The following is a 57,671-nucleotide window of genomic DNA, read 5'->3' on the forward strand; positions in this document are numbered from 1 at the left end:
CACGGTGGCGTTTGGTGGCTGACGCAGATTCAGGCGCTGGACCATCTGCTGGAAGCGCTCACGGTCTTCGGCGCGGTCAATGGCGTCCGGGCTGGTGCCGATAATCGGCACACCAGCAGCTTCCAGGGCGCGAGCCAGCTTCAGCGGAGTCTGGCCGCCGTACTGAACGATCACACCTTTTGGTTTCTCGACGCGAACGATTTCCAGCACGTCTTCCAGGGTCACTGGCTCGAAGTACAGGCGATCGGAGGTGTCGTAGTCAGTGGAAACCGTTTCCGGGTTGCAGTTGACCATGATGGTCTCGTAACCGTCATCGCGCAGGGCCAGTGCAGCGTGTACGCAGCAGTAGTCAAACTCGATGCCCTGACCGATACGGTTCGGACCGCCACCCAGGATCATGATCTTGTCGCGACCCGATGGTGCGGCTTCGCACTCTTCTTCGTACGTGGAGTACAGGTAAGCGGTGTCGGTGGCAAACTCGGCTGCGCAAGTATCGACGCGCTTGTAGACCGGGAACACTTCCAGCTTGTGACGATGAGCACGCAGGCTCTTCTCGGTCACACCCAGCAACTTGGCCAGGCGCTGGTCGGAGAAACCCTTGCGCTTGAGGCGGAACATCAAGTCGCGGTCGATGCTTGTCAGGCCCAGGGTCTTGACCCGCTCTTCGTCCTTGATCAGATCTTCCATCTGAACCAGGAACCAAGGATCGATCATGGTCATGCCAAAGATATCTTCAACACTCATGCCGGCGCGCATTGCGTCGGCCACGTACCAGATACGCTCGGCGCCCGGCACGGTCAGCTCGCGCTTGAGAACACCCATGCTTTCCGGGTTGCTCAGATCGACCTTCTCGTCCAGACCACAAACACCGACTTCCAGGCCGCGCAGGGCTTTCTGCAGGGATTCCTGGAAAGTACGACCAATGGCCATGACCTCACCAACCGACTTCATTTGCGTGGTCAGGCGTGCGTCAGCCTTGGCGAACTTCTCGAAGGCGAAACGTGGCAGCTTGGTGACAACGTAGTCGATCGACGGCTCGAAAGACGCCGGGGTACGACCGCCGGTGATATCGTTTTGCAGTTCGTCCAGGGTGTAGCCGACAGCCAGCTTGGCAGCGATCTTGGCAATCGGGAAACCGGTTGCCTTCGAAGCCAGTGCCGAGGAACGGGAAACACGCGGGTTCATCTCGATCACGACCATGCGGCCGGTGTCCGGGCAGATACCGAACTGAACGTTGGAACCGCCGGTTTCCACGCCGATCTCACGCAGTACCGCTAGGGAGGCGTTACGCAGGATCTGGTATTCCTTGTCGGTCAGGGTCTGTGCCGGAGCCACGGTGATCGAGTCACCGGTGTGCACGCCCATCGGGTCAAAGTTTTCGATGGAGCAGACGATGATGCAGTTGTCCTTCTTATCGCGGACAACCTCCATTTCGTATTCTTTCCAGCCGATCAGGGATTCGTCGATCAGCAGCTCTTTAGTCGGCGACAGATCCAGGCCGCGAGCACAGATTTCTTCGAACTCTTCACGGTTGTAAGCGATACCGCCACCGGTGCCGCCCATGGTGAAGGACGGACGGATGATGCACGGGAAGCCCAGCTTCTCGAGAACGGCGTTGGCCTCTTCCATGCTATGGGCGATACCGGAACGCGGGCATTCCAGGCCGATAGCCTTCATGGCCTTGTCGAAACGCGAACGGTCTTCAGCCTTGTCGATGGTGTCGGCATTGGCGCCGATCATTTCCACACCGAATTTTTCCAGAACGCCTTCGCGCTCCAGATCCAGGGCGCAGTTGAGAGCGGTCTGGCCACCCATGGTCGGCAGCAGCGCGTCCGGACGTTCCTTCTCGATGATCTTGGCAACGGTCTGCCATTTGATCGGCTCGATGTAGGTCGCGTCGGCCATGGCCGGGTCGGTCATGATGGTGGCCGGGTTGGAGTTCACCAGGATGACGCGGTAGCCCTCTTCGCGCAGGGCTTTACAGGCCTGGGCGCCGGAGTAGTCGAATTCGCAGGCCTGGCCGATTACGATCGGGCCAGCGCCGAGAATCAGGATGCTTTTAATGTCTGTACGTTTTGGCATGGGTTTGTCACTCAAATCCGCAGGTCAGTCGGCAAGCCGTCTTGTTCAATCTCTGAAGACTTGAGGGGGCCGCCGGTATCGGGACCGCCCTCAAGCTTTGCTACATCAAGGCGAGCGATCAGCGTCGCTTGGCCATCTCGTTGATGAAGCGATCAAACAGTGGCGCTACGTCGTTCGGGCCAGGGCTGGCTTCAGGGTGACCCTGGAAGCTGAAGGCGCTCTTGTCGGTACGCTCGATCCCTTGCAGGGTGCCGTCGAACAGCGATTTGTGGATCGCGCGGACGTTGGCTGGCAGGGTGTCTTCGTCAACCGCAAAGCCGTGGTTCTGGCTGGTGATCATCACAACGCCGGTGTCCAGATCCTGGACCGGGTGGTTGGCACCGTGGTGGCCGTGACCCATTTTCAGGGTCTTGGCGCCGGAAGCCAGAGCCAGCAACTGGTGACCGAGGCAGATACCGAATACCGGGATCTCGGTTTCCAGCACATCCTTGATCGCCTGGATGGCATAGTCGCAAGGCTCAGGATCGCCAGGACCGTTGGACAGGAATACACCGTCAGGCTTCATGGCCAGTACATCGGCGGCCGGGGTTTGCGCAGGCACCACGGTCACGCGGCAGCCGCGCTCGACCAGCATGCGCAGGATGTTCACCTTGACGCCGTAGTCGTAGGCCACGACGTGGTACGGCAGATCGGCAGCTTCGATGGTCGCGTGGCTGTCAGTCTTCAGATCCCAGACCGTCGAACGCCATTCGTAGGTATCTTTAGTGCTGACGACTTTTGCCAGGTCCATGCCCTTGAGACCAGGGAAGCCCTGGGCTGCGGCGATGGCGGCTTCTTCGGAAATGTTGTCACCGGCCATGATGCAGCCGTTCTGCGCGCCTTTCTCACGCAGGATGCGCGTCAGGCGGCGGGTGTCGATACCGGCGATGGCTACAACATTGTTGGCCTTGAGGTAATCGGACAGGGACATCGTGTTACGCCAGTTGCTCGCAACCAGTGGCAGGTCACGAATAACCAGGCCTGCGGACCATACACGGTTCGACTCGGCGTCTTCCGGCGTAGTGCCGGTATTGCCGATGTGCGGGTAAGTCAGGGTAACGATCTGTTGGGCGTAGGAAGGATCGGTAAGGATTTCCTGATAGCCGGTCATTGCGGTGTTGAACACGACCTCACCAACGGTCTGACCGTCGGCTCCAATGGCTTCGCCGCGAAAAATGCTGCCATCAGCAAGGGCGAGTATGGCTGGCTTAGTCAAGAAGACCTCCCGTAAATAAAGCCTGAAAGGGCGATCGCAGGTTGTAAAAAAGCGGAGTGACGTATGGACACGTCACCCCGCTTCTTCACTGAATTATTCTGCGCGCTTTTAGTGGACACACTAAAGCTGTAGCTTACAGAAAAAGGCATTTTTGGTCTACCGCCAATGAGCCCGAAAGGCCGGAGAATGCGACAGGTCGTCGCTTGGCAGTGCAAAATCGGGCTCAAACCCTGGGTTCGAGCCCGATTTCAGGCGGATCTTAACGCAGGTCGAGCACGTCTTGCATGTCGTAAAGACCAGGCTCGCGACCATCCAGCCACAACGCGGCACGTACAGCACCCTTGGCGAAAGTCATGCGGCTGGACGCCTTGTGAGTGATCTCGACTCGCTCACCTTCCGCAGCGAACAGCACAGTATGATCACCCACGATGTCACCGGCACGCACAGTGGCAAAACCGATCGTTTCGCGATCACGCGCACCGGTCTGCCCTTCACGCCCGTATACCGCCACCTTCTTCAGGTCGCGACCCAGCGCATCGGCAATCACTTCACCCATACGCACTGCCGTACCTGACGGCGCATCGACTTTATGCCGATGGTGAGCTTCGGTGATTTCGATATCGACATCATCACCCAGCACCCGGGCAGCAGTGTCGAGCAGCTTCAGACACAGATTCACACCGACACTGAAATTGGCCGCGAAGACGATCGGGATATCCTTACCCGCTTCCGCCAGCAACTGCTTCTCTTCAACGCTGAAGCCGGTGGTACCAATGATCATCGCCTTGCCGTGCTTGCGGCAGAAGGCGAGATTCTTCAGGGTCACAGTCGGGTGCGTGAAGTCGATCAGCACATCGAACTCGTCAACGACACGATCCAGATCACCTGACAACGGCACGCCAATGCGACCCAGTGCAGCCAGCTCACCGGCATCGGCACCGACCAGCGTGCTGTCAGGACGATCCACTGCCGCCGTCAAACCAGCGCCCGGCGCTTGATGCACCGCCTCGATCAGGGTCTTGCCCATGCGCCCGGCGGCGCCCATCACAGCAATACGTCGCATGCCTGTCTCCTTACAAATCGCCAAAGAAGCGCTTCACGCCTTCGAACCAGCCCGTGGTTTTCGGCGAATGACTGTTGTCGTCCGCCAGCGAATTGCGGAACTCTTCCAGCATTTCGCGCTGACGACGACTCAGGTTGACCGGAGTCTCGACGGCGACACGGCACATCAAATCACCAGCGCCGCCGCCACGCACAGGCGCGACGCCCTTGCCACGCACGCGGAATTGCTTGCCGGTCTGAGTCCCTTCAGGAATCTTGAGCTTGACTCGACCATCAAGGGTCGGAATCTCCAGCTCGCCACCCAAAGCCGCATCGACGAAGCTGATTGGCACTTCGCAGAACAGATGCTTGCCGTCACGCTGGAAGATCGAGTGCTCACGCACATTGATCACTACGTAAAGGTCGCCGGTCGGGCCACCCTGAGCACCCGCCTCGCCCTCGCCCGACAGACGAATACGATCTCCGGTATCGACACCCGCCGGCACTTTCACCGACAGCGTCTTGTACTCTTCGACACGGCCTTCGCCATGGCAGGAGTCGCACGGATCGGAAATGATTTTGCCCTGGCCATGGCAACGCGGGCAGGTTTGCTGCACCGAGAAGAAGCCTTGCTGCATGCGCACCTGGCCAATGCCACCACAAGTCGGGCAAGTGACTGGCGAAGAACCTTTCTTGGCACCCGAACCGTCGCAAGGCTTGCAGTTGACCAACGTCGGAACACGGATATTCACGGTCGTGCCGCGCACCGCTTCTTCCAGATCCAGCTCCAGGGTGTAACGCAAATCGCTGCCGCGCTGAGCGCCGCCACGGGAACCACCGCGACCGCCACCGAAGAAGTCACTGAAGACATCGCCAAAGATGTCGGAGAAGTTCTGACCGCCGAAGCCGGCACCGCCGCCACCCATGCTCGGGTCGACGCCAGCGTGGCCATACTGATCGTAGGCCGCACGCTTGCTGGAATCGGACAGCACTTCGTAGGCCTCGTTGGCCTCCTTGAATTTCTCTTCCGACGCTTTGTCATCGGGATTACGGTCCGGGTGATGCTTCATCGCCAGGCGACGGTAGGCCTTTTTCAGGTCCGCCTCGCTTGAGCCTCGCTCAACACCCAATACTTCGTAATAGTCACGCTTTGCCATATGTCTTCTGCACTCTTGAGGACGTTCGGCCAACCTCTCCTGAGCTTCGCCAAACTCGTTGAGCCCCAATACAGGCCCGGACCCAACTCACGTCGATTCAACGATCCTGGTCTTTGGTTCATTGCGGTACTTTCGGCACGAAAAGCAGGAGCATTTCCGGCCATACCAGCAGCATCCGAACGTTGTCGCATGCTGTAAAAATTCGTGTACTCCAGACACGCCAACGCGGGAGCAGGCTCCCGCGCGGCGACATCCTACCAGTCACCGCCTGAAGGCAGTCAACCGGCCGACCAACAACTTACTTGTGGTCTTTGACTTCTTCGAACTCAGCGTCGACGACGTCGTCAGCTTTTTCAGCCGATTCAGCGTGCGGTGCAGCGCCTTCAGCTGGCTGAGCCTGTTCGGCGTACATCTTCTGAGCCACTGGCGCGGAGACCTTGGACAGCTCTTCGACCTTGGCTTCGATTGCAGCCTTGTCGTCGCCTTTTACGGCAGCTTCCAGGGCAACTACGGCAGCTTCGATTGCAGTCTTCTCTTCAGCGCTCACCTTGTCGCCAGCATCAGCGACCATTTTGCGAGTCGAGTGAACCAGTGCATCACCCTGGTTACGAGCAGCGGCCAGCTCTTCGAACTTGCGGTCTTCCTCAGCGTTAGCCTCGGCATCACGCACCATGCGCTCGATTTCTTCGTCGGACAGACCGGAGTTGGCCTTGATCACGATCGACTGAGTCTTGCCGGTAGCCTTGTCCTTGGCGCCTACGTGCAGAATGCCGTTGGCGTCGATGTCGAAGGTCACTTCGATTTGTGGCACGCCACGCGGTGCTGGTGGAATCTCGGCCAGGTCGAACTTGCCCAGGGACTTGTTCTGAGCCGCCTGCTTACGCTCACCTTGCAGCACGTGAATGGTCACAGCGCCCTGGTTGTCGTCGGCAGTCGAGAACACTTGCGATTTCTTGGTAGGAATCGTGGTGTTTTTCTCGATCAGCGCGGTCATCACCCCGCCCATGGTTTCGATACCCAGGGTCAGCGGGCTGACGTCCAGCAGCAGAACGTCTTTAACGTCACCAGCCAGAACAGCACCCTGAATCGCGGCACCCACGGCAACGGCTTCGTCCGGGTTCACGTCCTTACGAGGTTCTTTACCGAAGAACTCGGTCACCAGCTTCTGAACCAGTGGCATACGAGTCTGGCCACCAACCAGGATCACGTCGTTGATCTTGCCAACATCGATACCGGCATCTTTCATGGCGATACGGCAAGGCTCGATGGTGCGCTGAACCAGGTCTTCCACCAGAGCTTCCAGCTTGGCGCGGGAGATCTTCACGTTCAGGTGCTTAGGACCGGTGGCGTCTGCAGTGATGTACGGCAGGTTCACGTCGGTCGACTGAGCGGAAGACAGCTCGATCTTGGCTTTTTCAGCGGCTTCTTTCAGACGCTGCATCGCCAGCGGATCACCCTTGAGGTTCATGCCGCTTTCTTTCTTGAATTCGTCGACGAGGTAGTCGATCAGACGAATGTCGAAGTCCTCACCACCCAGGAAGGTGTCGCCGTTGGTGGCCAACACTTCGAACTGGTGCTCACCATCGACTTCAGCGATCTCGATCACGGATACGTCGAAAGTACCGCCACCCAGGTCATAAACAATGACAGTGTGGTCGCCTTTGGCCTTGTCCATACCGTAAGCCAGAGCGGCTGCGGTCGGTTCGTTGATGATACGTTTTACGTCCAGGCCCGCGATGCGGCCGGCGTCTTTGGTGGCTTGACGCTGGCTGTCGTTGAAGTAGGCCGGAACGGTGATCACCGCTTCAGTCACAGGCTCGCCGAGATAGTCTTCGGCGGTCTTCTTCATTTTCTTCAGGATTTCAGCCGAGATTTGTGGCGGAGCCATTTTCTGGCCGTTCACTTCAACCCAGGCGTCGCTGTTATCAGCCTTGACGATCTTGTAAGGGACCATCTGGATGTCTTTCTGTACGACTTCTTCTTCGAAGCGACGACCGATCAGACGCTTCACCGCGTACAGGGTGTTATGCGGGTTGGTCACTGCCTGACGCTTGGCCGACTGGCCAACCAGAATTTCGCCATCGTTGGCGTAAGCGATGATCGACGGCGTGGTACGCGCGCCTTCGGCGTTTTCAATAACTTTGGCTGTGCCGTTTTCCAGCACGGAGACGCAGGAGTTGGTAGTCCCCAGGTCGATACCGATAATTTTGCCCATGTTCACTCTCCCGAAACTTTGGATTTGGTTGCCGCAGCAGTGGTTGCTAACTGCGGTAGCACTTAAACGCTTGACTTCTAAATGGGGGCCTTTCGGCTAGTTTCAAGCCTGCTCATCAATAGAAGGCGAAACTGGTGCCGGAGCCTTGCTGACCACGACCATTGCCGGACGCAGCAGGCGACCATTGAGCTCGTAGCCCTTCTGGAACACCTTGAGCACGCTGTTCGGCTCGACGTCGGCACTTTCCTGCATGGCCATGGCCTGATGCTTGACGGCATTGAACGGTTCGCCGTGCGGATCGATCGTTTCCAGCTGATAACGCTTCAGGGTGTCCTGGAACATTTTCAGGGTCAGCTCGATACCTTCGCGCATCGGACGGATGTTTTCGTCATCCGGGCTGGACAAATCCAGGCCGCGTTCCAGGCTGTCGATGATCGGCAGCAGATCGCCGGCGAATTTTTCCAGGGCGAATTTGTGAGCCTTTTCTACATCCTGCTCGGCGCGACGGCGGACGTTCTGCAGATCGGCGGCTACGCGCAAAGCCTGATCCTGCGCGCCTGCCAGTTGCTCTTCGAGCACTTGTACACGAGCCGCCAGGTCTTCACCCGAAGCCTCGGGCGCCTGGTTGGCGTCTGGGTTTTGCGTATCCACTGTCTGTTCGTCAGCCATAAAATTCTCCTTTCAATATCGTCTGCGAGCCTGACTCGCACTTCTGCCGAGCTATATGGGGCCGCAAAATTGAGCTTCAAGGGGGCTGCGAGCATTAACCCTACAAAAAACAGCTGCATTGTCATTCCATGGCGCGCTAACAATTTCGTCGGCTCAAGCGAATCGAGCTAACGAGGGGCATTGTCAGCCCAAAACAAAACACTGTATAAATAACCAGACATAAAGCCTGGGAGCGGCCTTCATGCTGGTGCACCTGTCCGTACATAACTACGCCATCGTTGAACATCTCGACCTCGAACTCGATCGCGGGATGAGCGTGATCACCGGGGAAACCGGCGCCGGCAAGTCGATCATGCTCGACGCCCTGGGCCTGACCCTCGGCGATCGCGCCGACAGCGGCGTGGTCCGCCCCGGCGCAGACAAGGCCGACATCCTGGCAACCTTCGACCTGGCCGACATACCGGAAGCCCGCGCCTGGCTGGCCGAACGCGATCTCGAGACCGATGGCCCGTGCATCCTGCGCCGGGTAATCACAGTCGAGGGCCGCTCGCGCGGCTATATCAACGGCACGCCCTGCCCCCTGGGCGACCTCAAGGCACTCGGCGAGCTGCTGATCGACATTCACAGCCAGCACGAACACCAATCCCTGCTCAAAACCGACACCCACCGCCGCCTGCTCGACGAATACGCTGGCGCGACGGACCTTGCTCGTCAGGTGCAGCTGGCCGCACAGCGCTGGCGCCAGACTCGCCAGGAACTGGAGCGCCTTTCCAATTCGGGCGACGAGCAACGCGCACGCCATCAATTGCTCAGCTATCAGCTTGAAGAGCTGGAAAACCTGGGCCTCGGCGACAACGAACTGGAACAGCTTGAGCAAGAACACAAAAACCTGACCAACGCCGAAACCCTGCTGGGCATCTGCCGGCAAGTGGTCGAACAATGCAGCGAAAGTGATTCGGGCAACGTACTGAACGCGCTCACCGCGAGCCTCAATCGTCTGTCGAGCGTCAACAGCTCGATCGGCGCGCTGGGCGAGGCAAGCAGCCTGCTGACCAGTGCACAGATCCAGGTTGAAGAAGCCGTGGGCGAATTGAATCGCTTCCTCGACAATTTCGATGCCGACCCATCACGCCTCCAGTATCTGGAAGAGCGCCTGGATGCGATATATACCCTGGCGCGCAAACACCGCATCCAGCCAACCGAGGTCGGCGAAATGCAGCAAAAGCTGCTGGAAGAAATCGAAACCCTGAATGCCAATGACGAATCCATCGAGCGATTGAGCGACGAGCTGTCGTCCTATGCTCGCCATTATCAGGAAAAGGCCCGGGAACTGAGCGATCTGCGCCATCAGGCTTCCGGCAGCCTGGCCAGCGCCGTGGAACAGGAAATCCAGCGCTTGGGCATGCCCGGCGGCCGCTTCATCATCGAACTACGCCCCAACAGCAATGACGAATTGCTGCCGAACGGACTTGAACAAGTGGAACTCTTGGTCAGCGCCAACCCAGGCCAGCCACTGAAAGCCCTTGCGAAAGTTGCATCGGGTGGCGAGCTGTCGCGGATCAGCCTGGCCATCCAGGTGATCACCGCGCAAACCTCTCGCGTGCCGACCCTGGTGTTTGACGAAGTGGACGTGGGAATTGGCGGCCCGACGGCCGAGATTGTCGGCCAGTTGCTGCGCCGGCTTGGCGAAAGAGGACAGGTTCTGACGGTGACTCACTTGCCACAAGTAGCAGCCCAGGGTCATCAACACCTGTTTGTGCACAAGGTACGCGGCGAGGACGCGACGCGCACCGCCGTTTCCAAATTGAGCAAGAACGATCGGGTCGAAGAGGTGGCTCGAATGCTGGGCGGCATCGACCTCACCAAGGAATCTCTGGCACACGCCAAAAAAATGGTGGTTGCCGCAAAGGTTTAAGGCAGGCAGAAAGCACGAAGGCGACCCTGGGGCCGCCTTCGTTCGTATCGCGAACCTTGTGTTCGCGCGACATGCTTACTTTTTCTTGCGCACGTACAGCACCAGATTGTGATCAACCATCTCGAAGCCGTACTTCTCGACGATGGCTTTCTGCAGATTCTCGATTTCCTGGTCGAAGAATTCGATCACTTCACTGGTCTCGACGTTGACCATATGGTCGTGATGCTTGCCGTCGTCCAGTTCGAAGACCGCATGGCCTCCGTCGAAGTTGTGCCGCACCACAAGGCCAGCTGCCTCGAACTGGGTCAGTACACGGTAAACCGTGGCCAGACCGACGTCCTCGCCAGCCTCCATCAGTGCCTTGTAGACATCCTCGGCACTCATGTGGCGCTGCTCGGCGGAATCGAGCATTTGCAGAATTTTGACCCGTGGCAGGGTCACTTTGAGGCCGGCTTTGCGTAGTTCGCTATTTTCAACCATGGTCAGCTTTCTCGCGATGCTGCTTCGCAGCTTCTCTTAATGCGGGTATGATCGGCGTTTACGTTGTCCCAGCCAAGATAGTGGAAGTCGCCCACCGATGCAAAACACCAAGCTCTTGCTAACCAGTTTCACCTTTGTGGGACTGCTCGCACTCGCCGGTTGTTCATTCCCCGGGGTTTACAAAATCGACATCCAGCAGGGCAATGTCGTCACGCAGGACATGATAGACCAGTTACGCCCGGGAATGACCCGTAAGCAAGTAAGGTTTATCATGGGCAACCCTCTGTTGACCGACACGTTCCATGCCGATCGCTGGGATTATCTGTACAGCCTGCAACCGGGTGGCGGTGAACGCCAACAGGAACGCATTAGCGTTATCTTCAACTCAAATGATCAACTTGTCAGCCTGTCCGGCGACTTCATGCCTGGCGTGAGTCGTGACGAGGCCATTCTCGGCAAGGACAGCGGCACCACAGTGACCGCTCCAGCAGAAAACGTCGAGAAGCCAAAGCCGGAGAAACCGGCCAAGCCAGGCTCGTTGCTGGATCAGATCCAGAAAGAAGTCGATGGCGTGGAAACTGTTCCCGTCCCGACTCCGGAACCGTTGGAAACCTCGCCGCAATAATTTGCGACGCAATAAAAAACCCGGCATGCCCGGGTTTTTTATTGCCTGGAAATTGGCGATCTATTGATTCCGGGACTTGGCCTCGGCCGCCTTGGCTGCACGCAGCCGGCGAACTTCCTTCGGATCCGCCAGCAATGGCCGATAAATTTCGATGCGATCCCCGGACTGAACCTGACGGCTGCCCGGATCGGCGATCACCTTGCCGAAGATCCCCAGCGGACACTCCGCCAAATCCAGCTCCGGAAATGCCTGACCGATGCCGGATTTCAGCAACGCTGCACGAATAGTCGTCCCTGCCGGAACCGTTACCGACAGGAGAACCTGACGATCAATGGCGGCATACACCACCTCGACCTCAACCATACATTTGCTTGGCCCGCTGGCAGAACGCATCCACCAGCGTATTGGCCGCCTGATTGAACAAGGGCCCAAGAGTCGCGCGAACAATCGGCCCCGCGTAGTCAAACGACAGGTCCAGACTGATCTTGCAGGCCTTTTCGCCCAATGGCTTGAACACCCAGACACCGTGCAGCTGCGTGAATGGACCTTCTTCGAGGTTCATTTCGATCGATTGGCCCGGCACCAGCGTATTACGCGTCACGAAATGCTGGCTGAGCCCGCCTTTGGCTACGCCGACGCTCGCGCGCATAAAGTCGGCGGTGCTTTCCAGCACTTGTGCCGAGGAGCACCAGGGCAGGAATTCCGGGTACCGCGCCACGTCGTTGACCAGGTCATACAGGGCTTGCGCCGGGTACGGCAGCAAGGCCGAACGTGAAATGTGTGTCGTCATGTCAGCGTCACTTCCACAGCTGGGCGGCAAACACTACGAGAATGCCGATGGGCGCCACATAGCGCATCAAGAACATGGACAGGGCATACAACGCCGGGTTGCGGATCGACAATTCGTCGCTCACCGCCTCCCGACCCATTACCCAGCCCGCAAACACCACGAAACATAAGCCACCAAGTGGCAACATGATCCGCGAGGTGAAAAAGTCGATCACACCGAAGAAATCCAGTCCGCCCGCCGCTCCCCATTGGTAGAGCCGAAACAGTCCGTCTTCGCTCACGAAAAATCTGGCTTGTTTCCAGATATTGAATGAAAACACCGTACCCAGACCGACAAACCAGCAAATGAATGCCAGCCAGAAGGTCACCCAGGCGCGGCTGACCCTGGTTCGCTCTACCAGGTAAGCCACCATCGGCTCGAGCAGCGAGATCGCCGAACTCCATGCTGCAATCGCCACCAGCACGAAGAACACTACGCCCATCAACTGGCCAAACGCTATGTTCCCGAAGGCAAACGGCAGGCTGACAAACATCAGGCCTGGGCCTTCGCTGGGGTTCAAGCCAGCGGCGAACACTATCGGAAACAATGCCAGACCGGCTACCAGAGAAACGAAAGTATCCAGCAAGGCCACGCCAACGACGGTTCCGGAAATCGACGAATTCTTCGGCATATAAGCGCCGTAAATCATGATCGACCCAACACCTACGCTCAGGGAAAAGAACGCGTGCCCCATGGCGGGCAACAAACCATCAAGTACCTTTTCCGGATGGAAGTCGAACATGAAATGCACGCCCTCCATGAAATGCCCCGTGGTCATGCTGTACCCCAGCAGCACCAGGATCATCACAAACAACAACGGCATCATGATGCGCAAGCTGCGCTCAAGCCCCGCAACCACGCCTTTGGCAATCACAATCGCTGACAACAGCATAAATATCGTGTGCCAGAGTATCAGGCGCCACGGATCGGCGATGACATTGCCAAAATAGACGCCGACCTGACTGGGTGTTGCCCCCTGAAAGTCGCCGCGCCCCATGTCGATGATGTAATCCAGCGACCACCCGCCGACGACACTATAGAAAGACAGAATCAGCAGCGCCGTGATCATCCCGCCAAAGGCGCCCCAGGACCATTTGCCCGAATGCCCCGCCTCCTTCGCCAAGGCTTTCAAAGCATTGGCCGGACTCTGCCGGGCACGCCGGCCGATCAAGGTTTCCGCCAGCATGACCGGAATGCCGATCAGTGCGATGCAAATCAGGAACATCAACACGAAGGCGCCGCCGCCGAAGACGCCGACCATGTACGGGAATTTCCAGATACTACCCAGCCCAACGGCCGAACCGGTCGCGGCGAGTATGAAAACCCAGCGGCTAGCCCAACTGCCGTGGACAGAAACCTTGTCTGTCGACATTGTCACTACGACCAAGCATTCAAAAAAGTGCGCGCATTGTCCGGGATTCAATCAACCTGCTCAAGCACACAGCTTCACCGTAGCCGACTCGCTTGCAACTCCCTATAATGCCGGCCCTATGGCTAAACAGAAGAAACACCCCACAGGGACAATCGCGCAAAATAAAAAGGCGCGACACGATTACTTCATCGAACACAAGTTCGAGGCTGGTCTGGTCCTGGCCGGCTGGGAAGTGAAGAGTTTGCGGGCGAACAAGCTGCAGCTGGTCGACAGCTATGTGCTGCTCAAGGATGGCGAGGCCTGGCTGCTCGGCAGTCACATCACGCCATTGACGACCGCCAGCACCCACGTCATCGCTGACCCCACCCGCACGCGCAAGCTGCTGCTGAACCGGCGCGAGCTGGATAAGCTGTCCGCCGCCGTGGCGCAAAAGGGTTACGCCTGCGTGTGCCTGTCCTGGTACTGGAGCAAGCACATGGTCAAGTGCGAAATCGCGCTGGGCAAGGGCAAGAAGGAATACGACAAGCGCGATACCGAGCGCGAACGCGATGCCGGGCGTGAGCTGCAGCGCGCTGTGCGGAACAAGGGCAAGGAAGACTGATTTTCCGGCCTTTGTTACTGGCACCAGCAAAAAGATCGCAGCCTTCGGTAGCTCCTGCAGAGAGCTACCGAAGGCTGCGATCTTTTTCGTTTAAATCCGATTACATCCCCTTGCGCCGCTCCGCCCGGGCCACGCGCTGCACTTCCTGACGCACCTCTTCCAACACTTCCTGCACATACAGAATGTGGCGGCTGGAGACTTCCCGCGCCTGTTCCGCCCTGCCCTCGACGATCGCCAGGTACAGTTCCCGGTGCTGCGTGATCAGCATGTCGCGGGTTTCGGTACGCTGCTTGTACATGCCACCAATGTTGGTGACCACGTTGCGCTTGAGCAGGTCGAACAAGCCGCGGATGGTGTGCAGCAGCACCGCATTGTGACTGGCTTCGGCAATCGCCAGGTGGAACCTCGCGTCCGCCGCCCCCTCTTCCGCCCGACTGACTTCATCGTGGCGCGAATAGCAGTCCTGCAATTCGTTGAACGCCGCGGTCAGCCGCTCGCGATCGACATCAGTCGCGCGCAGCGCGGCGTAATAGGCACAGGACGCCTCCAGCGTATGACGAAACTCCAACAGATCGCGCTGAGCTTCGGGATTGCTTTCCAGCAGTAGCAGCAATGGATCACTGAACGTCGTGCCCAGGGACTCCACTACATAATTTCCACCGCCCTGACGACTGACCAGCAACCCCTTGGCAACGAGTTTCTGAATGGCTTCGCGCAACGAAGGTCGCGACACACCGAACTGCTCGGCCAAGGCACGCTCCGCCGGCAAGCGTTCGCCCGCCTTCAGCGTGCCCTCGAGGATCATGCCCTCCAGTTGCTCGACAATATCGTCAGACAAACGGCGCTGACGAATCTGATCAAAGCCCATAACTCGATTTCTCCACCATCCGACGACACGCCGGGGCTCTATTCTGGCCTATCCACAAGGCATCGGCACCTGCCAGTCAGCATTTAGCCAAGCGGCTCAGACACCCCGAAGGGCTATGCATTCGACAAAAGTTTTAGGGCGGCAAATTGACACACCGCCTACAAGGCTTTTACCCTAGCCAACAGCGATTGTAAATTGGTATTACCAATTATCCAAGCACGCTGATCAGTGCCTGACCAACAACAATTAGGGGCCACCCCATATGCAAACCTGGCAACAGCTCTACAGCCCGCTCGGCAGCCTCGGTTTATCCGCGCTCGCAGCCGTCATTCCCATCGTGTTTTTCTTCCTGGCGCTGGCCGTGTTCCGACTCAAAGGGCACGTGGCAGGCAGCATCACCCTGGCTTTGTCGATTCTGGTGGCGATCTTCGCGTTCCAGATGCCGGTCGATATGGCGTTCGCCGCCGCCGGATACGGTTTCGCCTACGGCCTGTGGCCAATTGCCTGGATCATCGTGGCAGCCGTGTTCCTCTACAAACTCACGGTCAAGAGTGGCCAGTTCGAAGTGATCCGCAGCTCGGTGCTGTCGATTACCGACGACCAACGCCTGCAAGTGCTGCTGATCGGTTTCTGCTTCGGCGCCTTCCTCGAAGGTGCGGCAGGCTTTGGCGCACCGGTGGCGATCACCGCCGCATTGCTGGTAGGCCTCGGCTTCAATCCGCTGTACGCAGCCGGCCTGTGCCTGATTGCGAACACCGCTCCGGTGGCGTTCGGCGCCTTGGGCATTCCGATCATCGTCGCCGGCCAGGTTACCGGTATCGACGCGTTCAAGATCGGCGCCATGACCGGCCGCCAACTGCCGCTGCTGTCGATGTTCGTGCCGTTCTGGCTGGTGTTCATGATGGATGGCCTGCGCGGCGTTCGTGAAACATGGCCAGCCGCCCTGGTCGCCGGCTTGAGCTTTGCCGTCACCCAATACTTCACGTCGAACTTCATCGGCCCGGAACTGCCGGACATCACCTCCGCCCTGGCCAGCCTGATTGCCTTGACCCTGTTCCTGAAAGTCTGGCAACCGAAACGCGCTGCCGGCCAGCACATCGTGGGCGCCGTCTCGGCTTCCGTGGTCAGCGAAAGCGCCGGTGGTTTTGGCCAAAAACGCACCACCGTGGCTTCGCCTTACAGCCTGGGCGAAATCTTCAAGGCCTGGTCGCCGTTCCTGATCCTCACGGTCCTCGTCACCATCTGGACCCTGAAACCGTTCAAGGCAATGTTTGCCGCCGGCGGCTCGATGTACAGCTGGGTATTCAACTTTGCCATCCCGCACCTGGACCAGCTGGTGATCAAGACTGCGCCTATCGTGGCCGCGCCGACCGCCATTCCGGCAGTGTTCAAGCTCGACCCGATTTCGGCGACCGGCACGGCGATTTTCTTCTCGGCGCTGATCTCGATGCTGATCCTGAAAGTTAACGTCAAAACTGGTCTGACCACTTTGAAAGAGACCTTCTACGAGCTGCGCTGGCCGATCCTGTCCATCGGCATGGTGTTGGCGTTCGCTTTCGTCACCAACTACTCGGGCATGTCTTCGACCATGGCCCTGGTACTGGCTGGCACTGGCGCAGCTTTCCCGTTCTTCTCGCCGTTCCTCGGCTGGCTGGGCGTGTTCCTGACCGGTTCCGATACCTCGTCCAACGCGCTGTTCAGTTCGCTGCAAGCCACTACCGCCCACCAGATCGGCGTCAACGACACCTTGCTGGTGGCGGCGAACACCAGCGGTGGCGTGACCGGCAAGATGATCTCGCCACAATCGATCGCCGTGGCTTGCGCCGCGACCGGCCTGGTGGGCAAGGAATCGGATCTGTTCCGCTTCACGCTCAAGCACAGCCTGTTCTTCGCAACCATCGTCGGCCTGATCACCCTGGCCCAGGCCTACTGGTTCACCGGCATGCTGGTGCACTGAGTCCTGCAGCCGACCTGAAAAAAACCGACGCCGGACCACCACTCCGGCGTCAGCTATTCACAACCCGGTCTGCAAGGCTGCTGAAAGAATCTCTCTCTATATTCAGCAGCCTCAGCGGACGGACAACCGGGACCACCCGGAGACACGCCTGATGAGCGAGCTTTTTTACAACGCTGTGCCGAATGCGACCCGCGTCGCCCCGCCACTGCCCGAGCCTCGGCAATACCCCAGCGAGAAACCGCAACGGGTGTACCTGTTCGGGACCTGCGTAGTGGATCTGTTCTACCCGCAAGCCGGCATGGACGCGATCCACCTGCTGGAGCGCGAGGGCATCCGTGTCGAGTATCCGCAAGGGCAAAGCTGCTGCGGACAGCCGGCCTACACCTCCGGTTACACCGAGCAGGCCCGGACCGTGGCGCGCTCGCAACTGGCGCTGTTCGCCGAGGATTATCCGGTGGTGGTTCCGTCGGGGTCCTGCGCCGGTATGTTGCGCGAGCACTATGCCGACCTGTTCAAGGACGAGCCGCAGACGTTGAAACAGGTCCAGGCCCTGGCGGCCAGAACCTACGAACTCGCCGAATTCCTGTTGTTTGTCTGCAAGGTGCAGCTCAAGGACAGTGGCGAACCGATAAAAGTGGCGCTGCACACCTCGTGTTCGGCACGCCGTGAGATGAACACCCACCTGCACGGGCGCGAGTTGTTGTCGCAACTGAGCAACGTGGAACGGGTCAATCATGACCACGAGAGCGAATGCTGTGGCTTTGGTGGGACTTTCAGCGTCCGTATGCCGGATATTTCCGGAGCGATGGTCGCCGACAAGACCCGTTCGTTGAAGGAATCCGGCGCACACAAGGTACTGAGTGCCGACTGCGGTTGCCTAATGAACATCAACGGCTCGCTGGAAAAACAGAAGGAAGCGTTGCGCGGTCAACACCTGGCCAGCTTCCTCTGGCAACGAACCGGAGGCGCGCAATGAACGCTTCCGCGATTATTCCTACGGTCGCCGTAGAAGAAGATTTCCGCACCCGCGCTCACAACGCGCTGGGTGATGCGCAATTGCGAAACAATTTTCGCAAGGCGATGGATTCACTGATGACCAAACGGGCAAACGCCTTCGGCGATGCCCACGAAAGGGAACATCTGCGCGCGCTGGGCAATGCGGTCCGCGCCCGTGCCTTATCCAAGCTGCCCGACCTGCTCGAGCAACTTGAACAGAACCTGACCCGCAACGGTGTGAAAGTGCACTGGGCGGAAACGGTGGACGAAGCCAATGGCATCGTCCTGTCGATCATCCGCGCTCACGAGGGGCGGCAAGTGATCAAGGGCAAATCGATGGTCAGCGAAGAGATGGAGATGAACCATGTCCTCGCTGAACAGGGCATTGAATGCCTGGAATCGGACATGGGCGAGTACATCGTCCAGCTCGACCACGAGAAGCCTTCACACATAATCATGCCGGCGATCCACAAGAATGCCGGTCAGGTCGCGTCCTTGTTCCACGACAAACTTGGCGTGGAATACACCAAGGACGTTGACCAGCTTATCCAGATCGGTCGCAGGGTCCTGCGGCAGAAGTTCTTCGAAGCGGACATCGGCGTCTCCGGCGTCAACTTCGCCGTGGCCGAAACCGGCACCTTGCTGCTGGTGGAAAACGAAGGCAACGGTCGCATGACCACGACCGTTCCACCGGTACACATCGCCGTCACCGGCATCGAAAAAGTCGTGGAAAACCTGCGCGACGTGGTGCCGTTGTTGTCACTGCTGACCCGTTCGGCCCTGGGCATTCCGATCACCACCTACGTCAACATGATTTCCGGCCCGCGCAAGGAACATGAACTCGACGGCCCGCAGGAAGTGCATCTGGTCCTGCTGGACAACGGTCGCAGCCAGGCTTTTGCCGACAGCGAATTGCGCCAGAGCCTGAACTGCATCCGCTGCGGCGCCTGTATGAATCATTGCCCGGTCTATACCCGAATCGGCGGTCATGCCTACGGCGAGGTGTACCCCGGCCCTATCGGAAAAATCATCACCCCGCACATGGTCGGCCTGGCGAAGGTTCCGGATCATCCGAGCGCCTCCTCGTTGTGCGGCGCCTGCGGTGAAGTGTGCCCGGTCAAGATTCCGATCCCCTCGCTGCTGCGGCGCCTGCGCGAAGAGAACGTCAAGGCGCCCGATAGTCCAAATCGCGTGATGCGCGACCAGGGCCGCAAGTACTCGCGCAAGGAACGCTTTATCTGGAACGCCTGGGCCCGGCTCAACAGCTCGCCGACGCTGTATCGCCTGTTTACGCTCGCCGCCACCCGCCTGCGTGCGCTCACGCCGAACAACGTCGGCCCCTGGACGCAAAACCACAGCGCACCGAAACCCGCCGCGCGCTCACTGCACGACATGGCCCGCGAGCATCTGGCCAAACAGGGAGATCGTTAATGAGCGCCAAACAAAATATCCTCGGCAAACTGCGCAACAGCCTGACAGGCACCACACCGGTGCCTGACAACTTTGATGTCGATCTGGTGACCGCGCCCTACACCTACACCCCGGAACAACGCATCCCGCAACTGCGCAAACTGATGGAAGCGGTGCACACGGAAATCCACCTGACCTCAGCGCAAGCCTGGCCTGCCCTGCTGGCCAAACTGCTGCAGGATCGTCAGCTGCCGAGTCTGCTGATCGCACCGAGCACAGCGCACGGCCAACAGATCACACAGCATTGGGCGAACAATCCGACCCTGCCTACACTCAAGGCCTACAACCGCCCGGTGGAAGAATGGAAAGCCGAACTGTTCAACGACACGCCGGCGAGTCTGACCGGCACCCTCGGCGCCATCGCTGCCACCGGTAGCCTGATTCTCTGGCCAACACGGGAAGAACCACGCTTGATGAGCCTGGCGCCAACAGTGCATTTCGCCCTGCTCAAGGCCAGCGAAATCCGCGACAACTTCTATCAGGTACAGCAGGAATTCGAATGGGCCCAAGGCATGCCGACCAACGCGTTGCTGGTGTCCGGCCCGTCGAAGACTGCCGACATCGAGCAAGTGCTGGCCTACGGCGCCCACGGCCCGAAAGATCTGGTGGTGTTGATTCTGGAGGACCAATGAGTCTACCGGCCGCTTTCCTGCGCGATGCGCAGCAACTGATTCCCCGCGAGCGTCGCTTCGACGATCCGTTGTCGACCCTGGCATTCGGCACCGACGCCAGCTTCTATCGCCTGATTCCGCAACTGGTGATCCGCGTCGAGTCCGAAGACGAAGTAGTGGCGCTGCTGAAACTGGCGCAGCGCGATCAGGTTCCGGTGACCTTTCGCGCCGCCGGCACCAGCCTGTCCGGCCAGGCCATCAGCGACTCGGTGCTGATCGTCCTTGGGGATAACTGGAACGGTCGCGAGATTCGCGGCCAAGGCACGCAAATCCGCCTGCAACCGGGGGTGATCGGTGCCCAGGCCAACGCCTGGCTGGCGCCGTTCGGACGCAAGATCGGCCCGGACCCGGCGTCGATCAACGCCTGCAAAATCGGCGGCATCATCGCCAACAATGCCAGCGGCATGTGCTGCGGCACCGCGCAAAATACCTATCACACACTGGCTGGCATTCGGCTGGTGCTGGCCGATGGCAGCCGCCTCGATACTGAAGATGCCGCCAGTGTCGCCGCATTCCGGCAAAGCCACGGAGAACTACTGGAGCGCCTGGCAGCCCTGGGCCGCGAGACCCGCGCCAACAGCGAACTGGCTGCAAAAATTCGCCACAAGTACCGTCTGAAAAACACCACCGGCCTGTCACTCAATGCCTTGGTGGATTACGACGAGCCTGTGGATATCTTGAGCCACTTGCTGGTGGGCTCCGAAGGCACCCTCGGTTTCATCAGCGCGGTGACCTACGACACGGTGATCGACCATCCGAACAAAGCCTCGGCGCTGATCGTCTTTCCGAACGTGGAGACCTGCTGCAATGCGGTCACCGTGCTGAAAAGCCAGCCGGTGTCCGCTGTGGAATTGCTGGACCGTCGCAGCTTGCGCTCGGTGCAGAACAAACCTGGCATGCCGGCTTTCGTACAGCACCTGTCGAACAATGCCTGCGCCTTGCTGATCGAATCCCGCGCCGCGTCGTCCACATTGCTGCAGGAACAACTGGCGCAAATCATGGCGTCCCTGGCGCCATTCCCGGTGGAGAAGCAAGTCGACTTCACCGAAGACCCGCTGGAAAACGCCCGCCTCTGGGCCATCCGCAAAGACACCTTCCCCGCCGTCGGCGCGGTGCGCAAAACCGGCACCACGGTAATCATCGAGGACGTGACCTTTCCGGTGGAGCAACTGGCCATCGGCGTCAACCGCCTGATCGAGTTGTTCGACAAACATCACTACGACGAAGCGATCCTTTTCGGACACGCACTGGAAGGCAATCTGCACTTCGTCTTCACCCAAGGCTTCAACAGCGCCGAAGAAGTCGTACGCTACCAGGCGTTCATGGACGACGTGGCGCAGTTGGTCGCCGTGGAGTTCGGTGGTTCCCTCAAGGCCGAGCACGGTACCGGCCGCAACATGGCGCCCTTCGTCGAACTGGAATGGGGCAGCGATGCCTACCAGTTGATGTGGCAGCTCAAGCGCCTGCTCGACCCCAATGGCATCCTCAATCCGGACGTGGTCCTCAGCGAAGATCCGCAGATTCACCTCAAGCATCTCAAGCCCTTGCCTGCGGCTGACGAGATTGTGGACAAGTGCATCGAATGCGGTTTCTGCGAACCGGTCTGCCCCTCGAAAGGCCTGACCCTGAGCCCGCGCCAGCGCATTGTGATCTGGCGCGATATCCAGGCGAAGAAACGTGCCGGTGTCGACACCCGCGAACTTGAAGAAGCCTACGAATACCAGGGCATTGATACCTGCGCGGCCACCGGGCTCTGCGCGCAACGTTGCCCTGTCGGCATCAATACCGGCGAGCTGGTGAAAAAGCTGCGCAGCCAGCACGCAACCCACAAGAAAACCGCCACCTGGCTTGAAGGAAATTTCGCCACCGCCCTGCAAGGCGCGCGCTTCACGCTGCACGTGGCCAACGGCGCGCGGATGCTGCTGGGGGCGCCGCGACTGACCAGGCTTTCGGCGACTGTGACGCGCCTGTCCAAAGGGCAAATCCCGCAGTGGACCCCTGCCATGCCGCAGCCTGAACGAGCGATCCGCTTCAGCCCGCCGGTGTCGGACGAACGCCCGCGAGTGGTGTACCTGGCCGCCTGCGTTTCACGGGCCATGGGCCCGGCGGCCGGCGACAAGGAACAAATGTCTTTGTACGACAAAACCCGTGGCCTGCTGGAAAAAGCCGGCTATCAGGTGGTGTTTCCGGACAATCTGGACAACCTGTGCTGCGGTCAGCCATTCGCCTCCAAAGGTTATGCCGAACAAGCCGAACACAAACGCCAGGAGCTGATCGGTGCCCTGCTCCATGCCAGTCGCGGCGGGCTCGACCCCATCTATTGCGACACCAGCCCCTGCACCTTGCGCCTGACGCAGGACCTGGGCGATGTGCGCCTCGATCTCTACGACCCGGTGCGCTTCATCCGTACGCACCTGATGGATCGCCTGGACTTCACGCCGCAGGACACGCCCATCGCGGTGCACGTCACCTGCAGCACCCAGCATCTTGGCGAAAGCCAGGCGCTGATCGATCTGGCGCGCAAGTGCAGCAAAAACGTGGTCATCCCCGAAGGCATCCACTGCTGCGGCTTTGCCGGCGACAAGGGCTTCACGACCCCCGAACTCAACGCGCACTCACTGCGCACCCTGAAAGACGCCGTGCAGTACTGCGGCGAAGGCATTTCCACCAGTCGCACCTGTGAAATCGGCCTCAGCCAGCATGGCGGAATCGATTACCACGGGCTGGTCTATCTGGTGGATCGTGTGACACAAGCGCGCCCGGCTTGAGGGGGTAAATACCAAAATCCTTGTGGGAGCGAGCTTGCTCGCTCCCACAGGTTTCGCCGGCATCCTCACAAACTCCGCAAAAAAAAACCGAATTCCCGCCGACAGCTATAGTCATTTAGCTAGGCCCTGCGAAAGGGCTTATAACCACCTCGGCCAGCGGCCCTGCTTTACCGGCAGCACCGAGCCCTCATGCGCAAGGAGATACCCATGAAGCACTCTGCAATTGCTGGATTGTTTATCACTGCGGCACTGCTGGCATCGCCCGTGTTTGCGGCGGACAAAGATCTTTGTGCGACGAACATTCAACAGGTACAAAGCTTCGTGGACAGTGCACCGTCCATCCCGAGTGAAAAGCTGGACAACGTCAAAGACGCATTGACGAGAGCGAAGGCAGCTCAGGCAGCCGGTAACGACAAGGATTGCGTCGCAATCGCCGAAGGCATGTGGGAGAAGATCCAGATTCGAAACCCTGCCCGTAACTGATGCCAGACAAGGCCAACCTTCGGGTTGGCCTTCCGGGCCACATTGCCGTAGACTGTACAGGCTTGTTGCTCATTTGATTCACGAGCAATGAGTTCGGGGCCGTTTAGGATTCGACGCCGGTTGCGAAACTTTAGGTGCATGCCGAGTTGGTAACAGAACTCGTAAATCCACTGTTGCAACTTCTTATAGTTGCCAATGACGAAAACTACGGCCAGGAATTCGCTATCGCTGCGTAAGCAGCCTTAGATCCTGAGCTTCTGGTACCTTCGGGTCCAGCAATCACCAGGGGATGTCTGTAAACCCAAAGTGATTGTCATATAGAACAGAATCGCCGTGCAGTACGTTGTGGACGAAGCGGCTAAAACTTACACAACTCGCCCAAAGCACCCTGCCCGTCGGGTCGCTGAGGGTTAACTTAATAGACACGGCTACGCATGTAGTACCGACAGCGGAGTGCTGGCGGACGGGGGTTCAAATCCCCCCGGCTCCACCAAACTCAAGAAAAGCCGTAAAGCCAACGCTTTACGGCTTTTTTGTTGCCCGCGATCTGGTCACGGAACGATCCACCTTCCAGCGTGCTGCCTTGACGACCGCCCCCCTCCCTTCGCCCCGTCATTCGCCTGATCAGTGAATCGCCTCGAGCGAATAGACATCATCCTCTTCAGAACCCTGCTCCAGGCGACACAGAATGTCGCAGCCCTGGTGGAGTATGCCCCTCAATAGTCCTGTCATCCGCGAGGTGCGTCCCTATGAAAGAGTTGATCTGCTTTGCCATCGGCCTGGTGGTGGGTGCTGTGATGATGAAGAAAAGCCAGGCCGTCGACGAGCTGAAAAAAGAACTGGACCGAGAAAGGTTTTGCAACCGGCCCGCGAGCGGAACCGGGCAATCGTGAAGCTGCGACCATTCACTAATGGCGAGCTGAAGCAAATAGTGCTAAAACGCCACTAAAGGAATGTTCGCAGGCTATATGCCATCAGCGAACCATCAAGGTTGATACGAGCGTCGTCCCCCCATGTCAGATCCCAAAGACCGCCTGTTCAGGCACTTGGCACTGCTACGCCTCATTCCGCGTGCCCCCAGGAGCATCTCGACCAACGAGCTATTGCAAAGACTCAAGGCCGAGAGTTTCGACATTGACCGTCGGACCCTGCAACGTGATCTGACGGGCCGTCTCGCGCTGGACTTTCCGCTGATCTGTGACGAAAGCCTGCGACCTTATCGGTGGAGCTTTCCCAAAGACACGCCACAGTTCGATTTCCCGGCGCTGGACACGCCCACCGCCCTGGCCTTCGTCCTCGCCCAAAGTCACCTCAGCAAGCTGATGCCGCCCAGCGTGCTTGGCCTGCTGGCCCCCCATTTTGACCTGGCACACCGTCAACTTCAGAGCCTGGAGCATAACCGTCTGGCTCACTGGGCCGAACGCGTGCGTGCCCTGCCCAACGGCAAAGCGTTGCAGCCCGCCGAAGTCGATGCGGCCATCTGGTCCCAGGTCGCCGAAGCCCTGCTGCAAGCACGGCAACTGGAGATCCTCTACCTCAGCCGTAGCAAGGGTGATTGCAAGGCACTGAAAGTCCACCCCGCCGGCCTGGTCTCGCGTCACTCCGTCAGTTATCTGCTAGGGACCGTCGATGGTTATAACGACGTGCGCCAGTTTGCCCTGCACCGGATTCAGCAAGCGACGTGCCTCGACGAACCAGCCCAGGCGCAATCCGACTTCGAGATCGACCGCTACATCCACAGCGGCGGTTTCAACAACCCCGGCCCGACGCAATACCACGAACTGCACGCGGACGTATCCCCACAAATTGCCTGGCTGCTCAATGAAACCCCACTGGCACCCGAGCAAAGCCTGGAACCGCTGCCAGATAGCGATTGGCAAAGCCTGCGCGTGCAAGTGCCAGACGACCCGGAAACGCTTTGGTGGGTGTTTGGGCTGGGAGAAAACATTCGACTGCATGAGCCCAAGGGCTGGGCAGAAACCATCAAAACGAAGCTGATCAAAACAGGGGCGCTGTACTCGCAGCCCTCTCTCACGAACACACATGCCTGCCAGGAGGCACCATGAGTTCCCACGAAACCGCTACGCCTGCTTCCCCGCGCCAAGACGACAACAGAGAAGAAATCGCACGGGATATCACGCGCACCGCCGCCGCGCTTTCCACCAGTGAAACCGTCAGCCGTTATGGCAGTGCCAATGCCGAATACCTCAAAGGCTACAGTGGCGTCGACCACGAAACCGGGCAGAAATTTGCCAAGGGCCTGGCTGATATCGCCAAGCACAAGGTGCACGCCGACCCGGACCTGGCCAAACAGAACATCAAGCAGCAAGCCGGTTTCAGCGCTGAAGTCGCCGCCACCAGCCGCGACAACGCCGAAGCGATCATCAGCGGTTCCAAGGTGCGCACCTCGCGCAGTGACGACCTGCCGCACTACGGCAGAAACCACAACGTCGTGGATCGCGTGCAAATTCTCGACGGGCAGATCATCGAGGGCTCCCAGGCGCAGATGAAATTTGTCGGCGACCGCAATCAGTTGCTCGACGACATTGCACGGGAGGACGGGAAGTTCACCCGCTACCAGGGGACCAAACTGGAGCTGCCCTCGGAACAGTTTGAGGGGAGCAAGGCGTACTACCTGGAGGAAGCGAAAAAACTGCGCGAGCGCGCACAGAGCATCGCTGCAGACCCTGCCAAGGCAGACCAGGTCATCAAACTGCAGCGCGAAGCAGAGGCCTTCGAGAAACTTGTTGCCTCCAAGGACTTCCAGCCCAAGCCTGCCGCTGACTATTGCCGCGACCAGGCCCGCCAACGACGCCTGAACGCAGACGCCGCCGAAAAAAACGGCAACACCGATGCCGCGGCAAAACTGCGCCGCGAAGCGGATAACTACGATCAGCTTGCCGACAATGTCAGCGACAGCGGACTCACCACCGAGGACGCCATCTTCTATCGCAAGCATCCCGAGTTTGCGACCCTGCGCGACATCGCCCGCACCAGCCACCGGGCAGGCATGGAAGGCGCCAAGTACGGCGCTGCAATTGGCGGCAGTATTTCCCTGCTACAGAACCTGCTGGCCACTGCGCAAGGCGACAAAGCCGTGGGCGAAGCCGTCCAGGACCTCGCGGTCGACACCGCCAAGGCCGGCGCCATGGGCTATGCCACCGCATTCGCGGGCGCGGCGCTCAAAGGCGGGATGCAACAATCGAGCAGCCAGACCCTGCGCACGCTCTCGAACACCAACGCTCCAGCGCTGGCGATCAACATTTGCCTGTCGCTGGGCAGCTCGGTCAAACGTTACGTCACGGGCGAGATCAGCGAGGCACAACTGCTGACCGAAGTCGGTGAGAAAGGCGCCGGCATGCTCTCCAGCGGGATGATGGCCGCGCTGGGTCAACTGGCCATTCCCGTGCCCTTCGTCGGCGCAGCCATTGGCGGCATGATCGGTTACACCCTCTCCTCGCTCTTCTACCAAGCCACGTTGGACGCCGCGCGCGGAGTCGAACTTTCGCGCCAGCAGTTGGCCCGTACCCGCGCCATCCAGGCTGCCGCCCGCGACCGCATTGCCGACGAACAAGCACGGCTGGATGCCTTCACGCAGCGCGAACTGCCGCAATTGCGCAAGGAAACAGAGCACCTGTTCGCCATTGTGAATTCCGATGCCAGCGCCAGCGCCGACGTCCTGGCGGCGGCGATCAATCAATTCGCAACCCTGCTGGGCAAACAACTGCAATTTCAGACGATGGCGGAATTCGATGACTTCATGAACTCCGACCTGCCGTTGAAGCTGTAACCCGACTGACTGACCTGATTCATACCCAAGAAAAGGACGACACCCTGAATGCTGATCAAACTGCTGTCCGAGTCGGACCAAAAACACCTGCTGAATCTGGCAAAGCTGCTTGCCCTGTCCGACAAACCGCTGCTGTGGGATGGAAAGACCTCGGATGAACTCACCTCCAGTACCGACCTGAACGCACTTACCATCCAGGAAGGCGAAAAAGAGCGCGAACTGATAGCGGAGCTCGAAAAGTCCATCGGTGCTCCAGTCCCCTTTCCGACTTTCCGGATGTTGGGGTCCGCTGACGTGGGTACGCGACTCGTCGAGGCGCTCAAGAAGTTCCCGATCCCCAAAGCGGAAAAACCCGAAACCCGTGTACAGGCTGCCACGAAGATTTTGAAAGAGCTGATCAAGGACAAGAAATTCGAGCTGCCTACCGCGCCGAAGGTGATCCTGTTCGAGCTGCTGTTGGTCGCGCTGCGCGACGGTCATATCTCCAGTATCGAATGGGCACTGCTCAAAGAGTTTCAAGCACACCATCAACTGGAAGACTTCATTTTCGATGATCTCCTGGAGCGGGCGGAAACGCTGAACCTGGAAGTCAGCAAAACCATCTCCATCATTCTCGAGTAAGGAACAGACCATGCCCATTCCTCTGATCATCGGTGCAGTCGCAGCGGCTGCCGGTTTGTACGGTGCCGCCAAAGGCATCAGCGGCGCGATCGACCACAGCGACGCCAAAGACCTCAACAACGATGCCCGCTCGATGGTGGATAGCGCCAACGGCAAAATTGAAAGACAGCGCAAGGCGACCAACACCACGCTGGAAGACTACGGTCAGCGCAAACTGCGCGCGTTCACCGGTGTGATCGCCGACTTCATCGTGACCTTCGAGCGCCTGAAACACTACGAGCTCAGCCAGAGCCCGGAACTGGACAAACTGAACGCCGGCGACTTTTCCAGCAAGACCCTGGTCGGTCTGCGCCAGGACTATCAGGCATTGAAGGACGCGGGTCTCGGCCTGGGCGCCGGCATGGGCGGGGGCGCCGCACTGGCCTTCGGTGCCTACAACGGCACCATGCTGCTGGCAACGGCCAGCACCGGCACGGCCATCTCCTCCCTGGGCGGCGTGGCCGCCACCAACGCCACACTGGCCTGGCTGGGCGGCGGCTCGCTGGCAGCAGGCGGCTATGGCATGGCCGGGGGCATGATGGTGTTGGGCGGCATCGTCGCCGGGCCAGCGCTGGCAATCTTTGGCCACGTTCTGGGCAACAAGGGCGAAGAAGCCCTGAACAATGCCCGCAGCAATATGGAACAGGCCCGCACCATCCGCGATCAGGCAGAATTGATGGCCGGTAAACTGCGCGCCATCGAAGAGGTGACCGCCCTGGCGAACACCACGTTCTCCAAGATCAGCTCGCAACTGCGCCGCGCTGTCAGCGAGTTGAAGACGGTCCTTGAGAACAATGGCGTCGACTACCGGACCTACTCCGACGAGAGCAAAAACGTGGTGTTCCGCTCCGTCAAGTTTGCTCAGTTGCTCAAAGCCATGATCGACACTGCGATCCTGGACAAGGACGGCAACCTGGTTCTGGCAACGGAAAAACGCATCCAGGATGTGGCCGCCGTGGCCAACGGCCAGAAAGCCGGCCTGGACGCGCCTTCGGCGTAACAACAAGGCCCGCGCTTCAGCGCGGGCCTTCCCTATCATGCTCCAATGACTACCGGCATCGCCTCATTGGCGGTGAAACCTGCTCATGCACAGCCACTCCGCCCCCGCCAACACCTTTCCCTGCAGCCAATGTGGATTGTGCTGCCAGCATGTTCATCTGGCTGAAGAAACCCGATTTCTGGATCGTGGTGACGGCACGTGCCGGCATTTCGATACGCCTGGCAAACGCTGCACCATTTACGCAGAGCGCCCGGACATCTGCCGGGTGGATCGGCAGTACACCCAACGTTACGCCCAACACTATTCCTGGGATGAGTACGTCACGCTGAATGTGCAGGCCTGCACCCTTTTGCAGGACCAGGCAGAGCAGCGGGTTCGTCTGACGGGGTTCAACTTCCAGCCTTCCGCCTCCTCCGATTGAACGGTGCAAGCCTTTCCCCGTTAGGCTTGCGGTACCAGTTCCTGCAAAATAACCAGCTTCCTTTGCAACTGCTCAATGTGCGCTTTCTCTGCGCGCAACGCCGAGCGAAGCTCCCTGTTCTCCATTTCCCGGATCCGGGCCCAGCGCCTGTCACGCTGACACCCACGCGCCATTTTCCAGAGCTCGCCCAACCTCAGGCTTTGCAGCATCAGCACCAGCAAAATGGCTCCCATCATCAGCAAGGCAATTGTCGAAATCGTATCCGGCATACTCATATCCCTATCCTTTCGTGAATTCGATTGAGCTCGAAGACAACTGAAAGATATGTAGTGTTTCACGACAGGTCTAGAATGTAGACTTATACAGGTAAAGTATTCGCGCACATGGAGAGGTCATGAAACGCAAGCAATCCATCGAACAAGTCCGCTGGGATCTGGCACTTCGCTACCGCCTGATCGAGACCGTAGCCTGGTGGGAAGGCCGGCTGACCACGGGGCACTTGATCCAGAGCTTTGGCATCAGCCGCCAGCAGGCGTCCAAAGACATCAACACCTACATCAATGAACATGCGCCCCGAAACTTGACATACGACAAGCAACGCAAGGGCTATGTGCCGAGCAAGCAGTTCAAACCGCTGTTCATCGATGACAGCGCCAGTGCCTACCTGCACCTGCTTTACCAGAACAATGAACGGGCGCCGCATATCGACGGGCTGGCCCTGGCCTACGCCCATACCAAGGTGCTCGAAGTACCTGACCGGCCGATCCGGCCAGAAATCCTGCGACCTTTGCTCGCCGCTTGTCGCGACGGTTTGCGCCTGGAGACTGAGTACGTTTCGCTCAACACCCCGAACGTGGAAATACGTCTGATTGCCCCTCACACCCTGGTGTACACCGGGATGCGCTGGCATGTGCGCGCTTATTGCGAGAAAAACCGCCAGTACCGCGATTTTGTGCTGAGCCGCTTGCGTGGTGAGCCGGGCTTGCTGGACGCTTCGCAAAACACACGCGAGCTGGATGAAGACTGGAATACCGAAGTGCCGATCATCTTTACCCCCGATGGCCGCTTGAACGCCGCGCAACAGGCCATCATCGAAACCGACTTCGGCATGACGGACGGGCAACTGGTGGTCGCCAGTCGCAAGGCATTGGTGAAATACGTATTGCGCCGCTATCAGGTCGACCCGAGAAACCAGACCACCAACCCTGAGGCACAGCAGATCGTGGTCAGCAACATCAAGGAACTGAGGCCGTGGCTCATGCATGATTGAGGCCCATTTCCCGCCAGAGACGCAGTGCACGGATGCAGTTGTCGAATGAGGCTTGCCCGCCGCAAATATGGATGCGTTCAGTTGATCCACCAGATATTAAAAAGACGCCATGGGCGTCTTTTTTGTGTTTGAAGTCAGAAAAATCTCGGGACTCAGGCATTGCTCGATAGGAGTAGCACTCCGTTTATAAATTAAATCCCACTACCTCCCGGCATACTCCGCAAAATCCGTATACCCAACCTCCCCCCGCCGCGTGTAATACGTCGATCGATCCGCTTCCATCAACGGCCAACCGTACTTCAGACGCTCAGCCAGGTCCGGATTCCCAATGTACGGCCTGCCGAAGCCGATCAGATCCACCAATCCGGTATCGAGGGCGTCCTGTGCACCTTCGCGATCAGTGAACCCGCCGCACCAGATGATCGTGCCGGGAAACACCGCCCGAACCTCGGCCAGCAGGGCGTGGTCGAGATGGCTCGATTGGAATTCGGCAACTTCCATGTTCGCCAAAGGCATCAACTCGTAGACCAGATGCAGATACGCCACGCCAAGACGCCCCAATTGCTCGGCGACGTAGAGCAAGGTCTGCTCGGTCAGCGGGTCCGCCGGAATGCCATTGAACCTGCCGAACGGGGACAGGCGAACCCCCACCCGCCCCGGCCCCAACTCACGCACCGCCGCTTCAACCACCTCCAGCAGGAATCGCGTGCGGTTTTCGACGCTGGCGCCGCCGTAGCAATCGGTTCGCGTATTGAGCACCGAGTTCATGAACTGTTCGAACAGATAGCCGTTGGCGCCGTGGATTTCGACACCATCGAAGCCGGCCACCCGAGCGTTGATGCAGTCCTGGGTGAAGGTGCCGACCAGTGCCAGCACTTCATCGGTTCTCAAACGTCTTGGCTGGCCCGCCGGAAAATGCCCCAACTTGCCGTCCGGGCCGTGGGCAAACACTTGTGACTCAGCCCTTTCCTCGGTGACACCCCACGGCGCTTCGCCGTTGGGCATGAGCGATGGATGAGCCATCCGGCCGACGTGCCAGAGTTGCAGGAATATCGTGCCGCCCTTTTTGTGAACCTCATCGGTCACCAGGCGCCAGCCCTGTTGCTGGGCTTGTGTGTAGATGCCGGGGGTCATGGCGTAGCCGTTGCTGGACGGGGCAACGTCGGTGGCCTCGGCCACGATGAGGCCGGCACTGGCCCGCTGCCCGTAGTAGGTGGCCATCAACGCGTTCGGCACATCGCCCTCGGAAGTGCGCGTGCGGGTCATGGGCGCCATGACAATGCGGTTCTTCAGCGGGACGGTGCCGCCAACCAATAGAGAATCAAACAGGTCTATCATGGGACTTCCTTCGGATCGGTTTTGATCGGAAGCAAAGCCTACGATTCGCCAATCCTCCCCCTCTACACACCGTTTGGTCAGTGGTTACATATGAAAACGATCAATAGACTGCCGGGTTTGCCCATAGAGCGTGCGCTGGGTGTCCTTTCGGGACGCTGGAAGGCGGTCATCCTTCATGTATTGCTGGACGGCCCGCAACGCACCTGTGATCTGGAGGCCCGCATTGTCGGCATTTCACAGAAGGTGTTGATCGAGCAACTGCGGGCGCTTGAAGAGCATGCAATGGTGAGCCGCCAACCCAGCGCAGTGGATCGCCAGGGGGTCGAATACCTGCTCACTCCGCTGGGCGAAAGCCTGCGACCGATCCTTGAGGCGCTGATCGAATGGGGAACACATCACGCCAGGGAACTCGACGAGGTTCATCGACTGCTGCCCTGCGAGGCGGTCGTTCGGGATCGCATCAACTGACGCGTATCACCGATCGCGTGCCAGCCCGCGCTCAACTCAAGCGAAACTCGCTCAAGTCAATCGACACCATCAGCCGCTCACGCAACGGCTGCCTATCCTCACCCCGCAGATAAGCCCTGCGCCGGGTTGGAAAGCGGAGCCCTTGCACGTCGACATACTCACCGATGTATTGCGCGGCAGCGAAACCGCCCGCCACCTCGACGTGGTAGTCATGACGACGCAGCAGAAAGTCGTCGCCGAAATAGAAATCCTGGAAGCGGCTATGGCTGGCGATTTGCGCGGGAAACTCGACCCGCAATCCAGACCAGCGCTGCAATCCTTCCTGCCACGGTGCGATTTCGCTGACCTTGAAACCCGGCATTGCCATGAAAAACGGCGTGGTCAGGTAGGTCCACATGGCGTAGCCGCTGAAGTAAGCGCGGTGCAACGGGTCCCAAGGGGTGTCCATGGCATGCCCGGCAAATGCTTCGCGCGGGTTCTGGCGCTCGCGCACGATTTCGCCCCCGGTGGTTTCGATGGCGATGTAGTCGGCCCTGAACACCGTGCGCCAGTCAGGGTTGCCGAACGGTGTCACCGAAGCGCGTTGCTGGTGCAGGCTGACGGTCATTTGCCGAGGCATCGGGTCTTGCACCACGCCCTTGAGCCCCCACAACTCCCCGCCCGTGACGATGGTGGCGTTTAGCGTGGTGAAACGGTTCCAGCGCTCCAGGCCGCCATGGGCATCGAGCACGTTCCGCAGTAAATCGCTCATGGTTGGTGTTTCCGTGGAGGTTGGTGATCATTCAAGAATAGGCCAGTGACCGGCGCTGAAAAGCCACCGGCCACGCAGCGCCCCTACATCACTTCGACGGTTCACCCAGCATGCCGGTGTAATGAGCCAGTCGCTTCTCGACATCCGCTTTTTTCTGCAAGCCCAACTCCATCAACTGCTTGATCCGCGCCTGGGCGGCCGGCCGCTGCACCGAGCCGATGAAGCCCTCCCATTCGGCGGCGATGGCTTCGTTCGGCGGCAGGCTGGCAGCGTCCACCAGTTTCTTGATGTCGGCAATCGACTGCTTGTCGAACCGCGCAATGCGGCGGGCCATGGTATCGACGAATTTGTCGAGCTCGGCATCGGGCAGCGCGCGGTTGACGTAACCATAACGCTCGGCGAGTTCGCCGTTGATGTCGTTACCGGTCAGCAGCACTTCCAGCGCCCGCCCACGCCCCATCAACCGGGGCAGGCGCGCCATGGGCCCGCCTCCTGGCACCAGGGCCGCGCCGATTTCCCATTGCGACAGGATGGCTTTCTCACGGCTGGCAAAGCGCATGTCGCTGGCCAGCGACAGTTCGCTGCCGACACCAGTGGCCCGGCCGCGAATCGACACGATCGACACCACCGGCGCCTTGCTCAACCGCACCAGCATGTCGGGCAATGGCGGCAGGCCGGTCGGGCCGTTGGCCATGCTGGTGGTCTCGCTCAGCGCCGGCACAAAATCGTAGTGCGTCAGGAAGAAGTCCGGCACGTCGCTGTCGAACACCACGACCACCAGTTTCGGATCGGACTCGATGGCGGTAATCACCTCGTTCAACTGCGGCATGGTTTCGGGGCCGTAGATGTTGTACGGCGGGTTGTGGAACGTCACCCGCCAGTACTCGGGCGTGACTCGCGTGAGTTTGATTTCCTGCTTAACGGCGGTGCTCGATGCTGCCTTGCCGGCGGATGAAGGGGTGGTTTCGGCGCTCAATGCCAGATCCGGCGTCGCCATGACGGCGAACATGATGGCAGCGCAAAGTAAATGAAGTCTCATGGGAACAGCTCCAGAGAATTGCCTGATGGCATGTGGAGTCCCGTTTGAGCCGTTATTGCGCTGTTTCCTGTTGGTGGGAGCGTGAACATCACGCGCCTTACTCGATCCCTTGACGGGTCAACACATGTGCGTGGTTTCGTGCAGGCAGCCAAAGGCCAGGCTGGCACGAGTGATCAAGACTAGCAGCGCGACTCAAGTCCACATGACCTGTCATCGGATGCGGTCACGGCCAATAAAAAAGGCACTGACGGTCATCGCCAGTGCCTTTTTTGACGCCTGAAAAGTGCCTCAGCGCGACAGCATGAAGGTGTCGTACTCGAGGTCTTCCAGTGCCGTGGACAAGCGGTGCAGGCCCAACAGGACGCAGACCAGCAACGACAGGGTGAAGCCATAGCCGAAGAAGCTCGGGCCCAGGTACATGCTGAACAGGGTCAGCACGGCGTTCAACACGGCGAATAGCACGCACAACTCCAGCACCACGGTGCGCTTGTCCAGGTAGAAGAACACGTTGAGCAGCGCCATGAACACCACCTGGATGCTCACGCCGATCAGGTCGATGTAGAACAGCGGCAGGTAGTAACTGGAGATCCCCAGCCACTCCAGCAACCGCGGGGCGAACAGGTACAGCAGCACCACGGTCAGCCCCTGCACCTTGCAGATTTCCAGCAGGCCCTGGCGGATCGACAGGGTCATCTCGGTTTTCAGCGAGTTGATGTGCTGCAGGGTTTCACCCTCGCGGATCGCCTTGAACAGGCGGTCATACCACTCGGCAAAATCGGTCTCGATGCGCACCAGGAACACCGCCATGCCGGGGATGATCGCCAGGTACGCGAGGAAGATCGGCAGGTCGTACAGAATCGATGCACGTAGCGGACCGACGACGTTGTTCGAAGTGCCGGGGTTGAACCAGAACAGGAACTTGTCGACCCAGATACCGAAGTTGTAGAAGAACCCGGTGACCAGCAGGCTGACAAACACCTGGCGCCCCTTGAGGAAATCGAAGGCGACCAGCTTCTCGGCGCGGTACTCGCGCAGGATGTCGTACAGGAACAGGAACAGCAGCGTGCTGTGCCCGATCAGCAACGCCAGCAGCAGGCCCGCTATCCCGAGGAAGGTCAGCAGGTAAGCCGTGACCACCATCAGCGTATAGCCCACCAGCATCACGAGCAGAATGCGGTTATAGGCCTTCATCCCCGAGAGGAAGATGATCACTATCCACAGGTTGCACAGCACCACGAAGTTCGACAGCACCAGCAGCCGGTAGAGCAACGACTGATCGAACAGCAGGGCCAGCACGACGATCCCCAGCACCCCGGCACTGACCGTGACCAGCAGCAGCACGCCCAGCAGGTTGGGCAGGATCTGATCGTATTTTTGTTCGAACAGGCGATCGGACACGAATCGGGTGAAGAACAGTTGCAGGCCACCCGTGAGAATCAACGAGCTGGCCATCATGTAGGTCACCGTGACCAGAAACTGTGCAACCAGCGTATTGGGCACCACACGGGTCAAACTGATGATGCCCACCAGCATCACGCTGATGATCGACAACACCCAGGGCCCGGAACTGATCAGCCCGGCATACACATAAGCGTGCAAGGTCGCGGTGTAGGAATCGCGCGACAGGATCTTGCGGAGTTCGAAGCCAATCCCGGCCATTTAACTGTTCTCCATGGCGGCTTGATACAAGTCGCGATAACGCTGCAGCATCAAGGCTTCGGTGTAGTAACGAGTGACCCGTTGCAAGCCGCTGGCCTGGGCATCTTCCCAGCGTTGCGGGTTGCGCAGCAGCTCGAGGATCGCCGTGCTGGTGGCTTGCGGATCGGCAATCGCCACGATCTTGCCGGCAAGGCCCAGGTCGCGGTCTTCGGCGCTGCCGCCTTCGATCAGCTCGCGGCACGAACCCACGTCACTGCTGACCACCGGCGTACCTGCGGCCCAGGCTTCGAGGATCACCAGAGGTTGTGCCTCACTGATGGAGGTCAACACCATCAGCCCCAGCTGCGGCAGGATCTCCTGGATACGCTGGAAGCCAAGGAAATGCACCTTGCCCTCCAGCCCCAGGCTGGCCATCAGGCTGCGGCATTCGCTGACGTATTCCGGGTCTTCCTCTTCCGGGCCGACAATCCAGCCCTCGGCTTCGGGCATGGCGCTGATCACACCGCGCATCGCCCGCAGAAAGGTTTTCACGTCCTTGATCGGCACCACCCGCCCGATCAGCCCCACCACCGGCGCAATGCCGGGTTTGCGGGATTCGAGCGCCGCGGTCCACTGCGGCAGGTCGATGCCGTTGGGAATGACCCGGGTGCGGACCGGATCCGCGCCGTCCTTGATTTGCCGCTGACGGTTGCCGTCATACAACGAAATGATGCTGTCGGCGCTGTTGTAGGTCAGTTGGCCGATACGCTCGAAGAAGCGCACCCACAAGGTACGGATATAACCTGAGCCTGCATCGAGGCTGCGATTCAATGCCGCGCCGGAACTCTCGGCGATCCAGCTGGCCTGGGCCAGGTCGATCTTGCGTTCCTTGGTGTAGATCCCGTGCTCGCTCAGCAGGTAGGTGCAGTTCCAGCGTTGCTTGAGGATGCAGCCCAACAGCCCGGCATAACCGGTGGAAATCGAATGCAGTACCCGCGCCCGTGGCATCTTGCGCGAGGCTTCGGCGAGCATCAGCATCGGCGACTGCATCGAGCGCAGGGTCCAGAAATAGTTGATGAACGACGGGTCGGCACAGTGCAGGCGATAGCCTTCGCTCAATGCTTCCCAGCTGGCGCGGCTGCGCAGCACGTCGTCCAGGGTCATGCGGCCCTCGGCGATGCACGTGAGCAGGCTTTCGCCCAGCGCAGGTTCAGGCGCGTCCGGGTGATGCAGAAAGCGATACAAGTCCTGCTGTTGCTGCAAATTGGCATCCCGTGGCATACCCCGGGTATCGGTCGGATGGGTCGCATCTTCGAGAAACACTTCCTCGATGTGCACCACGTTCGACGGCACTTTGTAGCGGCGTTCGCCATAGGCCGAACGCTGCCCGCCGATGAACATCACCGAGAAGGTCAATTCCGGCAGACCGAGGATCATCTGGTGAATCCAGCTCGACACACCACCGCGCACATAAGGCCAGGTGCCTTCGAGCAGCAGGCAGATATCGGCTATCGGCGCCTCTTCCCTTTGACTCATGTCCAGCTCCTCACCAGATCAGCGAATGGAGGCCGCTGACGGGTTTTCTCGGGAAGGCTGGCGAGCAACCCCGGGATCTCATGATATTGGCCGGACTCGAAGGCAAGCTCGGCGTGGAATGGCAGGATCTGCGCCGCGCCCATGCCGTCTTCCTGGGCCTTGGTCAGCAACACTTCCGCACGCTGGACATCGCCAAGCTCCAGGGCGATACGCCCGGCCAGCAGAAAAAGCTCACCACCCTCGCCTGCTTGCAGCGCTTGCTCGGCATGCTCGTTGGACTGATTGAGCACGTGTTCGAGCACGCTGCCCTGCGCCAGGCCCAGGTACGCCAGCTCCCAGTACCAGCGCGCCAGCGTGCCGTGCAGTTTTCCGGCGGCCTGGGTGCTGGCGCCGTGCAGTTGACCGAGGGCGATCTGGATGCGCAGGTTGATGTCGCTTTCCTGTTTATCGAGCATCGAGTACGCCAGCAGACGCACGTCATCGCTCGGGTCGCCCAGCGCCAGCTTGAGGATCGGCACCGCTTCCTTGCCCGGCATGCGTTTGGTGGCCAGCAATGCAGCCAGGCGCTGATCCGGATCGGGCGCATGGCGCAACACGTCCTGCAAGCCGCCATCGGCAAAGATCGGCGAACGTGATTGCAGCTGCGCCCGATAAGGCAGGTCAGGGATGCCGACCGCCTGCCAGACTTGTTTCTCGCGTTTGCGCGGCAGGTACAACGCCGGGAAAATCGCCGCGACCACCCCTACCGTGCCGAGCACCGGCACGAAGAACGCCAGGCTGAAAATGAACAGCGGGCTCCACGGCAACGGCGAACGGTAACGCGCCGGCAGCAACAGCCAGATCGCCCCGCACAACATCACGCAGGCCAGGCCATGGCTTAAGGTGAACACCGCCAATTGGTGTGCCTCGGGCAAGTCCGACCACAAGCTGGTCCAACTGCCCGCTTCCAGCACCAGGGCTCCGCTAAACAGCCACTTGCTGATCATTCAGACCACACTCGTTGAACAGGAAGTTACGCAGCCCGTTGGGTTCACCAGGCTCCAGGTTGAAAGGCATGATCCGCACGCCCAGGCTGTCCATGTCGCTTTCAATGCCAAAGTGCTCATGCAGCATCAGGTTGATACGCGCCAGATAACCTTCGGTGCCTTGTGGGCTGGTCAACGGCAGCAGCACCAGCAACAGCTGATGGTCGCGGTTGTTGCGCAGCGGCAAGTGCAGGTCCAGACCCCGCTGACTGCGCTCCAAAAGGCGCGTCAGTTCTTCGTTGGGGCGGGTCATTTCAAAGGCGAACAGCCCGGCAGACAAGTTGTGCTTCTCGACGTCCACCTGTGACCGCTTGAGTTGCAACGTGAAGTGCTGGGCATCCGCATTCTGCAAGTGCAGCACCTGGGTATCACGCAACAACAGGTCGGCGATGTGCCCGGCCAGCAGCGCCAGCAGGCTCAATACGCGTTCATGGAAGGCGAAGAACGGCATCTGCCGCACGGCCAATACCGCCAACAGTCGCCCTTCAGCATCGATCAACGGAATGCAGGCCTGAAGTGACGAGAATTGCCCCGCAGCGCCAGCTTCGAGCAGATCCTTGCGTACACTCACCAGTTCACCGCGCTCAAGACACAACTTGACCAGCCCATCGTCGGTGTCCAGCTCGCCCATGACGCCGATGGTGGCCAGCGGCGTGGGCAGTATCCGATCTCCACGCTCGTCCACTCGATACAGACCCGCAACCCGCAGCGTGCCGTATTGCCCCAGCACCGCCACAATCGGTTCGGCCAGCGAGCCCAGTGCATCACTTTCCTCCGGCATGACCCGCAGCTTTTCACGCAAGCCCAACAACGAACTGCGCAAGCTCTGGTCGCTGCCCGCCACGCGCCGCTCCAGCAGATCGTGGGAAACCCGCAGAATCTGGTGCGAGCGGGTGAACTCATCGAGACGATACTGGCGGTAATCGTTGGCCATCTGCAGACGCTCCAGGCGTCGTTCCCACAGATCGCGTACCTCACCGACCAGCATCCCGCACACCAGCACGCCGACGATCCACGACGGCTCAAGCTGCTGATAGGCGGCATGACCGGTGTGACGCAGGACGAACAGTGCCAGCACCAGAATCGCGGCACTGAACAGGCCGCGGACAAATCCGTAACGCACACCCAACAGCAGCGGCGCCAGAATCGGCCACGGAAAACCGCCGTGCATTTGCAACGGGTCATCCGGGGTCAACCACAGGCCGAGAAGAATGGCCAGGCCGGTCACCAGGAGCGTTTCCAGCCAAGACACCGGGCCGCTGGCGCGAGGCGCCAGGCTGTAATCCATGTGTGGAGAATTCATTGCGTTCACTCGAACCGAAGGGCGCCAACAAGTTTGTCGAGCACGGTCTGCGCGGTGCCGGCCAGGCTTTCACGGGACCAGCCGGCGCGAGCGCCACTTTTGCTCCAGAGCACCTGACCGCTGCTGGCATCGAGCACGCGCAGGCTGATGCCTACCGCCGGCTCGCCGTCCAGACCGTTCTTGTACTGCCATTCTTCGACGCTGCCGGCGACCACGTAATCGAGCTTCTGCTCGCGCGCCCAATCAAGGGCACCGGCCAGACGCTCGTTATCGTCCATCAGCGCTTGTTCGCCCTGGGTGCTCGGCGGGTAAACCCGCGGCTTCAGGCCGTGGCTGCTGAGCACGCTGATCAGGATCTGCTCGCTGCGCTCACCCGCCTGCGGCGTCTGCGAATAGTTGACCATCGGCACCACGCCCCATTGCGCGCTGCGTGGCAGGTTCGGGCTGGCCTCATCGGTGAAGCTGGCGCAGCCGGCGACGAACACAACGGCCAGTGCCAGGCTCAGATTACGAATTGCTTGCATACGTTGTACTCCCGTAGAAATTCCATGATCAGCGTCCGAAGCGCACGCCGTAGCTCACACCCAGTGTTCCGCCGGCCTTGCCGTCCCCGCCTTGTGGCGCGGATTGGTAGCCGAAGGTCAGGGCCAGTTCGTCGTCACCCAGTACTTCAATGCCGAGCCCGGTACTGATGCCGTAGTTGAAGGTTGAGTCCGTCCACTGCCAGCCACCTGTCAGGTCCACCAGCCAGGTGTATTGCGGGCGGGTGCGCACCAGCGCGCCCGGCAAGCCGCGACGCCAGGAACTGCCGACATAGAGCTGGCCGTAGCGGCTTTGCAGCAGGTCGCTGGCCTGTACCGTCGGGATATCCGCCGGGTTGATCGGATCGGCTATTCCGGTATCAGGATCAAAGGTTGGAGCCGGCGGAGCCGCCGAGATCACCGGACCGCCAAAGTTGCTGGACAGATAATTCAGCGTCTTGTCCTTCACGTTGTTCTTCTGATAGTCGACACCGCTGCGCACGGTCCAGTTGGGACCGGCGAATTCCAGGGTGTGGTTGTATTCCATCTTCAACGCATGACCATCACCCAGGTCGTCGCCGGCACGGGTGGAGAACGAGCGCTGCGCGACTTCCCAACTGAACTGATCGCGGGCGGTCAGGCTGTGACGACCACCGAGGAACACGCGGTCCTGTTGGCCGAAAGCGCGCATCAAACCGCTGTCTTCGTTCTTGCGATGCCAGTCGACGCCGGTTTCCAGTTCATCGCTCACGCCCAACTGCCAGGTCCGGGACAGGCCCAGGCCGTTGCGGTCGTCATCGCTGCGCTGGCTGGTGTCGGCGAACAACTTGTAACTGCCGTCCTCTACCGCCCGTTGCAAAGTCAGGGCGACGTTGCGCTCGGTACCGATTTCCGAAGAGTCGATGTCGTCGCCGCTGTAGTCGCCCTGTTCCAGTTCAACATCGGCGTACCACTTATCACCCAGGTTTTGTGCGATCTCCAGGCGCGGGCCTTTGAAATCCAGGCCGCCGAAGTCCTGCTCATGCCAGGAAATTTGTGCGCCTTGCGGCGTACGCTCGTTGATCTCCACGGCCTGACGGCGCAGTTGTTCGCGCACCGCTTCCGGCTGCTCGTCACCCAACGCCGAAAGGCTGGTATCGAGTGCTTCGCCCAGCCGTCCCAGACGGTTGAGTGCCTGGGCCCGTTGCGCCGGGTTCAAGTCGCTGCTGGCCAACAGGGCTTCGACCTGCTCTTTGTTGCGGCTGCGCAGGGCTTCCTGAATCTGCTCGTAGCGCTCGACCTTCAGGCCCTGGCTACGGGCCCACGCCAGCCATTCATCCTTCTGCGCTTCCTGATTGGTGGCATCCAGACGCGCCAGCAAGCGTTCGAACCATAACTGCAGCATGGCCGGCGAGCCATCCTTCCACTTCAACACTTCCTGCTGCGCCTTCTTCGGCGAATAGCTGCTGGACATCAGGCGCAGCCAGATCGCGTACCGCTGGGACGAAGGCTGAATGTTTTCGCCCTCCGGGCTACGCAACAGTTTCAGGCGCAGACGCTGGGCTGCATCCTCGTAACCCGCGCTTTCCAGGGCATCGGCATAGGCTGCCCGGACCAGCCAGTCCTGCGGGCTGGTCTTGAGGTACATGCGATACCAGGCCAGCGCTTCCGCATCACGCCCGAGCATCTGGCTGGCACTGGCGAAAGGCAGCCACAACAGGCGGTCTTCACGTGCATTGCTGCGCCATTGCGTGAGCAACGGTTTGAGTTTCGCGGTGTTGCCCTGATCGACGTACAGCCACACCAGGCGCTCACGGAACAGGTTGTCATCGGGATAGCGCTGCAAGCCAAGTTGATACAGACGCTCGGCCTCATCGCTCTGCCCCTCATGCACTGCCAGGGCGCCGCGGACCGCCAGCACCTGGGCCTGTTCGTAGGCCTCCGGATGCTGCTCGGCATCCTTGAGCAGCTTCACCACCAGCGGCCAGTCCTCCAGCTCCTGGGCCTGCTGCAAGGCTTCGACCAGGCGCTGCGGATCCCGGGTGCGCTCCCAACTGCCAACCGTCAAGGTCAAGGCGCGTTGCGGGTTGCTGGTGCGATAGATGGTGATCAACTGACTCTCGTCGCCACTGGTCAACTTGCCATCGAGCGACAGCAGTTTCTCCAGGGACACCCGCAGGTCTTCGTCGCGCTCCAGGTCCCAGGCCAGGGCGGCACGGGTGCGCCAGTAACTCTCGTCGGTGATGCTCTGGTCATCTTCCTTCAAGACACTCCATGCGCCTTGGTAATCGAACAGCTTCAGGTAGGTGTTGGCCCAGTCGACCTGCTCGGTGGTGTTGAGCTTGAAGCGCTTCGAATAGTCCTTGTAGACCTTGGACTTGGCTTCGAACTGCCCGGTGTTTTCCAGGTTCTGTAGCAAACGCGTCCAGGCCAGGCGATGCTCCGGATACTTGCGCACGTACGCACGGAACCAGGCTTCGGCCTCACCCGGCGTGCCCCGCGATTCGTGCCCGTAGTTCAGTGCATCGAGTTCGGTGTCGGTCAGCGCGCGCTGATCCATGATGCCGGCGAGCAACGGGATCGAACGATCGAAGTCGAATTGCATGCTCGCCAGACGCCAGGCGTGCTCACGAACTTCCGGGTCTTCGCGCAATTCCAGCAGGCTGATCCAGTACCCCAGTGCGGCCTCGGAATCGCCACGCCATTCACCCAGGCGAGCCATTTGCTCGATCAACGCCGGATCTTCAGGGTGGTCGATTGCCAGTTGCTGACCGATTTCCCAGGCACCCGCCAGGTCGCCGATGGCCAGGCGCACATGGAAAGTCTTCAGCGGGATCTGCGGGTTGTCCGGCTGCAAGGTCTGCCACTGCTTGAGCACTTGCTCGGCCAGGTCAAAGCGCTTGTTCGCGACCGCGACATCGACGCCCTGCTCGAGCCAGGCCACATCGGTCTGCGGATTGGTCAGTTGCGGCAGTTCATCGGAGAGCACTTGTGCGGCGTCTTCGCCACGACCGGCGGACAGCAGGCCGTTGAACGCCAGCTGCGCATATTCGCGACGCTCGGTCTCAACCTGGGTGTCTTTCTTGAGCTGCAGATAGATCTCCGCTGCACGTCCCGGTTGCTCACCCGCCAGATACCACTGGGCTGCGGACTTGAGCGACTCGGTGCGCAGCTTCGGATCACGCCCGGCGATTTCCTCGTAGACACTGGCCGCGAACGCCGGGGCTTGCAGTGTCAGCGCCAGCTTCGCCAGATTCTGCAATTGCGGCGTCGGCAGTTCGCGGTGATCGAAGCTTTTGAGTCGCTCGACCAACGCTTGCTGCGCGATCAGATCGTTGCTGTTCGCCGCGACCAGTGCGTCCAGTTCCAGGCGGTAATAGGCCTGAACCTCCGGCTTTGGCGCAGGCCAGGCCTCCAGGTGCTGGCGCGCCTTGGCGTAATCGCCCAGGCGAATCAGCAGATCGATCAGTTGCAGACGCAGGTGATCGTCATCCGGGTGGGCGGCCAGCAGCAACTCGGCATAGTTGGCCGAGACGGCATCCGGTTCACGGCCATCGGGCTGGAAGACTTCTTCACGCTGGAAGGTCGCCCACAGCAGACCACCGACGGCAACCGCGACTACCGCCAATGCCCAGGGATTGAGCAGGCGACTGTTTTTAGTTGCAGAGGAGCTGGCCATTACTCACCTGCTTCATTGGTAATTGAAAAGTCCACAGGCCTGCAGACGACTTCCCTGCATAACGCTGTCCATCCACTTCGACCCGGCAAGCGCTCGCCGAGCGGACCGAGAAGCTCAGATCAAACTGCCCGGCAAACGAAAAGCTCACTCGCCGATCATCCAGGTACTGCCAGTTGACTAATGGCAGGTTGGCTTCCTCCAGTGCCGGTCTGTCGTCTCGATCGGGGCGCAGGACCAATAACGCACGGTCGCTGCTCAAGGCCACATAGCGCCCTTGCGGCAGGTCACGAACCCCGGCGACGCCTTGCGAACGCAACAGATCCGGCCAGCCCATCTGCGGGTCGAGGCGCACGGTGCGCAGTGCATCCATGCCGCGAATCTGCCAGTTGCCATCGAGGGTCCGCGCCAGACTGGCCTGATACAAACCATGCAGGCGGTCGATGTAGTCGCTCATCCACAGCGACATCGGCTTCTGATCACGCATGTAGCCGTAGATCTCGTGCATGGCCTTGATCGAGGCTTGCTTGGTGCTCGAATAGAAGTGGTAGTAAAGGTGCAGGCCGCGCAGGCGCCGTGGGCTGTCGGTCAGCTCAAAGGTGTCGATCACATCGCGAAAGCCGTAGTACGGGCCTTTCCACAGGTTGGTGTAGAGGTTTTCGTTGATGATCGGCGCGTAGTACTGCAGGCCGCCTTCGGTGGGACGCAGCAACGGGTTCAACCCGGTCAGCGACGGGTCGGCCTTGGTCATCATGGTTTCGGCGCCGTTGACGTTTTTCAGGCCGGCATCGTAGGCAATCTTCAGTGTTTCTGCGGACGGCAGGGCATCACCTGGCCAGAACACCATTTTCACCGGCTTTTGCGCGGTGGTGAGCTGCTGGTTGATGTAGTCGCGCGATCCGACAATCTCGCGATTGAAGTCGATTTTGTTGTAGCCCGGAATAGCCATGTTCAGCCCGTATTCCGGCCTGAAGTTCTCACGCTTCTTGGCCTTGTCCGGCTGCATGAAAAACGGATGGCTGAAGGTGTGCGTGGCCACTTCGACTTTCGGGTTGGCGAAAATATCGCGGGCGATGGGCTCCAGTTCACGCGCCAGATGCGGGAACATGCCGCGCGGCGAGATCTCACCCTCGACGATCGATACCGACGTCAGGAACGGGTTGGGCTGGATGTAGTCATCGAGCGTGTGGCGACCGGCGTAAGGAGTGCCACGCACTTCGGCGCGGGAAGGAAAACCGTCGCCATCGATGTGCACGGTCGCGATGCGGCGGCCGTTTTCGGTGGTGGTGTCCGGACGCGGTTGCTCAGGCAGTCGCAGGCTGGCCTTGAGGAACGCGAAGGGATCGAGAATCCAGCGGCTGCGCTCGTTGTTCACCTCAAGAATGTAAGGCGTCAGCGCCAGGCCGCCCCAGTCGCCAATGACGATCGGGGTGAACACCTCACCCGACGCATTGGTCAGCGACAGTGCCGGCTTCGGCCCCTTGGGCAAGACCGAAACCGCTGTCAGGTCACGGGATCGGGGCTGCACCGGTGCTTCGAACGCCCCGACCAGCGCCTTGTCCTGATGAGTGATGGTCAGGGTCTGAGTACCCGGAGGCGCGTTGCGATCAAGGCCCAGGCGCTTGAGCAGCACCTTGTCCTCAACGGGCAAACCGGCGAAGAAAACCACCGGTACATGTTCATCCAGACGCGCGCTGATCCAGCGGTTGAACGCCGGACTGTCTTGCGGCGGGCCGCTGGTCATCCAGGTAATCACGCCGGCATACAAGCCACTGAAGCGATACTCCGGCATGGAACTGGTGGCCGGAATGTAGTCGACGCGATAACCCAGATATTCGAGCAGGCCACCCAGCAATGAGTGCCCGGCGTTATAGGCCAGATCTCCTTCGCGAGGGTCATAGACCATCGCGACGCGGCGCGGCTGGACTTCGATGGTGCTGATGCCCATCGAGTTGAGATCAGGGGTGCTGATAAACGGAATGAAGCCTTCATCGCGCAGGCGCTTGGCCAGTTTGCGTGCCTCGTCGCGACGCTCAGGCGGCAAGTAATCGATCGCAACCAGTGGAATACCCTTGGCGCGCAAAGGCTGCAATTGGCCCAGCAGCCATTGGCGATCGGCTTCCGGCACTGGACGATAGCGCTTGGCTGCCGCATCCCAGCCCGCGTACAGCGACTCGAATGCTACGGCCGCCGCCACGCCGTCGAGCTCGGGCAACACCTCGAAGCCGCGATTGAAGAACAGCTTCAGCTTGGGTTGCTGCTTGTGCAATTCGCGCAGGAAACTGGCCAGGCCCTCGCGCTGCGCTTGCTGTGATGCTTGCGGCAACAGCGTGAAACTGTCGAGGGTATCGAGGAACAGGCCGGCATAACCCTGGGCCTGCAATTGCTTGGCACGGCCCAGCAGGTGTTCGCGCCAGGCCGGTGCCGTGAGGTCCATGACCTGGCTGTTCCACGAGTCATTGCGCACCGGGGAAACGGCCTTGGTGAGGCCCGCCTTGGTGATCTCGGCCTTGGAGCCGTCGAACTCGCCAACCGACAGATAAGCGAACGGCTCACTGCCCAGGCTACGCAGGGTTTTGACATCCGCCGCCGTCATATGCCCCGGCTCGACCACTGCCCAGTCGAACTGGGCCAGCTCGGTCAGCGGTGGCTCATCGGCATACCAGAAGGACACACTGGAAGGTGGCACCAGTGCGGCAGCCTGCACGGCTGGACCGCTCACGCACAATGCCAGAGCAGCTAACAGTCGTTTGGCGACCGAGCGGACACGCGTCCTGCGAAAAACGAATTCCATAACTCACTCTTGAATTGTATGAACCAAAATCACTGCACCCGAAGCAGTTACACCGAACGGGTTACAGACTGCGGATCAACTGCGCCAATCCATTGCCGATCGACGTCGGCTCCGGAAGGTTGAAGCGCTCGAGCAAACGAGCATTGTTGGCGCGCGAGTGGCGAATATCGCCCTGACGTGGCGCCTGATAGTTCACGGTCAAGGGTGTGCCGGTAGCAGCTCCCAATTCGGCGATCAGATCGTTGAGGCTGGTGGAACGGCTGAGGCCGACATTCACCGCACCCGGTTGCGGCGACTGCATCTCCACGGCCTGGAGCAGAATCTTCACCAGGTCCAAGACATAGACGAAGTCGCGGGTTTGCTGGCCGTCACCGAAAATCGACACCGGCAGCTTTTTCAACGCACGCTCGGTAAAGATGCTGATCACGCCGGAGTACGGCGAAGAAGGATCCTGGCGTGGGCCGAAGATATTGAAGAAGCGCAGGACCACTGGCTCCAGGCCGTGCTCGCGGCGATAGAAGTCCAGGTAGTACTCGCTGGCCAGTTTGTCGCTGGCATAGGGCGTCAGCGGAGATTTCGGGGTGTCTTCGTCGATGGCTGTGCCTTCGCCGTTGTTGCCGTAGATGGCAGCACTGGAGGCAAACACAACGCGCTTGATCCCGGCTTTGGCCATGCCTTCGCAAACGTTCAACGTGCCGACAAAATTGCTTTGATGAGTCGAAACCGGATCATCCACCGAAGCCTGTACCGAGGCCACTGCCGCCAAATGTACGACGGCACCGCAATCACGCATGGCCTGATTTACGACGCTGCTGTCCGCGACATCACCGTTGACCAGGTCCAGATTAGAGTTATCCATCGGCAAATTGCTGACTTTGCCAGTCGACAGATTGTCCAGAACGCGAACTTTGTACCCCTTGGCCAGCAAGGCATCCACAAGATGCGACCCAATGAAACCTGCCCCGCCAGTGACCAGTACGCGCTCAACAAACATGAAATTTCTTCCTGAAGATTCAAGCGGATATCAAGTTAGGTAGTCCGCTAACGGTATGTGCTCGGATCAATCATAGACCAATGTGGAGAATGTGATACCAAGCGGTCACGACCGACGACTTTATGGCGCAAAGCCACTAAAACGCTATCGATGATGGGAGATTCGGGGATTACTGTCAATAGGTTGTCGAATTCATCAGCGAACGGTAACCGTCGCCACAAAATAGTCATTATTTTGACGACGCGAATCGGATCCAAAAATTGTAACCCATTGCTAATGGCCTCGCTCCCTCACAATGGTTTGATGGGGGGGCATTCGCGCGCCGTGGATATCAATTCGGGTATGCGGTGAAGTGCGAGACTTGAACGAACCCACGATTCACACGTTATCCAAACGTCAGTGCAAATGGCTCCGCCGCTTGTTCAATGGCGCTGACAACATGAGGCGCCAGCTCCCGATGCTGGGGATATCGGGTGATTACTGCTTCAACCGCTGCAAGTATCTTTTGAATGCGCTCCCCTGGCTGCTCGACTTCACAGGTTTGAGCAAACTCCAGCAGCCCCTGCCTGGAGGCGAACATGGATTTGTTGCCTGCCAGATCCAGCGCCAGTACATCCTCTGGAATGTATGCAGTGGTATTGACGATGTCGTAGGCCGGCGCCAGTCGCGCATCACGCTGGGTTGGCTGCGAGTAGAGCAAGCCAAAATTCTTCAAATGCGCATCACCATTTCCGACGATGCAGCTCAAGGCAACGCTATCGAATAGCTGATCAAGGGAAGATCGCAAATGTTGCACCGGGCAGAACAACCGGACAGCCTTGGCAATCGCCGCATAGCTTTTGCTGTATTTCTTGTCAGCCGAAAGCCCCATCAACACAGCCATATCCTCAAAGCCAATCGGGTTGAGCTGCTCATCCCGATCGAAGCGGCGCATGACAAACAGTTTCGTGTTATCGGACAGATAAAACTGCGGCACCGGCAAGCCCGCTTCCTTGGCAATCGACATGCAAAGGAATTCATTGATTGCCAGGCCAGGAAACTCGTCGCGACCACTTTTGATAATCAGGTCCGAGGTCTTCGACGTGACTCTTGGCAACCCGGCGTCCTGTTGTTCCGGCACCAACACCTTGGGTTGAACACCTGAAATTCCGGCGCGCAGGATGTAACGATCGAGCAGGTCGGCAAAAATATCCTCCGTACCATCCCAAGTCAGAATGTCCTCCAGTTTTTCCCCTGCAAATTGCTGTTTCGCGAGCAAGGTATCGACTGTCTCGGAGCGCACTCGAACCCTGCCGATGGGGCAACTGCTCCCGGACAAAGCCAGCAGCAACATGGGATCGACGTTAACGGTTTTGGCAAGGCGATTGCGTAATTGCTCAAGCACGTAGCCTTCCGGCAGGTTCATCTGGAACACGGGATGCAGGTCCCGCCGACGAAACTCATCCGCCCGTACCGGCATCGTCAGGCTGATAGCGGCAGCCGACAACGCATCTTCCTGATAGCGGAAAACAAAATCTTCAGCGCTGGTAAAAACCCTGCCGCTGGTCCCTTCTGGCGTATCGACTTTGAGCGTAGTCATTTTCACTCGAACAAATCCCCCAGTTCTTCAAGGGTTGGCAGCGCTGCCGGGATAACCGCGAACTCACAATCCAGTGCTCCCAGGACCCGCGCATAAGCGACCATGGCCACAGAGAGGGTGCCCTTCTCTACAGCAATGACTTTCTGTCGGGTCAAACCGGCGAGGTCGGCAAGCTGTGCTTGCGTCAGGCCTCGATTTATTCGCTTTTCGCGAATCTGCTGACCGAGGCGAGAGATGATCAGTGAATAATCCATGTCTAGCTACCGTGACATTTTCGACTAAATGTATAGCACACGTAACATTTTCACGAACTTGTATATTCAGCTCCCCTGCAACAGAGAGCACCGCACCCACCCCACACATGAACATTTCTTCACCCCGCCCCTGCGCCCGAGCCTGTACATTCCCCTCGCTCATTCAAGAAACTACGGTTTGCCCGCCCTCCCGCGGGCTTTTTTTTGCCTGTAGATTGCTCGGCATTCTCTCCATCCATGGGCAGGCCGCCCGGAGTTGCCGATGACGATCTTCACCCTGCCCTGCGAGCGCCTGACACTGGCGATCCTGAGCCCCAGTCAAGCCGCGCTGGAAAGCGACTTTTATCGACGCAATCAGGCGCACCTCGCGCCCTGGTCACCGGTTCGCCCCGACGATTACTACAGCCCTGAAAGAATCCGCTCACGCCTCTCGCAACAAGCCATGGCCTTTGATGAGGGCATCGCGGTGCATTTCGCGGTGCTGGATCGGGATGGCGAGCAGATGATTGGCGCGTGCAATTTCAGCGGCATTGTTCGTGGGGCGTTCCAGGCCTGTTATCTCGGGTATCACATCTGCGAATCCCGCCAGGGCCAGGGTTTGATGCGTGAAGCGCTGCAAGCCGGCATCGGTTATATGTTCGAGACCCTGAACCTGCACCGGATCATGGCCAACTACATTCCGGGCAATGAGCGCAGCGCGCGGTTGCTGGAGCGCCTGGGGTTCGAGCAGGAAGGCTATGCCAAGGCTTATCTGAACATTGCCGGACAGTGGCAGGATCACGTAATGACCGCATTGGTGAGCCAGGTCTGGGAAGACCCGGACAGGCTCTGGTCGCGGCAACTTTCGTGAATTTCACAGGCCGTTCACGGTTCGTTAAGTTATCGCCTCGTAAGCTGGGCTTTCCCGGTCTCCCTCGGTCACCAGAAGCCCATGTCTCGCCCCGCCTCTTCGCTCTTGCTGATTGTCGCGCTGCTGTTTTTCTTCGCCTTGGGCAATCACCAGCTGCAAGGGTCCACCGAAGCCCGGGTCGCCGGGATCGCCATGGAAATGCACCTGGACAACGACTGGGTCACGCCCCGCCTGTTCAACGAACCCTTCCTGGAAAAACCACCCCTGAGCCTCTGGTTTGATGCCGCCGCGATCCGTGCTTTCGGCGGCACGCCATGGGCTGTACGCCTGACATCGGCATTGGCCGGCCTGCTCAGCGTCATGTTCTTGTACGCGATGCTGCGCCGCTTCGGCCGGCCCGTGAGCGTGGCATGGACTGCTGCCCTGATGCTGGCGACCATGGCCAGTTACTGGAGCAACGTACGCGGCGTCGGCGAGGATGCGCTGCTCGCCCTCGGGGTGAGCATGGCCCTGTTGGCGTTCTTTGCCGGGGCCCGACGGGCGAGTGTCGGCAATGGCTTGCTGTTTGCCCTGGGGATCATGATCGCGACATTGAGCAAAGGCGTGCTTGGCCTGGCCATGCCGGGGGTGGTGATCTTCGCCTGGCTTTTGGCTGTAAGCCTGTTGAATCGGCGCATTAGGTTGGCGCACTGGCTGCGGCCCGCGCTGCTGACGTTGCTCGGCCTGGTGCCGCTGATGATCTGGCTGGCGATCTTGTACCAGCGCGGCGGGCTCCAGGCGGTGACCGAAGTCCTGCTGACTAACAGCGTCGGTCGCTTCAGCGGGTCCTTCGTCGAGGCGGGGCACTACGAACCGTTCTACTACTACTTGGCCAAGCTGCCGCAAGCCTTCTTGCCCTGGAACATTCTGCTGTATCTGGGGCTGTGGCACTTTCGCAAAAGCCTGGTGGCCAACCGTTACTTACTGTTCATGACGCTGTGGGTGTTGGCGCAGTTCGTGATGCTGACGCTGGCGTCGAGCAAACGCACGGTGTACCTGATGTCGATGACGCCAGCAGCGGCAGTGATCGCGGCCGAGTACGCCCGGGTTCTGTTCGAACGCCTCAAGGCCCGGGAAGGCGCTTCGACCTGGCTGGATCGCCTCCTCAAACATCGCCACGGCCTGGCCATCGGCACGCTGGCCGTGGTCATCGTCAGCTACCTGGCGACCGCACAATGGCTGCTGCCCCATGCCGATCGCAAGTTGTCTTTCCTGCCGCTGACCGAACAGATCGAGTCGATGCAGGCCAACGGGCAGCAAGTCGCGCTGTTCCAGGCCAATGAGCGACTGGGCGGCGCCAGCGTGTTCTACACCCACAGCCTGCTCAAGGGGCTCGATACCGAGGCGCAGCTTCATGAGTTTCTCAGTGCATCGCCCGATCATGTTGCCGTCCTGTCTGGCGACGCTGAACCTGTCGCCCCCTTGAAGCTGCTCAAGACGATGAAGGTGGGCCGACAGGCGTATTACTTCGTCGGGCAGTGAGTCGCAGGACAAGTCCTACGTGTGCTGAAAATCAGCAGAAAGATCCCACGAGTGTTTCAGGTTGTCGGTCGGAAACGCGGTGAATAGTCTCTGGCGGTCGCTGAAAAATTCAGTGACCGGGTGTGAGAACCCGGCAATTCCCAAGCATCCAGTGCCAGTATCCGCATGATCGCCGCCAGCTTTTTCGCTGTTGGTTAGTGCGTTATGGCGACTGTGTGCGGGCAGACTTATGTCTGGCCGGGTGCCTGGGACCGGTTTCTCACCCCGCACACAGCTGCCACCTTTTGCCGCGTGAGAAACGACAAGCGATGGCATCCACCGCCCAGGAGAATGTCCTTGGATAAGTTAATCCCCGATCCCCCCCTTCGAAACTGAAAGCCCCTACCGCCCCACCACCTTTTTCACCGTCCTTCCCGACATCAACACCGAAAGTCTCCTCGCCCACGCCTGTGAATCTCTGGCCTCAGCCAACGTCATGCTCAGCGACTTCGCCACCTACCTCAACGGCCCGCAACGCAACACGGCGCTGGCGATTGCGCAAATTGTCATGCTGGCGGATCTGGCGGTGAATCGGGCGCTGGATAACCTGGACCAGCAGCAATAACACTCCCCCTTGTAGGAGTGAGCCTGCTCGCGATGGCTGCCCGTCAGTCAATAATGATGTCGCCTGACCCACCGCTATCGCGAGCAGGCTCGCTCCTACAATGGATCGTCTTCGAACACAGATAGCGTGTATGCACTGAACCTCCTGTGGGAGCGAGCCTGCTCGCGAAAGCGTTTTCCCGGACAACAAAAAACCCGCCCCTGACCCAGGAAGCGGGTTTCGCCATACCGTAACGACTTCAGCTCACAGGCTCAGCCTCAGCCTCAGCCACCACCCGCGCTCTTTCATGCTTCTGCAACACAGGTTGCTCCAGCCGCGCCCGCCCATAAAACGCCAGCGCAGTCAGCAAACAGGTCAGCCATACGAAGGTACCGGCCCAGAAGGTGTGGGACATGTAGTGCCAGCCTTGCAGGACCCGGGTCGTGCCGTAGACGAACCCCAGCAACAGCGAGCCCCACATCAGCGCACTGGAGAAGCGCCAGCGGTAACGGCGGGCCACGAAGTACAACGCCAGCATGGTGAAGCCACCCGACGCATGGCCACCCGGCCAGCAGCGGCCGTCACCGGCTTCCTGGAACAACTGGAAATTGTTGTACCACTCGATATGGGCCATTTTTCCGCCGTACAGCGTGGTCTCGATCGGGCAGTAAACGCTGGTGTGGGCCTTGAGGAAGTGGATCACACCCGTGCACAGCGCAAAGGCGACTACCACGAACAAGAAGTCCCGGCGGTGAGCCGCGGCAAACTTGAGGACTGGCGCGACCTTGCTGCGCTCGAGAAAACCACCGAGTCGCGGGCGCTTTTGCGGGTTGACCAGCGGCCATACGAAAGACAGCACCGCACCGATCAGGGCAATTTCAGCCGTCCAGTTCGGAATGATCCGCGCCCACTTGTGCGTCAGCTTCTCGAAGAAGTGGATGTGGTCCAGCGGGAACGTATGAGTCAGCGGATCGAACAGCAGGTTGCTGAAAGCGACGTCGATGTTGGTCATGTCGAACATCAGGAATACCAGCGCGGCACAGGCCAGCGGGATGCCGAAGTTGGACGCGTAAAAACGTGAGGTCATTGAGTGGTCACCGTGCGCCAGTCAGAGGCTTCAATAAAACCGAGCATCTGCGGGGTGGCAGGGCTGGCAGTGGAAATAAACAGCGATGCACCATAACCCAGGGTCGAGGCTGGTAGTTTGAGATCCTTTTCCATTTGCGCCATGCATTCGCTGTGGGTCACCAGGATCAGGTTGCGTCCGGCCACCTTGTGCGCCAACGCATCGCGCAGCATGGTGCCCTTGCAGTTGATCAACCACTCGTCGCCGGTGTCGACCTTGTTGAACATGTAACCGGCAGTTTGCGCCGTACGCATCATCGGGCTGTTGTAGATGTCAGCCTTGGCCAGGCCCAAGCGCTCGAACTGCGCGCCGACGGCCACCGCGATATCGCGCGAACGATCGGTGATCCCGTCGTTGCCGCTCAGGCAAGGGGCGCTGGAGTGATCGCAGCGCTCGACGTGGCGCACCAGCACGATTATGTCGCCCTTGGCCCAGCCCGCCTGCAACGCCCGCGCACCGGCGACGTTGCCATGGGCCAGGTCCGGCACCGCGGCCGGGCGCAACAAAAACACGGTCAACGGAATCACCAGCAGCGCACAGGCCACGACCACGGCGGCATTACGGTAACGGGCCAAACGGTTCAGGTTGAGCGTGCGGGTGACGCCGAAAAGACTCAGTCTCAGTTCCACAGCTAGCCGCCTCGCCGGCACGTACTCCGAATTTGATGCGGCGAGGGTAGGGAGACGGGCGTGGGCAGGCAGTGAAACGTTTGTGAAAAAAAGCTTAAGGCCTGCACAAACGACGCAAACGCCCTGTTACAAAATCGCGGGTACAAAATCCTTTCAGCTCTCGTGATTGCGGCCGATACAGGCCTGCTACACCGCTTGCTGGCACCTAAAAACAACAATCTTCCAGCCAACCGACGATCGAAAGCACTACGTTCCTGGAGGAATTTTGATGAATAGCTGGTTCGGCAATATCAGCGTGAACCTGAAACTGGGCCTGGGCTTCGGCCTGGTCCTGGCCTTGACCTGCATCCTCGCCCTGACTGGCTGGACCAGCCTGGGCAGCCTGATCGACCGCAGCAACTGGATGAGCGACATCACCCAGCTCAACGCCGGCCTGACCAAGCTGCGCGTGGTGCGCCTGCAGTACATGCTGGCCAATGGCGACGAAACCATCGCGCAGAATGTACAGACCACCCTCGAAGGGTTTTCCGCTCAACACCAGGCCGTTTTGGCGAAATTCAAGAGCCCGGAAAACATCAAGTTGCTCAAGGAGCAAGGCGCGGTCATCGACGCCTATAAAACGTCGCTGAACAAAATGCGCGGTGCCTATCGCGCCGGCAACGGTGCGCGTGAGGTGATGACCGCCAATGCGGAAACCGCCAACACCCTGATCAACGACATCAACACCCGTGTGCAGCAGCTGCCGCAGAGCGACCAGCGCTTCGAACAGTTCCAGGCCATTACCGCCGCCCGGGAAGCCTTCCTGCTGGCGCGCTATGAAGTGCGCGGCTATACCGCCACCACCAACGCCGAGACCGAGCATAAAGCCGTCACGCAACTGGATGCGGCCATCGCCAGCGTGAAATCCCTCAACGCGCATTTCGCCGATGTCCAGCCAGATGCCCTGCGTCAACTGGAAGCCGCACTAGGCAGCTACCGCAGCGCCTTGCAGGCTTACAAGGCCGCCAGCAACGATGTGGTGCAGGCACGCAAGGAAATGACTGACCAAGGGGCCGCCATCGTTTCGCTCAGCGAGCAGCTTTACCAGATCCAGCTCGACCGCCGCGATGCCGAAAGCGCCAAGGCCCAGACCCTGCAACTGGTCAGCACCCTGCTGGCATTGCTGGTGGGCATCATCGCCGCCGTGGTGATCACACGGCAGATCACCGGCCCGATACGCGAAACCCTGGTCGTGGTCGATCGTATTGCCAAGGGCGACCTCTCCCATGACGTCCAGGTGACACGCCGCGACGAGCTCGGCGTATTGCAGCAAGGCATCGCCCGCATGGGCGTGACCCTGCGCGACTTGATCAGCGGCATCCGCGACGGCGTGACCCAGATCGCCAGCGCGGCCGAGGAGTTGTCGGCGGTGACCGAGCAGACCAGTGCCGGAGTCAACAGCCAGAAAGTCGAGACCGATCAGGTCGCCACGGCCATGCACGAGATGACCGCCACGGTGCAGGAAGTCGCGCGCAACGCCGAAGAGGCCTCGCAAGCGGCCGCGGCGGCCGACGGCGAAGCCCGTGAAGGCGACAAGGTGGTCAACGAAGCCATCACCCAGATCGAGCGCCTGGCCAGCGAAGTGGTGCGCTCCACCGAAGCCATGAGCGTGCTGCAGCAGGAAAGCGACAAGATCGGCAGCGTTATGGACGTGATCAAGGCCGTGGCCGAACAGACCAACCTGCTGGCGCTCAACGCCGCCATCGAAGCGGCCCGTGCCGGTGAAGCCGGTCGCGGTTTCGCCGTGGTGGCCGACGAGGTTCGTGGCCTGGCCCAACGCACGCAAAAATCCACCGAAGAGATCGAAGGCCTGGTAGCCGGCCTGCAAAACGGCACGCAACAGGTCTCGGCGGTCATGAACAACAGCCGCGCCCTCACCGACAGCAGCGTGGCCCTGACCCGCAAGGCCGGCGAGTCACTGGAAAACATCACCCGCACGGTGTCCAACATCCAGTCGATGAACCAGCAGATCGCAGCCGCCGCCGAGCAACAAAGCGCCGTGGCCGAAGAGATCAGCCGCAGCATCATCAACGTGCGCGACGTGTCGGAACAGACGGCCGCAGCCAGCGATGACACGGCCAAGTCGAGTGTCGAACTGGCGCGGTTGGGCAATCAGTTGCAGATGATGGTGAGTCACTTCCGGGTCTGATGTTCAGCCAGCGCTGAATCACAGCCCCAATCGCGAGCAGGCTCGCTCCTACAGGATGTTCATTGAACCTGTGGGAGCGAGCCTGCTCGCGATGGCTTTCTATTTGTCAGCGAAATAGTTCAGACACTAATCGCATTGGTAAACACCAACCGATTGCCAAACGGATCACTGATGGTCATGTCCTGGCTGCCCCAGGGCATGGCCTGGATCTGCGGGTGGGCGAAGGGGTATTCCTTGGCCAGCAATTGCTGCTGGAAGGCTTCCAGCTCATCGGTCTCGATGCGCAATGCCGAGCCCGGCGTGCTGTCGCCATGGTGCTCGGACAAATGCAGCACGCACTCGCCCCGTGAAACCTGCAGGTACAGCGGGAAGTTGGCTTCGAAACGGTGCTGCCAGTCGATCTTGAATCCAAGGAAGTCGACGTAGAACTCAACCGCTTTGGTTTCGTCGAAGATCCGCAGGATCGGGGTGGTTTTGCCGAAGCTCATCAAGTTGCTCCCAGACAGAAATTGCCCGGAGTGTAGCCGGGCTGTACCTCAGCGAATCGGCTTGGTGATGGCATTCTTTAATTGCAATGTGCCATCACTGTGACGCATCCCCCAAACCTCACTGAAAGCCTGTGCGCAAATCCCCTTCCCGCGCCAGGAACCGCCCTTCCCTGCGGCCGTTCGCCTGACCGTCGCGATAGCTGAGCACACCGTTTACCCACACCCCTTCGATGCCTTCTGCCGCCTGTTGTGGATGGTTGAAATCCGCCACATCACGAATGGTCGCCGGGTCGAACAGCACCAAATCCGCCCAATGCCCTTCGCGGATCTCGCCGCGTTCCTTCAGGCCGAATCGCGCCGCCGACAGACCGGTCATTTTGTGCACGGCGGTGTGCAGCGGGAACAGGCCGACATCACGACTGAAATGGCCGAGCACCCGCGGGAAGGCGCCCCACAGGCGTGGGTGTGGAAACGGATCTTCCGGCAAGCCATCGGAGCCGACCATCGACAGCGGGTGCGCGAGGATTCTGCGCACATCGTTCTCGTCCATCCCGTAATACACCGCGCCCGCCGGTTGCAGCTGACGGGCCGCGTCGAGCAGCGACAGGTTCCATTCGGCGGCGATGTCCATCAGGTCGCGACCGCCCATTTCGGGATGCGGCGTGGACCAGGTGATGGTGATGCGGTGGGCATCGGTGACTTGCTTGAGGTCCAGGGTCGACGAGCTGGCGGCATAGGGATAGCAATCGCAGCCCACCGGATGGGTTTTCGCCGCCTGCTCCAGGGAGGCCAGCAG

Annotated in this window: 50 protein-coding genes, 1 other RNA gene and 1 pseudogene (2 of these 52 running past the window's edge); 23 read left to right on the forward strand and 29 right to left on the reverse strand. The window is 59.8% G+C overall.

Annotated features, from left to right (window positions below):
• The 6 genes from carB to grpE all read right to left on the reverse strand — a co-directional run.
• Positions 1-2,082 carry the 5' portion of a carbamoyl-phosphate synthase large subunit gene (gene carB / locus ABTV29_RS27410; RefSeq protein WP_433767675.1) on the reverse strand. Its footprint begins 1,140 nt before the window's first position, so 2,082 of the gene's 3,222 nt are visible here — the first part of the coding sequence; its start codon is at positions 2,080-2,082; its stop codon lies beyond the left edge, outside the window.
• Between the two features lie 118 nt (positions 2,083-2,200).
• The gene (carA, locus tag ABTV29_RS27415) at positions 2,201-3,337 is read right to left on the reverse strand and encodes a glutamine-hydrolyzing carbamoyl-phosphate synthase small subunit (RefSeq protein WP_433767676.1); all 1,137 of its coding nucleotides are present in this window, start codon (positions 3,335-3,337) and stop codon (positions 2,201-2,203) included.
• A gap of 259 nt (positions 3,338-3,596) precedes the next feature.
• Complete coding sequence (gene dapB / locus ABTV29_RS27420; protein ID WP_433767677.1) at positions 3,597-4,400, reverse strand: 4-hydroxy-tetrahydrodipicolinate reductase; 804 nt, start codon at positions 4,398-4,400, stop codon at positions 3,597-3,599.
• A 10-nt stretch (positions 4,401-4,410) separates the two neighbouring features.
• The gene (dnaJ, locus tag ABTV29_RS27425) at positions 4,411-5,535 is read right to left on the reverse strand and encodes a molecular chaperone DnaJ (protein WP_433767678.1); all 1,125 of its coding nucleotides are present in this window, start codon (positions 5,533-5,535) and stop codon (positions 4,411-4,413) included.
• A 298-nt stretch (positions 5,536-5,833) separates the two neighbouring features.
• Positions 5,834-7,750 (reverse strand): molecular chaperone DnaK, encoded by a 1,917-nt coding sequence (gene dnaK, locus ABTV29_RS27430; RefSeq protein WP_433767679.1) that lies wholly within the window; start codon positions 7,748-7,750, stop codon positions 5,834-5,836.
• Positions 7,751-7,852: 102 nt separating this feature from the next.
• A complete protein-coding gene (gene grpE, locus ABTV29_RS27435; protein WP_433767680.1) occupies positions 7,853-8,419 on the reverse strand; it encodes a nucleotide exchange factor GrpE in 567 nt (188 codons plus the stop codon).
• 241 nt (positions 8,420-8,660) lie between these two features.
• On the opposite strand from grpE, the gene recN reads away from it, so the two are divergent.
• Positions 8,661-10,334 (forward strand): DNA repair protein RecN, encoded by a 1,674-nt coding sequence (gene recN / locus ABTV29_RS27440; protein WP_433767681.1) that lies wholly within the window; start codon positions 8,661-8,663, stop codon positions 10,332-10,334.
• 75 nt (positions 10,335-10,409) lie between these two features.
• Here the strand turns inward: recN and fur are convergent, their stop codons facing one another.
• Entirely contained in the window at positions 10,410-10,814 is a 405-nt protein-coding gene (fur, locus tag ABTV29_RS27445; RefSeq protein WP_110966279.1) for a ferric iron uptake transcriptional regulator, read from the reverse strand.
• A gap of 97 nt (positions 10,815-10,911) precedes the next feature.
• Between fur and ABTV29_RS27450 the strand changes: the two genes are divergently transcribed.
• Positions 10,912-11,439, forward strand: a complete 528-nt coding sequence (locus tag ABTV29_RS27450; protein ID WP_433767682.1) for an outer membrane protein assembly factor BamE — start codon at positions 10,912-10,914, stop codon at positions 11,437-11,439.
• A gap of 60 nt (positions 11,440-11,499) precedes the next feature.
• On the opposite strand, the gene ABTV29_RS27455 is transcribed toward ABTV29_RS27450, so the two are convergent.
• Genes ABTV29_RS27455 through ABTV29_RS27465 form a run of 3 tightly spaced genes read right to left on the reverse strand, consistent with a single transcriptional unit; the run spans position 11,500 to position 13,640 of the window.
• On the reverse strand, positions 11,500-11,802 hold the full coding sequence (locus ABTV29_RS27455) for an RnfH family protein (protein ID WP_433767683.1): 303 nt from the start codon (positions 11,800-11,802) through the stop codon (positions 11,500-11,502).
• Positions 11,795-12,229 (reverse strand): type II toxin-antitoxin system RatA family toxin, encoded by a 435-nt coding sequence (locus ABTV29_RS27460; RefSeq protein ID WP_433767684.1) that lies wholly within the window; start codon positions 12,227-12,229, stop codon positions 11,795-11,797. Before ABTV29_RS27460 ends, ABTV29_RS27455 begins: the two co-directional genes overlap by 8 nt.
• Positions 12,230-12,236: 7 nt before the next feature.
• The gene (locus ABTV29_RS27465; protein ID WP_433767685.1) at positions 12,237-13,640 is read right to left on the reverse strand and encodes a sodium-dependent transporter; all 1,404 of its coding nucleotides are present in this window, start codon (positions 13,638-13,640) and stop codon (positions 12,237-12,239) included.
• Between the two features lie 118 nt (positions 13,641-13,758).
• Here ABTV29_RS27465 and smpB point away from each other — a divergent pair, with 118 nt between their 5' ends.
• A complete protein-coding gene (gene smpB / locus ABTV29_RS27470) occupies positions 13,759-14,241 on the forward strand; it encodes an SsrA-binding protein SmpB (protein ID WP_175375856.1) in 483 nt (160 codons plus the stop codon).
• Positions 14,242-14,341: 100 nt separating this feature from the next.
• On the opposite strand, the gene ABTV29_RS27475 is transcribed toward smpB, so the two are convergent.
• The gene (locus tag ABTV29_RS27475) at positions 14,342-15,109 is read right to left on the reverse strand and encodes a GntR family transcriptional regulator (RefSeq protein ID WP_433767686.1); all 768 of its coding nucleotides are present in this window, start codon (positions 15,107-15,109) and stop codon (positions 14,342-14,344) included.
• 262 nt (positions 15,110-15,371) lie between these two features.
• On the opposite strand from ABTV29_RS27475, the gene ABTV29_RS27480 reads away from it, so the two are divergent.
• The 13 genes from ABTV29_RS27480 (at position 15,372) to ABTV29_RS27540 (ending at position 29,325) form a co-directional block, all read left to right on the forward strand.
• Positions 15,372-17,066: a lactate permease LctP family transporter gene (locus ABTV29_RS27480; protein ID WP_433767687.1), complete on the forward strand. Its 1,695-nt coding sequence runs from the start codon at positions 15,372-15,374 to the stop codon at positions 17,064-17,066.
• A gap of 151 nt (positions 17,067-17,217) precedes the next feature.
• Positions 17,218-18,042, forward strand: coding sequence for a (Fe-S)-binding protein (locus ABTV29_RS27485; RefSeq protein WP_433767688.1), 825 nt, complete (start codon positions 17,218-17,220; stop codon positions 18,040-18,042).
• Entirely contained in the window at positions 18,039-19,493 is a 1,455-nt protein-coding gene (locus tag ABTV29_RS27490; RefSeq protein ID WP_433767689.1) for a LutB/LldF family L-lactate oxidation iron-sulfur protein, read from the forward strand. Before ABTV29_RS27485 ends, ABTV29_RS27490 begins: the two co-directional genes overlap by 4 nt.
• Positions 19,493-20,164: a LutC/YkgG family protein gene (locus ABTV29_RS27495; RefSeq protein ID WP_433767690.1), complete on the forward strand. Its 672-nt coding sequence runs from the start codon at positions 19,493-19,495 to the stop codon at positions 20,162-20,164. Before ABTV29_RS27490 ends, ABTV29_RS27495 begins: the two co-directional genes overlap by 1 nt.
• Complete coding sequence (locus tag ABTV29_RS27500; protein WP_433767691.1) at positions 20,161-22,971, forward strand: FAD-binding and (Fe-S)-binding domain-containing protein; 2,811 nt, start codon at positions 20,161-20,163, stop codon at positions 22,969-22,971. The genes ABTV29_RS27495 and ABTV29_RS27500 overlap by 4 nt, the downstream gene beginning before the upstream one ends.
• A gap of 207 nt (positions 22,972-23,178) precedes the next feature.
• The gene (locus ABTV29_RS27505; protein WP_433767692.1) at positions 23,179-23,454 is read left to right on the forward strand and encodes a hypothetical protein; all 276 of its coding nucleotides are present in this window, start codon (positions 23,179-23,181) and stop codon (positions 23,452-23,454) included.
• Between the two features lie 95 nt (positions 23,455-23,549).
• Positions 23,550-23,947: a transfer-messenger RNA gene (ssrA, locus tag ABTV29_RS27510) on the forward strand.
• 256 nt (positions 23,948-24,203) lie between these two features.
• Positions 24,204-24,347: a hypothetical protein gene (locus ABTV29_RS27515; protein ID WP_433767693.1), complete on the forward strand. Its 144-nt coding sequence runs from the start codon at positions 24,204-24,206 to the stop codon at positions 24,345-24,347.
• Between the two features lie 120 nt (positions 24,348-24,467).
• Complete coding sequence (locus tag ABTV29_RS27520; RefSeq protein ID WP_433767694.1) at positions 24,468-25,520, forward strand: helix-turn-helix transcriptional regulator; 1,053 nt, start codon at positions 24,468-24,470, stop codon at positions 25,518-25,520.
• A complete protein-coding gene (locus ABTV29_RS27525; RefSeq protein ID WP_433767695.1) occupies positions 25,517-27,244 on the forward strand; it encodes a hypothetical protein in 1,728 nt (575 codons plus the stop codon). Before ABTV29_RS27520 ends, ABTV29_RS27525 begins: the two co-directional genes overlap by 4 nt.
• Before the next feature lie 48 nt (positions 27,245-27,292).
• Positions 27,293-27,865: a hypothetical protein gene (locus ABTV29_RS27530; protein ID WP_433767696.1), complete on the forward strand. Its 573-nt coding sequence runs from the start codon at positions 27,293-27,295 to the stop codon at positions 27,863-27,865.
• Positions 27,866-27,875: 10 nt separating this feature from the next.
• Positions 27,876-28,904, forward strand: coding sequence for a hypothetical protein (locus ABTV29_RS27535; protein WP_433767697.1), 1,029 nt, complete (start codon positions 27,876-27,878; stop codon positions 28,902-28,904).
• A gap of 85 nt (positions 28,905-28,989) precedes the next feature.
• Positions 28,990-29,325: a YkgJ family cysteine cluster protein gene (locus tag ABTV29_RS27540; protein WP_433767698.1), complete on the forward strand. Its 336-nt coding sequence runs from the start codon at positions 28,990-28,992 to the stop codon at positions 29,323-29,325.
• Between the two features lie 20 nt (positions 29,326-29,345).
• Here ABTV29_RS27540 and ABTV29_RS27545 read toward each other — a convergent pair whose 3' ends face one another.
• Entirely contained in the window at positions 29,346-29,600 is a 255-nt protein-coding gene (locus ABTV29_RS27545; RefSeq protein WP_433767699.1) for a hypothetical protein, read from the reverse strand.
• Positions 29,601-29,719: 119 nt separating this feature from the next.
• Here ABTV29_RS27545 and ABTV29_RS27550 point away from each other — a divergent pair, with 119 nt between their 5' ends.
• Entirely contained in the window at positions 29,720-30,595 is an 876-nt protein-coding gene (locus tag ABTV29_RS27550) for a WYL domain-containing protein (RefSeq protein ID WP_433767700.1), read from the forward strand.
• A gap of 201 nt (positions 30,596-30,796) precedes the next feature.
• Here the strand turns inward: ABTV29_RS27550 and ABTV29_RS27555 are convergent, their stop codons facing one another.
• Positions 30,797-31,933: an alkene reductase gene (locus ABTV29_RS27555; protein WP_433767701.1), complete on the reverse strand. Its 1,137-nt coding sequence runs from the start codon at positions 31,931-31,933 to the stop codon at positions 30,797-30,799.
• Between the two features lie 90 nt (positions 31,934-32,023).
• Here ABTV29_RS27555 and ABTV29_RS27560 point away from each other — a divergent pair, with 90 nt between their 5' ends.
• Positions 32,024-32,401, forward strand: a complete 378-nt coding sequence (locus ABTV29_RS27560; RefSeq protein ID WP_433767702.1) for a winged helix-turn-helix transcriptional regulator — start codon at positions 32,024-32,026, stop codon at positions 32,399-32,401.
• A gap of 31 nt (positions 32,402-32,432) precedes the next feature.
• Here the strand turns inward: ABTV29_RS27560 and ABTV29_RS27565 are convergent, their stop codons facing one another.
• The 12 genes from ABTV29_RS27565 to ABTV29_RS27620 form a co-directional block, all read right to left on the reverse strand.
• Positions 32,433-33,152: a hypothetical protein gene (locus ABTV29_RS27565; RefSeq protein WP_433767703.1), complete on the reverse strand. Its 720-nt coding sequence runs from the start codon at positions 33,150-33,152 to the stop codon at positions 32,433-32,435.
• Between the two features lie 88 nt (positions 33,153-33,240).
• The gene (locus tag ABTV29_RS27570; RefSeq protein ID WP_433767704.1) at positions 33,241-34,191 is read right to left on the reverse strand and encodes an enoyl-CoA hydratase/isomerase family protein; all 951 of its coding nucleotides are present in this window, start codon (positions 34,189-34,191) and stop codon (positions 33,241-33,243) included.
• 288 nt (positions 34,192-34,479) lie between these two features.
• The gene (gene pelG / locus ABTV29_RS27575) at positions 34,480-35,850 is read right to left on the reverse strand and encodes an exopolysaccharide Pel transporter PelG (protein WP_433767705.1); all 1,371 of its coding nucleotides are present in this window, start codon (positions 35,848-35,850) and stop codon (positions 34,480-34,482) included.
• On the reverse strand, positions 35,851-37,365 hold the full coding sequence (gene pelF / locus ABTV29_RS27580) for a GT4 family glycosyltransferase PelF (protein ID WP_433767706.1): 1,515 nt from the start codon (positions 37,363-37,365) through the stop codon (positions 35,851-35,853).
• A complete protein-coding gene (locus tag ABTV29_RS27585) occupies positions 37,362-38,351 on the reverse strand; it encodes a HEAT repeat domain-containing protein (protein WP_433767707.1) in 990 nt (329 codons plus the stop codon). The genes pelF and ABTV29_RS27585 overlap by 4 nt, the downstream gene beginning before the upstream one ends.
• Complete coding sequence (locus tag ABTV29_RS27590; protein ID WP_433767708.1) at positions 38,329-39,693, reverse strand: PelD GGDEF domain-containing protein; 1,365 nt, start codon at positions 39,691-39,693, stop codon at positions 38,329-38,331. Before ABTV29_RS27590 ends, ABTV29_RS27585 begins: the two co-directional genes overlap by 23 nt.
• A 5-nt stretch (positions 39,694-39,698) precedes the next feature.
• Complete coding sequence (locus ABTV29_RS27595) at positions 39,699-40,217, reverse strand: penicillin-binding protein activator LpoB (RefSeq protein WP_433767709.1); 519 nt, start codon at positions 40,215-40,217, stop codon at positions 39,699-39,701.
• Positions 40,218-40,245: 28 nt separating this feature from the next.
• Positions 40,246-43,872, reverse strand: a complete 3,627-nt coding sequence (locus tag ABTV29_RS27600) for a tetratricopeptide repeat protein (protein ID WP_433767710.1) — start codon at positions 43,870-43,872, stop codon at positions 40,246-40,248.
• Positions 43,850-46,663: an endo alpha-1,4 polygalactosaminidase gene (locus ABTV29_RS27605; protein WP_433767711.1), complete on the reverse strand. Its 2,814-nt coding sequence runs from the start codon at positions 46,661-46,663 to the stop codon at positions 43,850-43,852. The genes ABTV29_RS27600 and ABTV29_RS27605 overlap by 23 nt, the downstream gene beginning before the upstream one ends.
• 61 nt (positions 46,664-46,724) lie before the next feature.
• Positions 46,725-47,657: an NAD-dependent epimerase/dehydratase family protein gene (locus ABTV29_RS27610; RefSeq protein WP_433767712.1), complete on the reverse strand. Its 933-nt coding sequence runs from the start codon at positions 47,655-47,657 to the stop codon at positions 46,725-46,727.
• 385 nt (positions 47,658-48,042) lie between these two features.
• Positions 48,043-49,242, reverse strand: coding sequence for a type II toxin-antitoxin system HipA family toxin (locus ABTV29_RS27615; protein ID WP_433767713.1), 1,200 nt, complete (start codon positions 49,240-49,242; stop codon positions 48,043-48,045).
• Complete coding sequence (locus ABTV29_RS27620) at positions 49,239-49,490, reverse strand: helix-turn-helix transcriptional regulator (RefSeq protein ID WP_433767714.1); 252 nt, start codon at positions 49,488-49,490, stop codon at positions 49,239-49,241. Before ABTV29_RS27620 ends, ABTV29_RS27615 begins: the two co-directional genes overlap by 4 nt.
• A 262-nt stretch (positions 49,491-49,752) precedes the next feature.
• On the opposite strand from ABTV29_RS27620, the gene rimJ reads away from it, so the two are divergent.
• The 3 genes from rimJ (at position 49,753) to ABTV29_RS27635 (ending at position 52,465) form a co-directional block, all read left to right on the forward strand.
• Positions 49,753-50,340 (forward strand): ribosomal protein S5-alanine N-acetyltransferase, encoded by a 588-nt coding sequence (gene rimJ / locus ABTV29_RS27625; protein WP_433767715.1) that lies wholly within the window; start codon positions 49,753-49,755, stop codon positions 50,338-50,340.
• A gap of 81 nt (positions 50,341-50,421) precedes the next feature.
• A complete protein-coding gene (locus tag ABTV29_RS27630) occupies positions 50,422-51,861 on the forward strand; it encodes an ArnT family glycosyltransferase (protein WP_433767716.1) in 1,440 nt (479 codons plus the stop codon).
• 457 nt (positions 51,862-52,318) lie between these two features.
• A complete protein-coding gene (locus ABTV29_RS27635) occupies positions 52,319-52,465 on the forward strand; it encodes a DUF6124 family protein (protein WP_433772042.1) in 147 nt (48 codons plus the stop codon).
• 238 nt (positions 52,466-52,703) lie between these two features.
• On the opposite strand, the gene ABTV29_RS27640 is transcribed toward ABTV29_RS27635, so the two are convergent.
• Together ABTV29_RS27640 and ABTV29_RS27645 are read right to left on the reverse strand one after the other, a co-directional pair.
• Positions 52,704-53,531, reverse strand: a complete 828-nt coding sequence (locus tag ABTV29_RS27640; RefSeq protein WP_433767717.1) for a phosphatase PAP2 family protein — start codon at positions 53,529-53,531, stop codon at positions 52,704-52,706.
• Positions 53,528-54,199 (reverse strand): histidine phosphatase family protein, encoded by a 672-nt coding sequence (locus ABTV29_RS27645; RefSeq protein WP_433767718.1) that lies wholly within the window; start codon positions 54,197-54,199, stop codon positions 53,528-53,530. The genes ABTV29_RS27640 and ABTV29_RS27645 overlap by 4 nt, the downstream gene beginning before the upstream one ends.
• 403 nt (positions 54,200-54,602) lie before the next feature.
• On the opposite strand from ABTV29_RS27645, the pseudogene ABTV29_RS27650 reads away from it, so the two are divergent.
• Positions 54,603-55,481, forward strand: a pseudogene (locus ABTV29_RS27650) (methyl-accepting chemotaxis protein); the annotation flags it as partial.
• A gap of 201 nt (positions 55,482-55,682) precedes the next feature.
• Entirely contained in the window at positions 55,683-56,387 is a 705-nt protein-coding gene (locus ABTV29_RS27655) for a methyl-accepting chemotaxis protein (protein WP_433772044.1), read from the forward strand.
• Positions 56,388-56,506: 119 nt separating this feature from the next.
• Here the strand turns inward: ABTV29_RS27655 and ABTV29_RS27660 are convergent, their stop codons facing one another.
• Positions 56,507-56,875 (reverse strand): glyoxalase superfamily protein, encoded by a 369-nt coding sequence (locus ABTV29_RS27660; RefSeq protein WP_433767719.1) that lies wholly within the window; start codon positions 56,873-56,875, stop codon positions 56,507-56,509.
• A gap of 118 nt (positions 56,876-56,993) precedes the next feature.
• Positions 56,994-57,671 carry the end of an N-acyl-D-amino-acid deacylase family protein gene (locus tag ABTV29_RS27665; protein ID WP_433767720.1) on the reverse strand. The gene runs 780 nt beyond the window's last position, so 678 of the gene's 1,458 nt are visible here — the last part of the coding sequence; its start codon lies beyond the right edge, outside the window; it ends in the stop codon at positions 56,994-56,996.

Origin of the sequence: Pseudomonas putida (genome assembly GCF_050989985.1) — a bacterium.
GTDB lineage: Bacteria > Pseudomonadota > Gammaproteobacteria > Pseudomonadales > Pseudomonadaceae > Aquipseudomonas > Aquipseudomonas putida_AI.

Coding starts and splice junctions, on each gene's coding strand:
- dapB (WP_433767677.1), bottom strand. CDS start 4,400: ATGCGACGTATTGCTGTGATGGGCGCCGCCGGGCGCATGGGCAAGACC.
- dnaJ (WP_433767678.1), bottom strand. CDS start 5,535: ATGGCAAAGCGTGACTATTACGAAGTATTGGGTGTTGAGCGAGGCTCA.
- dnaK (WP_433767679.1), bottom strand. CDS start 7,750: ATGGGCAAAATTATCGGTATCGACCTGGGGACTACCAACTCCTGCGTC.
- grpE (WP_433767680.1), bottom strand. CDS start 8,419: ATGGCTGACGAACAGACAGTGGATACGCAAAACCCAGACGCCAACCAG.
- recN (WP_433767681.1), top strand. CDS start 8,661: ATGCTGGTGCACCTGTCCGTACATAACTACGCCATCGTTGAACATCTC.
- fur (WP_110966279.1), bottom strand. CDS start 10,814: ATGGTTGAAAATAGCGAACTACGCAAAGCCGGCCTCAAAGTGACCCTG.
- ABTV29_RS27450 (WP_433767682.1), top strand. CDS start 10,912: ATGCAAAACACCAAGCTCTTGCTAACCAGTTTCACCTTTGTGGGACTG.
- ABTV29_RS27455 (WP_433767683.1), bottom strand. CDS start 11,802: ATGGTTGAGGTCGAGGTGGTGTATGCCGCCATTGATCGTCAGGTTCTC.
- ABTV29_RS27460 (WP_433767684.1), bottom strand. CDS start 12,229: ATGACGACACACATTTCACGTTCGGCCTTGCTGCCGTACCCGGCGCAA.
- ABTV29_RS27465 (WP_433767685.1), bottom strand. CDS start 13,640: ATGTCGACAGACAAGGTTTCTGTCCACGGCAGTTGGGCTAGCCGCTGG.
- smpB (WP_175375856.1), top strand. CDS start 13,759: ATGGCTAAACAGAAGAAACACCCCACAGGGACAATCGCGCAAAATAAA.
- ABTV29_RS27475 (WP_433767686.1), bottom strand. CDS start 15,109: ATGGGCTTTGATCAGATTCGTCAGCGCCGTTTGTCTGACGATATTGTC.
- ABTV29_RS27480 (WP_433767687.1), top strand. CDS start 15,372: ATGCAAACCTGGCAACAGCTCTACAGCCCGCTCGGCAGCCTCGGTTTA.
- ABTV29_RS27485 (WP_433767688.1), top strand. CDS start 17,218: ATGAGCGAGCTTTTTTACAACGCTGTGCCGAATGCGACCCGCGTCGCC.
- ABTV29_RS27490 (WP_433767689.1), top strand. CDS start 18,039: ATGAACGCTTCCGCGATTATTCCTACGGTCGCCGTAGAAGAAGATTTC.
- ABTV29_RS27495 (WP_433767690.1), top strand. CDS start 19,493: ATGAGCGCCAAACAAAATATCCTCGGCAAACTGCGCAACAGCCTGACA.
- ABTV29_RS27500 (WP_433767691.1), top strand. CDS start 20,161: ATGAGTCTACCGGCCGCTTTCCTGCGCGATGCGCAGCAACTGATTCCC.
- ABTV29_RS27505 (WP_433767692.1), top strand. CDS start 23,179: ATGAAGCACTCTGCAATTGCTGGATTGTTTATCACTGCGGCACTGCTG.
- ABTV29_RS27515 (WP_433767693.1), top strand. CDS start 24,204: ATGAAAGAGTTGATCTGCTTTGCCATCGGCCTGGTGGTGGGTGCTGTG.
- ABTV29_RS27520 (WP_433767694.1), top strand. CDS start 24,468: ATGTCAGATCCCAAAGACCGCCTGTTCAGGCACTTGGCACTGCTACGC.
- ABTV29_RS27525 (WP_433767695.1), top strand. CDS start 25,517: ATGAGTTCCCACGAAACCGCTACGCCTGCTTCCCCGCGCCAAGACGAC.
- ABTV29_RS27530 (WP_433767696.1), top strand. CDS start 27,293: ATGCTGATCAAACTGCTGTCCGAGTCGGACCAAAAACACCTGCTGAAT.
- ABTV29_RS27535 (WP_433767697.1), top strand. CDS start 27,876: ATGCCCATTCCTCTGATCATCGGTGCAGTCGCAGCGGCTGCCGGTTTG.
- ABTV29_RS27540 (WP_433767698.1), top strand. CDS start 28,990: ATGCACAGCCACTCCGCCCCCGCCAACACCTTTCCCTGCAGCCAATGT.
- ABTV29_RS27545 (WP_433767699.1), bottom strand. CDS start 29,600: ATGAGTATGCCGGATACGATTTCGACAATTGCCTTGCTGATGATGGGA.
- ABTV29_RS27550 (WP_433767700.1), top strand. CDS start 29,720: ATGAAACGCAAGCAATCCATCGAACAAGTCCGCTGGGATCTGGCACTT.
- ABTV29_RS27555 (WP_433767701.1), bottom strand. CDS start 31,933: ATGATAGACCTGTTTGATTCTCTATTGGTTGGCGGCACCGTCCCGCTG.
- ABTV29_RS27560 (WP_433767702.1), top strand. CDS start 32,024: ATGAAAACGATCAATAGACTGCCGGGTTTGCCCATAGAGCGTGCGCTG.
- ABTV29_RS27565 (WP_433767703.1), bottom strand. CDS start 33,152: ATGAGCGATTTACTGCGGAACGTGCTCGATGCCCATGGCGGCCTGGAG.
- ABTV29_RS27570 (WP_433767704.1), bottom strand. CDS start 34,191: ATGAGACTTCATTTACTTTGCGCTGCCATCATGTTCGCCGTCATGGCG.
- pelG (WP_433767705.1), bottom strand. CDS start 35,850: ATGGCCGGGATTGGCTTCGAACTCCGCAAGATCCTGTCGCGCGATTCC.
- pelF (WP_433767706.1), bottom strand. CDS start 37,365: ATGAGTCAAAGGGAAGAGGCGCCGATAGCCGATATCTGCCTGCTGCTC.
- ABTV29_RS27585 (WP_433767707.1), bottom strand. CDS start 38,351: ATGATCAGCAAGTGGCTGTTTAGCGGAGCCCTGGTGCTGGAAGCGGGC.
- ABTV29_RS27590 (WP_433767708.1), bottom strand. CDS start 39,693: ATGAATTCTCCACACATGGATTACAGCCTGGCGCCTCGCGCCAGCGGC.
- ABTV29_RS27595 (WP_433767709.1), bottom strand. CDS start 40,217: ATGCAAGCAATTCGTAATCTGAGCCTGGCACTGGCCGTTGTGTTCGTC.
- ABTV29_RS27600 (WP_433767710.1), bottom strand. CDS start 43,872: ATGGCCAGCTCCTCTGCAACTAAAAACAGTCGCCTGCTCAATCCCTGG.
- ABTV29_RS27605 (WP_433767711.1), bottom strand. CDS start 46,663: ATGGAATTCGTTTTTCGCAGGACGCGTGTCCGCTCGGTCGCCAAACGA.
- ABTV29_RS27610 (WP_433767712.1), bottom strand. CDS start 47,657: ATGTTTGTTGAGCGCGTACTGGTCACTGGCGGGGCAGGTTTCATTGGG.
- ABTV29_RS27620 (WP_433767714.1), bottom strand. CDS start 49,490: ATGGATTATTCACTGATCATCTCTCGCCTCGGTCAGCAGATTCGCGAA.
- rimJ (WP_433767715.1), top strand. CDS start 49,753: ATGACGATCTTCACCCTGCCCTGCGAGCGCCTGACACTGGCGATCCTG.
- ABTV29_RS27630 (WP_433767716.1), top strand. CDS start 50,422: ATGTCTCGCCCCGCCTCTTCGCTCTTGCTGATTGTCGCGCTGCTGTTT.
- ABTV29_RS27640 (WP_433767717.1), bottom strand. CDS start 53,531: ATGACCTCACGTTTTTACGCGTCCAACTTCGGCATCCCGCTGGCCTGT.
- ABTV29_RS27655 (WP_433772044.1), top strand. CDS start 55,683: ATGACCGCCACGGTGCAGGAAGTCGCGCGCAACGCCGAAGAGGCCTCG.
- ABTV29_RS27660 (WP_433767719.1), bottom strand. CDS start 56,875: ATGAGCTTCGGCAAAACCACCCCGATCCTGCGGATCTTCGACGAAACC.